The 57,671-nt window shown below is 48.0% G+C and carries 51 protein-coding genes (2 of these 51 only partly in view); 26 read left to right on the top strand and 25 right to left on the bottom strand.

Features of this window, described 5'->3' with window-relative positions; genetic code table 11:
• Positions 1 to 1,985: the 5' portion of a putative LPS assembly protein LptD gene (locus ACYVAM_RS12530; RefSeq protein ID WP_461067427.1), read on the bottom strand. Its footprint begins 1,579 nt before the window's first position; only the first 1,985 of its 3,564 coding nucleotides appear in the window; it begins with the start codon at positions 1,983 to 1,985; its stop codon lies beyond the left edge, outside the window.
• A 316-nt stretch (positions 1,986 to 2,301) separates the two neighbouring features.
• Here ACYVAM_RS12530 and ACYVAM_RS12525 point away from each other — a divergent pair, with 316 nt between their 5' ends.
• From ACYVAM_RS12525 to ACYVAM_RS12515, 3 genes are all read left to right on the top strand, one after another.
• On the top strand, positions 2,302 to 3,144 hold the full coding sequence (locus tag ACYVAM_RS12525; RefSeq protein WP_461067425.1) for an N-acetylmuramoyl-L-alanine amidase family protein: 843 nt from the start codon (positions 2,302 to 2,304) through the stop codon (positions 3,142 to 3,144).
• 178 nt (positions 3,145 to 3,322) lie between these two features.
• Positions 3,323 to 4,327, top strand: coding sequence for an MlaD family protein (locus ACYVAM_RS12520; protein ID WP_461067423.1), 1,005 nt, complete (start codon positions 3,323 to 3,325; stop codon positions 4,325 to 4,327).
• 80 nt (positions 4,328 to 4,407) lie between these two features.
• Positions 4,408 to 6,018, top strand: coding sequence for an acyl-CoA carboxylase subunit beta (locus ACYVAM_RS12515; RefSeq protein ID WP_461067421.1), 1,611 nt, complete (start codon positions 4,408 to 4,410; stop codon positions 6,016 to 6,018).
• A gap of 121 nt (positions 6,019 to 6,139) precedes the next feature.
• Here ACYVAM_RS12515 and ACYVAM_RS12510 read toward each other — a convergent pair whose 3' ends face one another.
• The 7 genes from ACYVAM_RS12510 to ACYVAM_RS12480 form a co-directional block, all read right to left on the bottom strand.
• Positions 6,140 to 6,565, bottom strand: a complete 426-nt coding sequence (locus ACYVAM_RS12510; protein WP_461067419.1) for a c-type cytochrome — start codon at positions 6,563 to 6,565, stop codon at positions 6,140 to 6,142.
• A 36-nt stretch (positions 6,566 to 6,601) separates the two neighbouring features.
• Complete coding sequence (gldD, locus tag ACYVAM_RS12505; protein WP_461067417.1) at positions 6,602 to 7,189, bottom strand: gliding motility lipoprotein GldD; 588 nt, start codon at positions 7,187 to 7,189, stop codon at positions 6,602 to 6,604.
• A gap of 146 nt (positions 7,190 to 7,335) precedes the next feature.
• Positions 7,336 to 7,626, bottom strand: a complete 291-nt coding sequence (locus ACYVAM_RS12500; protein ID WP_460933995.1) for a hypothetical protein — start codon at positions 7,624 to 7,626, stop codon at positions 7,336 to 7,338.
• A 183-nt stretch (positions 7,627 to 7,809) separates the two neighbouring features.
• Positions 7,810 to 8,589, bottom strand: a complete 780-nt coding sequence (locus ACYVAM_RS12495; protein WP_460933997.1) for a TIGR00266 family protein — start codon at positions 8,587 to 8,589, stop codon at positions 7,810 to 7,812.
• Between the two features lie 128 nt (positions 8,590 to 8,717).
• Positions 8,718 to 9,008, bottom strand: a complete 291-nt coding sequence (locus ACYVAM_RS12490) for a hypothetical protein (protein WP_461067415.1) — start codon at positions 9,006 to 9,008, stop codon at positions 8,718 to 8,720.
• Positions 9,009 to 9,085: 77 nt separating this feature from the next.
• A complete protein-coding gene (gltX, locus tag ACYVAM_RS12485; RefSeq protein ID WP_461067413.1) occupies positions 9,086 to 10,615 on the bottom strand; it encodes a glutamate--tRNA ligase in 1,530 nt (509 codons plus the stop codon).
• 84 nt (positions 10,616 to 10,699) lie between these two features.
• Positions 10,700 to 11,068, bottom strand: coding sequence for a Rid family detoxifying hydrolase (locus tag ACYVAM_RS12480; RefSeq protein ID WP_461067411.1), 369 nt, complete (start codon positions 11,066 to 11,068; stop codon positions 10,700 to 10,702).
• 190 nt (positions 11,069 to 11,258) lie between these two features.
• On the opposite strand from ACYVAM_RS12480, the gene ACYVAM_RS12475 reads away from it, so the two are divergent.
• From ACYVAM_RS12475 to ACYVAM_RS12440, 8 genes are all read left to right on the top strand, one after another.
• Positions 11,259 to 12,413, top strand: coding sequence for an App1 family protein (locus ACYVAM_RS12475; RefSeq protein WP_461067409.1), 1,155 nt, complete (start codon positions 11,259 to 11,261; stop codon positions 12,411 to 12,413).
• A gap of 98 nt (positions 12,414 to 12,511) precedes the next feature.
• A complete protein-coding gene (locus tag ACYVAM_RS12470; protein WP_461067407.1) occupies positions 12,512 to 13,354 on the top strand; it encodes a hypothetical protein in 843 nt (280 codons plus the stop codon).
• Positions 13,355 to 13,473: 119 nt separating this feature from the next.
• The gene (locus tag ACYVAM_RS12465; protein ID WP_461067405.1) at positions 13,474 to 14,052 is read left to right on the top strand and encodes an RNA polymerase sigma factor; all 579 of its coding nucleotides are present in this window, start codon (positions 13,474 to 13,476) and stop codon (positions 14,050 to 14,052) included.
• Positions 14,033 to 15,691 (top strand): porin family protein, encoded by a 1,659-nt coding sequence (locus tag ACYVAM_RS12460; protein WP_461067403.1) that lies wholly within the window; start codon positions 14,033 to 14,035, stop codon positions 15,689 to 15,691. Before ACYVAM_RS12465 ends, ACYVAM_RS12460 begins: the two co-directional genes overlap by 20 nt.
• Before the next feature lie 78 nt (positions 15,692 to 15,769).
• The gene (locus ACYVAM_RS12455) at positions 15,770 to 16,279 is read left to right on the top strand and encodes a QcrA and Rieske domain-containing protein (protein WP_461067401.1); all 510 of its coding nucleotides are present in this window, start codon (positions 15,770 to 15,772) and stop codon (positions 16,277 to 16,279) included.
• Positions 16,280 to 16,295: 16 nt separating this feature from the next.
• Positions 16,296 to 16,982 (top strand): hypothetical protein, encoded by a 687-nt coding sequence (locus ACYVAM_RS12450; RefSeq protein WP_461067399.1) that lies wholly within the window; start codon positions 16,296 to 16,298, stop codon positions 16,980 to 16,982.
• A gap of 4 nt (positions 16,983 to 16,986) precedes the next feature.
• Entirely contained in the window at positions 16,987 to 17,544 is a 558-nt protein-coding gene (locus ACYVAM_RS12445; protein ID WP_461067397.1) for a YceI family protein, read from the top strand.
• 61 nt (positions 17,545 to 17,605) lie between these two features.
• Complete coding sequence (locus ACYVAM_RS12440; RefSeq protein ID WP_461067395.1) at positions 17,606 to 19,102, top strand: serine hydrolase; 1,497 nt, start codon at positions 17,606 to 17,608, stop codon at positions 19,100 to 19,102.
• Here ACYVAM_RS12440 and ACYVAM_RS12435 read toward each other — a convergent pair.
• Together ACYVAM_RS12435 and dnaN are read right to left on the bottom strand one after the other, a co-directional pair.
• Positions 19,095 to 20,330, bottom strand: a complete 1,236-nt coding sequence (locus ACYVAM_RS12435) for a TCR/Tet family MFS transporter (RefSeq protein ID WP_461067393.1) — start codon at positions 20,328 to 20,330, stop codon at positions 19,095 to 19,097. The genes ACYVAM_RS12440 and ACYVAM_RS12435 overlap by 8 nt on opposite strands.
• Before the next feature lie 98 nt (positions 20,331 to 20,428).
• Entirely contained in the window at positions 20,429 to 21,568 is a 1,140-nt protein-coding gene (gene dnaN, locus ACYVAM_RS12430) for a DNA polymerase III subunit beta (protein ID WP_461067391.1), read from the bottom strand.
• Positions 21,569 to 21,809: 241 nt separating this feature from the next.
• Between dnaN and ACYVAM_RS12425 the strand changes: the two genes are divergently transcribed.
• The 5 genes from ACYVAM_RS12425 (at position 21,810) to ACYVAM_RS12405 (ending at position 30,704) form a co-directional block, all read left to right on the top strand.
• A complete protein-coding gene (locus ACYVAM_RS12425; protein WP_461067389.1) occupies positions 21,810 to 22,325 on the top strand; it encodes a DUF2480 family protein in 516 nt (171 codons plus the stop codon).
• A 272-nt stretch (positions 22,326 to 22,597) separates the two neighbouring features.
• Positions 22,598 to 24,409, top strand: coding sequence for a 7TM diverse intracellular signaling domain-containing protein (locus ACYVAM_RS12420; RefSeq protein ID WP_461067387.1), 1,812 nt, complete (start codon positions 22,598 to 22,600; stop codon positions 24,407 to 24,409).
• Positions 24,410 to 25,005: 596 nt separating this feature from the next.
• Positions 25,006 to 25,902, top strand: a complete 897-nt coding sequence (locus ACYVAM_RS12415) for an ABC transporter ATP-binding protein (protein WP_461067385.1) — start codon at positions 25,006 to 25,008, stop codon at positions 25,900 to 25,902.
• Between the two features lie 123 nt (positions 25,903 to 26,025).
• Positions 26,026 to 29,673, top strand: a complete 3,648-nt coding sequence (locus tag ACYVAM_RS12410) for an ABC transporter permease/M1 family aminopeptidase (RefSeq protein ID WP_461067383.1) — start codon at positions 26,026 to 26,028, stop codon at positions 29,671 to 29,673.
• 134 nt (positions 29,674 to 29,807) lie between these two features.
• The gene (locus tag ACYVAM_RS12405; protein WP_461067381.1) at positions 29,808 to 30,704 is read left to right on the top strand and encodes a LysR family transcriptional regulator; all 897 of its coding nucleotides are present in this window, start codon (positions 29,808 to 29,810) and stop codon (positions 30,702 to 30,704) included.
• Positions 30,705 to 30,764: 60 nt separating this feature from the next.
• On the opposite strand, the gene ACYVAM_RS12400 is transcribed toward ACYVAM_RS12405, so the two are convergent.
• The gene (locus ACYVAM_RS12400; protein ID WP_461067379.1) at positions 30,765 to 32,516 is read right to left on the bottom strand and encodes a DUF6044 family protein; all 1,752 of its coding nucleotides are present in this window, start codon (positions 32,514 to 32,516) and stop codon (positions 30,765 to 30,767) included.
• 106 nt (positions 32,517 to 32,622) lie between these two features.
• Here ACYVAM_RS12400 and ACYVAM_RS12395 point away from each other — a divergent pair, with 106 nt between their 5' ends.
• From ACYVAM_RS12395 to ACYVAM_RS12385, 3 genes are all read left to right on the top strand, one after another.
• A complete protein-coding gene (locus ACYVAM_RS12395) occupies positions 32,623 to 34,179 on the top strand; it encodes a M28 family peptidase (RefSeq protein ID WP_461067377.1) in 1,557 nt (518 codons plus the stop codon).
• A 127-nt stretch (positions 34,180 to 34,306) separates the two neighbouring features.
• Positions 34,307 to 34,540, top strand: coding sequence for a DUF4834 domain-containing protein (locus ACYVAM_RS12390; RefSeq protein WP_461067375.1), 234 nt, complete (start codon positions 34,307 to 34,309; stop codon positions 34,538 to 34,540).
• Between the two features lie 350 nt (positions 34,541 to 34,890).
• Positions 34,891 to 35,382, top strand: a complete 492-nt coding sequence (locus ACYVAM_RS12385) for a hypothetical protein (protein WP_461067373.1) — start codon at positions 34,891 to 34,893, stop codon at positions 35,380 to 35,382.
• Between the two features lie 176 nt (positions 35,383 to 35,558).
• On the opposite strand, the gene ACYVAM_RS12380 is transcribed toward ACYVAM_RS12385, so the two are convergent.
• Positions 35,559 to 36,305, bottom strand: a complete 747-nt coding sequence (locus ACYVAM_RS12380; protein WP_461067372.1) for a hypothetical protein — start codon at positions 36,303 to 36,305, stop codon at positions 35,559 to 35,561.
• 477 nt (positions 36,306 to 36,782) lie between these two features.
• Between ACYVAM_RS12380 and bla the strand changes: the two genes are divergently transcribed.
• Complete coding sequence (gene bla, locus ACYVAM_RS12375) at positions 36,783 to 37,562, top strand: BlaB/IND/MUS family subclass B1 metallo-beta-lactamase (protein WP_461067370.1); 780 nt, start codon at positions 36,783 to 36,785, stop codon at positions 37,560 to 37,562.
• A gap of 400 nt (positions 37,563 to 37,962) precedes the next feature.
• On the opposite strand, the gene ACYVAM_RS12370 is transcribed toward bla, so the two are convergent.
• The 4 genes from ACYVAM_RS12370 to ACYVAM_RS12355 all read right to left on the bottom strand — a co-directional run bounded on the left by ACYVAM_RS12370 (position 37,963) and on the right by ACYVAM_RS12355 (position 41,619).
• Positions 37,963 to 38,916, bottom strand: a complete 954-nt coding sequence (locus tag ACYVAM_RS12370; RefSeq protein WP_461067368.1) for a hypothetical protein — start codon at positions 38,914 to 38,916, stop codon at positions 37,963 to 37,965.
• Between the two features lie 216 nt (positions 38,917 to 39,132).
• Positions 39,133 to 39,969, bottom strand: coding sequence for an alpha/beta fold hydrolase (locus ACYVAM_RS12365; protein WP_461067366.1), 837 nt, complete (start codon positions 39,967 to 39,969; stop codon positions 39,133 to 39,135).
• 110 nt (positions 39,970 to 40,079) lie between these two features.
• Complete coding sequence (locus tag ACYVAM_RS12360; protein ID WP_461067364.1) at positions 40,080 to 40,874, bottom strand: alpha/beta fold hydrolase; 795 nt, start codon at positions 40,872 to 40,874, stop codon at positions 40,080 to 40,082.
• A 142-nt stretch (positions 40,875 to 41,016) separates the two neighbouring features.
• Positions 41,017 to 41,619 (bottom strand): Crp/Fnr family transcriptional regulator, encoded by a 603-nt coding sequence (locus ACYVAM_RS12355; RefSeq protein WP_461067362.1) that lies wholly within the window; start codon positions 41,617 to 41,619, stop codon positions 41,017 to 41,019.
• A gap of 202 nt (positions 41,620 to 41,821) precedes the next feature.
• On the opposite strand from ACYVAM_RS12355, the gene ACYVAM_RS12350 reads away from it, so the two are divergent.
• Entirely contained in the window at positions 41,822 to 42,649 is an 828-nt protein-coding gene (locus ACYVAM_RS12350) for an alpha/beta fold hydrolase (RefSeq protein ID WP_461067360.1), read from the top strand.
• A 350-nt stretch (positions 42,650 to 42,999) separates the two neighbouring features.
• Entirely contained in the window at positions 43,000 to 43,836 is an 837-nt protein-coding gene (locus tag ACYVAM_RS12345) for an FkbM family methyltransferase (protein ID WP_461067358.1), read from the top strand.
• A gap of 150 nt (positions 43,837 to 43,986) precedes the next feature.
• On the opposite strand, the gene ACYVAM_RS12340 is transcribed toward ACYVAM_RS12345, so the two are convergent.
• The 4 genes from ACYVAM_RS12340 to ACYVAM_RS12325 form a co-directional block, all read right to left on the bottom strand.
• Positions 43,987 to 44,346, bottom strand: coding sequence for a hypothetical protein (locus tag ACYVAM_RS12340; RefSeq protein ID WP_461067356.1), 360 nt, complete (start codon positions 44,344 to 44,346; stop codon positions 43,987 to 43,989).
• Between the two features lie 24 nt (positions 44,347 to 44,370).
• Positions 44,371 to 44,601 (bottom strand): hypothetical protein, encoded by a 231-nt coding sequence (locus tag ACYVAM_RS12335; protein ID WP_461067354.1) that lies wholly within the window; start codon positions 44,599 to 44,601, stop codon positions 44,371 to 44,373.
• A 265-nt stretch (positions 44,602 to 44,866) separates the two neighbouring features.
• On the bottom strand, positions 44,867 to 46,177 hold the full coding sequence (locus ACYVAM_RS12330; protein WP_461067352.1) for a WG repeat-containing protein: 1,311 nt from the start codon (positions 46,175 to 46,177) through the stop codon (positions 44,867 to 44,869).
• Between the two features lie 362 nt (positions 46,178 to 46,539).
• Positions 46,540 to 47,409 carry an alpha/beta hydrolase gene (locus tag ACYVAM_RS12325; RefSeq protein WP_461067350.1) on the bottom strand — a complete coding sequence of 290 codons (870 nt, stop codon included), beginning with the start codon at positions 47,407 to 47,409 and terminating at the stop codon, positions 46,540 to 46,542.
• 672 nt (positions 47,410 to 48,081) lie between these two features.
• Here ACYVAM_RS12325 and ACYVAM_RS12320 point away from each other — a divergent pair.
• Both ACYVAM_RS12320 and ACYVAM_RS12315 read left to right on the top strand, forming a co-directional pair.
• Positions 48,082 to 48,666 carry an acetylxylan esterase gene (locus ACYVAM_RS12320; protein WP_461067348.1) on the top strand — a complete coding sequence of 195 codons (585 nt, stop codon included), beginning with the start codon at positions 48,082 to 48,084 and terminating at the stop codon, positions 48,664 to 48,666.
• Positions 48,667 to 48,707: 41 nt separating this feature from the next.
• Positions 48,708 to 50,150 (top strand): family 43 glycosylhydrolase, encoded by a 1,443-nt coding sequence (locus ACYVAM_RS12315; RefSeq protein ID WP_461067346.1) that lies wholly within the window; start codon positions 48,708 to 48,710, stop codon positions 50,148 to 50,150.
• Between the two features lie 370 nt (positions 50,151 to 50,520).
• Here ACYVAM_RS12315 and ACYVAM_RS12310 read toward each other — a convergent pair whose 3' ends face one another.
• The 4 genes from ACYVAM_RS12310 to ACYVAM_RS12295 form a co-directional block, all read right to left on the bottom strand.
• Positions 50,521 to 51,018, bottom strand: coding sequence for a DinB family protein (locus ACYVAM_RS12310; protein ID WP_461067344.1), 498 nt, complete (start codon positions 51,016 to 51,018; stop codon positions 50,521 to 50,523).
• A 302-nt stretch (positions 51,019 to 51,320) separates the two neighbouring features.
• Positions 51,321 to 52,838: a serine hydrolase gene (locus ACYVAM_RS12305; RefSeq protein ID WP_461067342.1), complete on the bottom strand. Its 1,518-nt coding sequence runs from the start codon at positions 52,836 to 52,838 to the stop codon at positions 51,321 to 51,323.
• A gap of 387 nt (positions 52,839 to 53,225) precedes the next feature.
• Complete coding sequence (locus ACYVAM_RS12300) at positions 53,226 to 55,646, bottom strand: TonB-dependent receptor (RefSeq protein WP_461067340.1); 2,421 nt, start codon at positions 55,644 to 55,646, stop codon at positions 53,226 to 53,228.
• A gap of 102 nt (positions 55,647 to 55,748) precedes the next feature.
• On the bottom strand, positions 55,749 to 56,093 hold the full coding sequence (locus ACYVAM_RS12295; RefSeq protein ID WP_461067338.1) for a hypothetical protein: 345 nt from the start codon (positions 56,091 to 56,093) through the stop codon (positions 55,749 to 55,751).
• Positions 56,094 to 56,421: 328 nt separating this feature from the next.
• Here ACYVAM_RS12295 and ACYVAM_RS12290 point away from each other — a divergent pair, with 328 nt between their 5' ends.
• A complete protein-coding gene (locus tag ACYVAM_RS12290; RefSeq protein ID WP_461067336.1) occupies positions 56,422 to 56,964 on the top strand; it encodes an RNA polymerase sigma factor in 543 nt (180 codons plus the stop codon).
• Between the two features lie 12 nt (positions 56,965 to 56,976).
• Entirely contained in the window at positions 56,977 to 57,405 is a 429-nt protein-coding gene (locus tag ACYVAM_RS12285; protein WP_461067334.1) for a hypothetical protein, read from the top strand.
• 198 nt (positions 57,406 to 57,603) lie between these two features.
• On the opposite strand, the gene ACYVAM_RS12280 is transcribed toward ACYVAM_RS12285, so the two are convergent.
• Positions 57,604 to 57,671, bottom strand: the 3' portion of a protein-coding gene (locus tag ACYVAM_RS12280) for an alpha/beta fold hydrolase (protein WP_461067332.1). Its footprint extends 1,003 nt past the window's final position; only the last 68 of its 1,071 coding nucleotides appear in the window; its start codon lies off the right edge, out of view; its stop codon occupies positions 57,604 to 57,606.

The raw sequence follows: 57,671 nt of genomic DNA, 5'->3' as shown, positions 1-57,671 counted from the left end.
CAACGGCCTGTGCCGCCTTTGAGCGCAAAGGGGGCGATCTGGTTGACGCCAAAGTTAAAGTCCGACGACACGTCGGTTTTGCCGTTTTCCCGAACGCCTGTTTGCTGGTTTACCTGGCCAAACTGTTGGTTTACCCGAACGTTGGCACCCGCCCGTACATATTGTCCGAACGTGCGGCTGTATTGCACCGATGAACCGGCTACGTTCGAAATGTACGACTGCGTGCTGTAGGAGTTAAACTGGTTATAACTGTTGCTGCTAACGTTCACATTGGCCGAAAAACTACCCCGGCCCCGTGGCACCGGCGAGTGAGACCAGTTGACTGAAAAATCATTACGCGGGGTTTGTGTCTGGTCGACCCGGTCGCCGGAGCGATTTCGGTTAAACTGCAAATTCACGCTGCCGCTGTAAGTATACCGTTTGTTATAGGCGGATGATACGCCCAATCCCCAGCTACCCCGCGAATAAATCTGCCCTTTAAATTGAAGGCCCAGGTTTTCATTGACGGCCCAGTAATAGCCACCATCACGCAGGTAAAATCCCCGCCCGTTGGGTTCTTCGCCGTACTGGGGCACGATAATACCCGACACGCCAATCTCTTTTCTTTTCGGAAAGGGAAAGAACCCAAAAGGCAGGCCGATGGGCAACGGAATCTGATTGATCACCAGGTTGAATGGCCCGGCCACCACCTGTTTGTTATGAATGACTTTCAGCTTACTGGCATTGATGTGAAAGTGCGGAGTCGCCAGATTACAGGTCGTGTAAATGGCCCGGCCAATGTAGAGGTTGTCTTCATCGTCTTTCTTGACCGTTTGCCCGCGAATGTTACCCTCGCCCTGCTGGGTAATAACGCCCTGAATACGCCCCTTGCGCGATTTGAAGTTATAGCGAATCTCTTTCGCGTCGTATTTGCCTTCGCCATCCTGAAAAATGGGCCGACCGATCAGCTTCTTGGCAGTTGAGTCGTACCGGCCTTTTGCATAAACCTCATTAGTGAGGTAGTTCAGCCGGATATAATCGGCCTTGAGTGAAATGTCGCCATAAACAACACTGGCCTCGCCGAACAGCTCGACGGTGCGTCCGTCAGCCGAATAAAAGGTAGAATCTTTGGCCTGGTATTTGACCGTTGTCTTGAAGGAGTCGGCCGTTTGAAGGGAGTCTTTTTCCACAGAGTCTCTAGCCGCAACCTGCGACGAATCAGCCGTGCCGAGAGGCCGGTTCAAATTGGGTTGCAGGGGTTTGATCCGGCTCTCCGGCCGAACGACATTGGGCGAAACCAAACCGGGTCTGGTTTGTATCGGTTTGACCGGCGTTTGTTGAGCCAGGCTAGTTTGCGAACGAGGAGCGGTCGTAGTGGTTGACTTTGTATCGGTTAGCTTTGCTTTCGCTGGAATGGAATCTTTTCGAACAACGTTCCTTGCCGCGAGTTTAAGCGAATCAGGGTTGCTAACGGGTTTCGGTTTCGTACGGGCAAGCTGAGCAACCGAATCGGGTCGCGCGGGTCGCCGTTTTACCAGTTTGCTGCTAACCGCCAGTAACCGCTGTTGCGCCAACGGCAAGTCCGATATCAGATTGGCTGATAAGCGCTGTGTCAGCATCAGTGGTTTCGGTTGTAATCGGATTAATGGGGTAATCTGAACGGGACTGATGTTGGTAGCATCCGGTGCTGTAACGACCCGTTCTGCGGGCAATGACCGGATGGAATCCTGCCTGGTCGGGCGGGTCACAGGGGATGGAGTAGGGGTAATTTGCCGTTTTGTACCCGTGCCAAGCCGGTTAGGTACAGATTGCCGTTGATTAAGCTCCCGTTCAAGGTCGCTTTCCTGGCTCGTGCCAGCGGGGCTTGTTTGGGAGTCTGGAAGCGTAACCGAGCCTGATGAGGGACCAACAACGACGCGACCGGCCGGTTTTTTTTGCGCTGGCTTGGGCGGGGTACTGTCATTGGCCAGCCCATATTTCGAATCTGGGACCCGTTGTGCTGGCACTGTAGCAGGCGGTAAACCACCTTTTGCAGGCTGTGGGGGCGTTGTTCCGCTCTGTCCTAACGCGCTGAACGTCCAGATTAGCCAGATAAAAAGGCTTGCCGCCTTTATCCATGTTGGTCGTATCCGCGAGGGCCGCAAAATAAAGTATGCTTTTTTCAGGTTTATTAAAAAAATTATATTTGCCTCAAGACCGTTAAGTCTATGGCTTACAAAGGTATTCACGAACAGTCATCCCGCTACCGCTTTGAAACGTTTTTGGTCGTTAAAAATTATTAAATCAACTGACAGCTCTATTTCGGTCCTATCTCCCGGAATAATGACAACAGTAGCGCTGTTGATTTTTCCCTTGCTGGCACTGACCAGTCCAGATGCGTTAGTACCCGAACTAACCCAGGATACCATTCGCCGGACTGGGTCGCAGGACACAGAGACAAAGGCTAATGATGCACCAAACCAGCTACGAACCGTTGTGCTCGATGCAGGCCATGGAGGCAAAGATCCGGGCTGCCTGGGTCGAAAAACACGTGAATCGCGAATTGTCCTTAAGCTTGTTCTACAACTGGGGCGTAAAATTAAGGAAGAGATGCCAAATGTTCGGGTAATTTATACCCGTTCTTCCGATCATTTTGTCGAACTGGCCGAGCGATCAGCTATTGCGAATCGAAATAAAGCCGATTTGTTCATCTCGCTTCATTGTAACGCCAGTCCATCATCGAGCCGGGTATATGGTACCGAGACCTATACGATGGGGCTGCACAAAACGAATGGCAACCTGGACGTAGCTAAACGGGAAAACGCGGTTATCCTGAAAGAAGAAAACTATCAGCAGACCTACAAAGGCTTCAATCCAAATTCGCCCCTGGCTCACATCATGCTGGCCAACTACCAGCATGCATTCATGGGAAGCAGCATCAATTTTGCCGAAAAAGTGGAACGCAGTTTTCGGCGGAATGCCGAACGCAAAAGCAATGGCGTAAAGCAGGCGGGCTTTCTGGTTCTCTGGCGAACAACGATGCCCAGTGTGTTGATAGAAACTGGTTTTTTGACGAATCCTGACGAAGAAGATTACCTGATTTCGTCAGAAGGACAGGACGAAATTTCGGATGCCATTTATAAGGCATTCGTGCTCTATAAACAGGAAATTGAAGCGGGCGGATAAGCAAATTGAGTGGATGAATGTTCGGAAACGGGAGTTGGACAGGATGGGCTGACCATTCGCTGGTTTTGCCTTTCATCCATTTTCCCAACATTTGCGGGACAAACCAACCCTAAAGTTGGTTATAGGGTCAATTAAACGAATTGATCTGTCCGCCCAGGTCATTCACCTTCACAAACGCATGAAAGTTTCTCAGGAAGTAAAAGTAGGCTTATTGGCTGTCGTCTCGCTGATGATGCTCTATTTTGGATTTAATTTTTTGAAAGGTTCTGACTTATTCTCTTCGACCCATAAGTATCAGGTTGTTTACGATAATATCGATGGGTTAGTAGCTTCTAACCCCGTTAGAATCAATGGATTAACAGTAGGTCAGGTCAAGAGTGTCGAAATTTTACAGAATCAGCAGAACAAACTGCTGGTTACCGTAGAACTCAAAAAAGAAATTGTTGTCACCCAGGGATCGCGGGCAGTCTTGGCCGATGATGGCCTGCTGGGCGGTAAGCTCATACGCCTGGGTATCAATTATGGCAAACCGGAACTTGAAGATGGCGGTATGCTGGTGGCGGCTAAAGAATCAGGTTTGTCGGCGCTGATTCGGGAAAAAACCTTGCCTGTGCTTAACAATGTCGATTCCCTGACATACCAGCTTAACCGGGTTGTTGCCCAGTTTGATCAAACGGGCGTTGTCCTGAATCAGACCCTGCGCAGCGCTAATGCGGCTGTTGGTACCCTGGGATTGACCGTTGCCGAAAACCGGGCGGGCCTGCAGGCTACCCTCGCTAACGTCAATAAACTATCGGCGTCGCTCATCGAAACGGAAAAACAGCTAAAACCCATTCTGGCGAAAGCCGATACCTTTGCCGACTCCCTCCAGGGGCTTCAATTGAAGCAGACGCTGACCAGTGTGAACAGAACAGTTGATAACCTTCAGCATATTCTGGCTGATGTCAGTAATGGACGCGGTTCGTTAGGCAAGCTGACTTCCGATGAAGCGCTTTATACGAACGTCAATAAGACAACGGCCAGCCTTGAAAAACTCCTGACCGATCTGCGTGAAAACCCTAAACGGTACGTACATTTCTCGCTCTTCGGCCGAAAGGATAAGCCTGCTACAACGCCAGAAGTTAGCGCAACGAACACAACGTCTAGTGTTACGCCTGCGCTGGTCGATTCGACAAGGAAGTAAACTGTCTGTAGTTGTTAACAACAACTCATTTATATTGACCGTTTATTGACTACCAGTAACGGCACAGACACTATTCCTTCATGCAAGCCCTTCTCGACGAACTCGCCACGCGTACCCACCAAACTCAACTCGGTGGTGGACAGAAAAAGATTGATGACCAGCACCGAAAGGGCAAACTGACGGCTCGCGAACGCATCGACTACCTGACTGATCCCGAAAAGCCATTTGTCGAAATCGGATTATTCACGGGCGAGGGTATGTATGCCGAACATGGTGGATGCCCGTCGGGGGGCGTGGTCGTGGGGATTGGGTATGTGTCGGGGCGGCAGTGTGTTGTTGTGGCTAACGATGCCACCGTGAAAGCGGGAGCCTGGTTCCCGATTACGGCCAAAAAGAACCTTCGGGCGCAGGAAATTGCGATGGAAAATCGCTTGCCCATCATTTATCTGGTCGATAGCGCGGGCGTTTATTTGCCCATGCAGGATGAGGTTTTTGCGGATAAAGAGCACTTTGGCCGGACATTCCGGAATAATGCCCACTTGTCGGCAATGGGCATTTTGCAAGTGGCAGCCATTATGGGGAGTTGCGTAGCGGGTGGGGCTTACTTACCCATTATGTCCGACGAAGCCCTGATTGTTGAAGGCACGGGCTCTATTTTTCTGGCTGGTCCGTATCTGGTTAAAGCCTCAATCGGTGAAGATGTCGACGCCGAAACACTGGGCGGTGCTACCACGCACACCGATATATCGGGTGTCGTCGATAATAAGTATCCCGACGATAAGAGTTGCCTGGATGCGATCAAACGGATTTTCGACAAACTTGGCCATTCCGAAACGGCTGGCTTCGACCGTATTGACCCGGCTGAACCAGCTAAACAACCCCGTGAAATCTACGAAATCCTTCCCGCCGATCGCGTAAAACCGTACGACATGCAGGAAATTGTGGATAGACTGGTGGATAACTCGGAATTCGATGTGTATAAGCCCGGTTACGGTCAGTCATTACTCTGCGGTTATGCACGAATTGATGGCTGGGCGGTTGGTATCGTAGCCAATCAGCGGAAGGTGGTGAAAGCCAAAGGCCGAACCGGCCAACCCACGGAAATGCAGATGGGCGGGGTTATTTACGGCGATGCCGCCGATAAAGCGGCTCGGTTCATTATGAACTGCAATCAGAAACGGATCCCCCTGGTGTTTCTGCAGGATGTGTCCGGCTTTATGGTTGGAAGTAGGGCGGAGCAGGGCGGCATTATTAAAGATGGTGCCAAGATGGTCAGCGCCATGTCCAACTCAGTCGTGCCCAAATTCACGGTCGTTATTGGCAACAGCTACGGAGCAGGCAACTATGCCATGTGTGGCAAAGCCTACGACCCTCGCCTGATGCTTTCGTGGCCAACCGCACAAATGGCCGTGATGAGTGGCGCGTCAGCCGCTAAAACACTCCTCCAGATTCAGGTAGCGTCTCAAAAAGCGAAGGGTAACCCAATGACGCCCGAAGAAGAACAGGCTCAATTGAAAAAGATTACGGATCAATACAACGCACAGCTTTCGCCGTATTATGCAGCCGCCCGGCTCTGGGTTGATGCCGTCATTGACCCACTCGACACCCGGAAAATTCTGTCCGAAGGTATCGCTGCCGCAAATCATGCACCCATCACAAAGCCATTTTCCGTAGGCGTAATACAGACCTAGCTTGAGCTATTCTTTGATCGGTCATTTTCTGTAAGAGAAGAATTAACCACAGAGGCACGGAGTACACAGAGTTTCTTTAGTGAATTTCGCTGTGTACTCCGTGCCTCTGTGGTTCAATCACTTACTTCACCGCTCGGGCAGCTTTCACTTCGTCAGCCGTAATGGCCTCGGCTTTGTTGCCAAAGTTGCTGCGGACGTAGGTGAGTACGTCGGCAATTTGCGTGTCGTTCAGGAAGTCATGGGCGGGCATGGCGTTGTCGTACACATCGCCTTCAATTTCCTGTCCCTGCAACCCTTTCAGCAAGACATTAATCAAACGGGTTTTATCGCCCAGTACCCAGTCGGTTTGGCGTAGGGGCGGATTCAGGTTCGGAACACCCGACCCGTTGGCCTGATGGCACGTCAGGCAGTTCTGTTCGTAAATGAGCTGGCCGGGTAATTTGGCGGCTGTGGCTGACTTGGCAACCGGTTTGGCTGTGGGCTTTTTGGTTTGGGCAATGGAAACCGAAAAGGACAGACAAAGAGTGAAGGCAATAAGTAATTTCATAAACTTGAGTGTATCGTTTTAATGAGGAGTTAGCGTCTATTTGCGCCACTTCAAGGTGTTCAGCATGTGCATGATGTCGTTGCGAATATACTGAATGGCCGGTTGCAGCGAATCATTTTCCGTGGCGGTGTTAAAATACAACGCTCCCCGCAGGAAATGGGTGGTCGAGTCGGTCGTTATAAACTGCACCTGGCTGGGTACTTCGCCACCTAAATCGATCACGCTGGCTTCCAGCCCCGATTTTAATTTAACACGTCGTTCCTCAAATACCGCAGCTTTTATTTTGTGCCGGGCCGCCAGTTTATACGAATCGTCGAGCATAGCCCGCAATCGATTTACGTCGTTCAGGACGGGCTTGTACGTCAGTTGAACACTTGCCTTGAACGTAGGATAATTAATGAAAATCCAGTCGGGCTCTGAGCGGGCAAACGTGTCAGGTAGAATGCGGGCAATGGAGTTATATTCGAACTGGTACGGATGCGTTGGGTCGAGTAGTTTATAGGTCGGTGTCGGTAAATCGAACCGGGGAAATCCTTTGGGTTTCGGTACATAGTTATCGGCCGAGTCACTACCGCAGGCGGCTAACATAAGGCCTGCTAAAAGAATGAGCGAGTGCTTTATCACAAGTGTTGTGTAGCCTAAACGGCTGGATCTGAGTATCTAACTATACTACGGGTCATGCAGCCGGACGCAGCCGTCCGGGTTACAGTAAAACGCAGAAGCCCAGCGATTTCGTGCCGGGCTGCGCGTAAAGTATATCAGGATGTTAATTAGGCATTTACGTCTTCCAGCTCTTCTTTCAGAACAGGCTGGCCCAGCAATGTGGCAAATCGGTTAACATTGAAGGTTGGCTCAAACCACACCTCGCCCATTACCGGGTGCTTCACGGGCACGTCGGGGTTTTTGATCTCGTTAAGCAGCACGCCCGTGTCGCCCGTTGTATGGCGTTTTACCTGCCGGATTGTGTACATCTGGTCACGCTTGGGCGTTTGTATACCAAACTCAGCGTAGAAGGCCAATACGGGCGCTGGAAAATTGTCGTTTGTGCAAATAACTTCCATTTGTTGAAACTGTCTGATCGGAGCGCCGATGCGGCCCGGATTTATTAGATTTTTCTAGTTAACATGATTTAGATAAAAAATGTCCTTTTATAGCACACAGATTTTTATGATCAATATGATTTGTTGGCGTAAGAAATCATATTGATCATAAAAATCTGTGTGCTATAGGAGTCATGCTTTCGATTACCCTTCAAACAGATTGCCTAATTGCCCAAGTACGGAACCGCCTTCTTTATTGGCTTGACCACCGCCCGGCGACAGGCGTTGCACCAATTTAGAGATGGGCATCGACTGAATCCAGACTTTTCCCGAGCCCCGTAGGGTAGCCAGAAATAGTCCTTCGCCCCCAAATACCATACTCCGCAGGCCACCCGCCCGCTGAATGTCGAAGTTAATGCTTGGTTCAAAACCAACCACGCAACCTGTATCGACCCGCAGTGTTTCGTTGTTCAGCGTGCGTTCGACAACCACGCCACCAGCGTGAATAAACACCATGCCGTCGCCCTGCACTTTTTCGAGAATAAACCCTTCGCCACCGAAGAAACCGGCGCCTAGTTTCTGATTGAACTGGATGCTTAGCTTGGTGCCCAGAGCCGCACACAGAAAGGCGTCTTTCTGAACGATGAGGGTATTGCCGTACACATTAGCCATGTTTACGGGCATGATAGTACCCGGATAAGGGGCTGAAAACGCCACCTTCTTTTTGCCCACGCCCCGGTTGGTAAAGTGGGTCATAAAAAGCGACTCACCCATCACCATCCGAGAACCTGCCTGCAGTAGTTTACCCAGAAACCCCTGATCAGGTTGGGAGCCGTCGCCCATTTTTGTTTCAAATGAGATGCCATCTTCCATGAACAGCATCGAGCCTGCTTCGGCAATAACGGTCTCGTTCGGGTCCAGTTCTATTTCAACGATCTGAATATCTTCACCAATAATCTTGTAGTCGATTTCGTGAGCGTACATAGTCGGGTTTGGTTAGTCTACCTGATTGATTATGGACGAAAACTAGTAAATGATAGGCAGTTTATCTGTAGATTATCTGATAAACGGCACAAAAAAAGCCCGACCGGGCGTTTTAGCGGGTCGGGCTTTTACCGTTGGTTTATGTCGTCGGGTAAATCGTTGTCAGTCTCATCAAACAAGTGATCGTCGTCCGATTTATCGTCATTCTCGTCGGCTTCGGGTTCACCTTTCAAATTCAGATCGGTTCGATGCCGGAGCTTTTTATCATCGACAGTTTTATTCAGAAATTGATTGATCTTATCGATATCGAAGCTCGTCGTTATTTCACCAAACGAGTTTATCTGAATATCGAAGCCTTCGAGTTCTTTATGAACGCGGGGCTTGTCGTTCTCATCGGGGTTTGTCTTTTTCTTTGCCATAAGGGTATGTTGTTTACTGTAAACCTATAAGACCGAAACGTTGTCTCAGCTTATAGGTTTAAAAAATTAGCTGACATCTATTTTAACGTATTCAGCGCGCGCTCCAAACGGTCAATTGTTTCGGCTTTGCCGATGATTTCCATGGTTAGCATGAGGTCAGGGCCAGCGCCGGAACCCGTCAGGGCCACCCGCATGGCCTGCATGATTTTCCCCTGCTTGATACCTGCCTGTTGCATTGCATCGCCGAGAGTATGTTTGATTTCGTCGGCCACAAACACACCGTCGAACGACTGTAAAGCATCGCGGAAAACAGTCACGGCCCGTTTCGCATCCTCATTCCATTTTGCGGCTACGATGGTTTCATCGTAGGTCGTTGGGGCGTTGAAGATCGTACCCGCTTCCGTGAATAATTCGTGAGCAAAATTGACGCGTCCTTTGAGCAAGGCGGCAATTTTCTCCGCTTTCTCCGGCGAGCAGGTCAGTCCGGCGGCTTCGGCCTGTTGTTGAACGGCGGGGGCCAGAGCTGCATCGGGTTGCAGACGAATGTATTGGTGGTTGAACCATTGCGCCTTCTGAATATCGAAACGCGCTCCGGCTTTATGTACCTGCGAAATATCGAAGCTCGCAATCAGTTCGTCCATCGTGAACAATTCCTGTTCCGTTCCGGGGTTCCAGCCCAGTAGCGCCAGAAAGTTGATGGTCGCTTCGGGCAGGTAGCCGTCTTCGCGGAAGCCCCGCGCCACCACGCCCGTAAACGGGTCGGTCCATTGCAGGGGAAATACCGGAAAACCGCCCAGGTCAGCATCGCGTTTGCTAAGCTTGCCGTTGCCTTCGGGTTTGAGCAGCAGCGGCAGGTGGGCAAATTGCGGCATGGTGTCTTCCCAGCCCAGATACCGGTACAGCAGTACGTGCAATGGCGCCGAGGGAAGCCACTCCTCTCCCCGAATAACGTGTGTGATTTCCATCAGGTGGTCATCCACAATGTTGGCCAGGTGATAGGTCGGTAAACCGTCTGATTTAAGGAGAACTTTATCGTCGATAGCCGACGAGTGTACATTCACCCAGCCCCGAATCAGATCATTGAGCCGGACTTCTTCTTTGCGGGGCGTTTTCAGACGAATAACGAACGGCTCTCCGGCATCCATGCGGGCCTTAACGTCCTCTGGTTTCATGGTCAGGGAGTTGCGCATCTGCATCCGCGTGATGGCGTTGTACTGAGCCGCCGGTGCGTTAGCTTCTTCGAGCCGTTTACGCATGGCATCCAATTCCTCGGCCGTATCGAACGCATAGTAGGCTTTACCCTCATCAATTAAGCGCTGGGCTTCTTTCTGATAAATTTCCCGGCGTTCCGACTGACGGTAGGGGGCATGTGGTCCTCCTGTACCCTGCCCTTCATCGATCTCGATGCCGACCCAGCGCAGGGCTTCCAGAATATAGTCTTCCGCACCCGGTACGAAGCGGTTCTGGTCGGTATCCTCAATCCGCAGGAGCATTTTTCCGCCCATTTTACGGGCGAACAGGTAATTATAAAGCGCAGTACGCACTCCGCCAATATGCAGCGGGCCGGTTGGGCTGGGCGCGAAACGAACGCGAACGGGTCTTGACATGGGAATATGAATGAGCGAATGAGTGAATGATTGAATAATTCAATAACGTGCCTATTGCGCGTCAGGTATTCTATCATTCATTCACTATTGAATAGCTATTACTGAAATTTCAACGTTAACATCTTTAGGCAGTCGGGCTACTTCCACGGTTTCACGGGCGGGCGGGTCGACGGTGAAAAACTGGCCGTATACTTCGTTGATCGCGGCAAAGTTGTTCATGTCTTTCACGAAAATACTGCTTTTCACGACGTTGGTATAATCCATACCGGCGGCCTTCAGGATGGCACCAATATTTTCCATTACCTTCTGCGTCTCGGCCTGAATGTCGCCATTGGGCGCTAATTCGATGGCGACCTGCCCCGAAACGAAGAGTGTGCCATTCATTTTAACGGCCTGACTATAAGGTCCAATCGGAGCGGGTGCCTGGTCGGTATAAACAATTTGTTTGCTCATGGTTTTTTAATGATAATCGTCTGCAACAGTAAACGGTGACGGTCAGTAACCGACGCCCCACCATCAACTGCCTGCCGACAAGTAAATTGCCTGCAAGTTATCACTAAACCCCCGGATGGCCGAAAATCCGTTCATCATCTTCACGAAAAACGATTTCCGGTCTCCATAAGCCCCTTGGTTCTTATTACCTATGTCTTTTTTGAATGAATTGTTGACGAATGCATCGGCAGATGCTGAAAATCAGTTTGACCGGCTCAAAAGCCGCCTGTTTGGTCGGCTCGATGCCAGCAAACCCTATCGGATCATTTATTACCGGGGCTTTGGGAGCCCAACGGCCGTTTGGCTGTCGGGTCGGGTATTGCGGCAGCGTGATCTCAGCACGCCCAGTGATCGGGACACCTTCTGGCAAAATCTGCTGGCAACGTATCAGCGGTTTGGTAGTCGCGAAGTGCCCGGCGTAACGGTGCGTATAGAGGCTTTTGGGCAAACACATACGGCCATTACAGACAAAGACGGATATTTTGAGACAACGATCAATCCGCCCAACGATTTACCGCCAGGGCGGGCGTGGTTTCCGGTGCGTTATTCGCTGGATGGTGTTGAGCAACCCGCCACGGAGCTGAATGACGGAAAGGGCAATCAGTCCGTTGAGAAAGAAGGCTATGTCATGATTTCGCCCCCTTACAGCCAGTTCGGGGTTATTTCGGACATCGACGATACGGTCTTGGTGACCGATGCCACCAATCTGCTCCAGACAGCTAAACTCACGTTTTTAGGTAATGCCTATACACGCCTGCCCTTTGCGGGCATAGCCGCTTTTTACCGGGCGTTGCAGAGCGGTCCCCTCACGACGCTTTTCAATCCCATTTATTTCGTGTCGAGCAGCCCCTGGAATTTATACGACCTGCTGGTCGATTTCTTTCGGATACAGGGTATTCCTAAAGGGCCCATTTTACTCCGCGAGCTTGATTTGAGCGCGAAATTATTATCGGCTGGAGGCCATCACACGCATAAACTGTCCATGATTCGTAAGGTGCTGGATGTGAATCCGGAACTGCCGTTTATACTGATTGGCGATAGTGGTCAGCAGGATCCTGAAATCTATTCGCAGGTTGTGCGCGAAAATCCGGGCCGGATTCTGGCCGTTTACATCCGCGATGTAACACCTGATCAACGCGACGAAGCCGTTCGCGAACTCATCCGAACGACGGAAGCGTATAACGTACCGATGCTGCTGGTAGCCGATACCGTTGCAGCCGCCGAACATGCGGCTTCGCTTGGTCTGATCGACCCGGACACCATTCCCGAAATCCGCGCGGATCGGCGGGCCGATGAAGAAAGTTGATTTTTTTTTGCGCTCACGCAACCTGTTTCCAAAACCTCCCGTATTGACGAACGAACCGGTTCAACTGTTCTTATTTAATTCTTAACACAGTTGATAAAATGAAACGAATCGTTTACGTCAATCGCTCCCTGATCGCAACGGTCATGCTGGTGGTAGCTCTGCTTGGTTGTAAGGAAGATAATCAAGCCATCGTCTCACCAGATGTGGCCATCAACACCTCGTCGCTCGGCAACATAATGACTGGCGAAGGAGGGAAAACGCTTTATTTCTTTGCCGGGGATGTGGCCGGAGACGCTACCTGTTCGGGAGCCTGCAAAGACAATTGGCCCGTTTTTTATAAAGAAACGCCAACGCTCAGTGCCGGTTTGAAAGCCAGTGATTTTGGCACCATAACCCGTGCCGACAATAGCAAGCAGACGACCTTCCGGGGTTGGCCTCTGTACTACTTCAAGAATGATGCGAAAGCCGGAGATGTTCTCGGTGATAAAGTGGGCAACGTCTGGATGGCGGCTAAAACAAATTATACCGTCATGCTGGCCTCCCGCCAACTTGTTGGTAATGATGGAAAAAGCTATACATTCGATACCAAAGAAGGAACGGGAAACTCTGTATTTTTAGTGGATAGTGTTGGTCGCACCCTCTATGCCTACGCGTTCGACAAAAACAATGTGAACAAATACACAAAAGCTGACCTGAGCAATGATGCTACCTGGCCAATATTTGTGACGTCGACGACAATTGGTGAGATTCCGTCTACACTGGACAAAAACGATTTTAAAACGATTACGTCAGTAGGGAAAACTCAACTGACCTATAAAGGCTGGCCACTCTATTATTTCGGTCCGGATCAGGCTACCCGTGGCAATACCAAAGGGGTTAGCGTGCCAAGGCCGGGTGTCTGGCCGGTGGTGAATACGACCTCGCCCGTTGCGCCGAATTAAGTGAAACGGTCATCGGTTTACGGGTTTGATCACTCGTTTATAAATGTTTTAAACAAACAAGTTGGCCGAACGACCAACTGGCTGTAAATCGGGAATAGTACTTTACAAGATAGGTCACTTTGTCCAACACGCCTAACATACCCGCCTTAACCGACCTACTGGCTGGCTGCCTGCGCAACCAGCGGAAAAGTCAGGAGTTGCTTTACCGGCAGTTCTATGGGTATGCTATGAGCATTTGTCTGCGTTATGCGCCCACTCGTGAGGGAGCGCTTGAGGTACTGAATGATGGGTTTCTGAAGGTATTCACGCGGTTGGACCAGTATGACTCAGCACAGCCATTTAAGGGCTGGCTTCGGCGCATTTTAATTAATGCGGCCATCGATCACTACCGGCAGGAGGTGCGCCATCATCATCACGAGGATGTTGAGCCGCTCGAACAGACCGTTGCTTCAGAATCGGCCGATGCATTTAGTCAATTGGCCCACGAAGATTTAATGGGATTGGTTCAGCGGCTGTCGCCCGCTTATCGACTAGTATTTAATTTGTATGTTATGGATGGATTCACGCACGAGGAAATTGCCGGTCAACTCGGCATTTCAGTTGGCGCGTCGAAGTCGAACCTGGCCCGGGCACGGGAGAATCTACGCTTGTTAGTCAGGCGCTTAAACAACGATGAGTATGTCAGAGCTAACCGATGACCAATTGGACGGGCTCTTCAGAAAGTCGGCTGAAGAGTTTGATCCTCCATTCGATCCGGCGGCCTGGCAGGATATGCGCACTCGGCTGGATGCGCATGATCGGCCAACACCCGGTGGTGGTACACCGCTTTGGAAAAATTTGCTTCGCTGGGGATTACCCATTTGTTTGCTCCTGCTAACGGTGGGTGGCTTGTACCTGTATCGTCGTAACACACCCAGTCGGGAGGCTTTGCCTGGTAACGTCATTACGGCACCGCCAACCAATTCCGGTACGCAAATCGACGTCGCCGGAACAGCTATGACACGACTAGGGACCAGCAAACCTCAGCCCGGTCATACCGACTCCGCACCAACCACATCGACTAGTTCGTCAGCCCAGTCTGTTGACCCAGCCGGGCAATCGACTGAGCTGACGAAGCCAGTTAGCGAACAGCCCGCGATAACCGCTTCTCCAACTAAATCGGCGAATCAGTCGGATGGGCTTTTAAATGGGTCTGAAGAAACGAATACGCCTGCAACTGCGGGTGAAACGAATGAGAAGATCGGGGCGTATGTGCGAGAAACAAACGCATCGAAAACTGAACGCAATCGAACGGCCCGTTTGTCAAAAAACCTAACAGAACGAACCGTGGCAAGGGTGAGTGAGGTAATGGGCACAAAGCAACGAACGGGTAAGTCAATACCGGATCGTTCATCGAAAAGAAAGCAAAAGCAATCGGACTGGCTGAATAGCCGCCGACTTCTTGTGGCAACGAACGACGCAATATCGTCATCACCAATGGTTAAAAAGCGGTCATTGGAAACGGGTGCTGACAAGAGCAGCAGCCCATTGACCGCAACGAGTAGCCCAAAGAACTTTATCCAACCTATGATTGACCAGGCGGAACCAGCCGGATTGCCAGACGTACGCGAATTGACAATCCGGCCCGCCAAATGGCCAAAGCCGTTGGTATTTACGAAGCGCCCTGTTGATCTACCGCCAACGATAGAAGCGCCCGATGAACCTGCACTGGTTGTACCGAAATCGCCGGTAGAGCGTGGGTTAAGTGTTCGGCTGGCCGTTGCCCCCGATTTGAGTTCGATTGGGTTGAAGAACTTTGCCCGTCCAGGCACCAATGTGGGTGTACTGCTGGAATACCGCCTGGCTCCGCGTTGGAGTGTACAGGCTGGCGTTATCCAGAGTACAAAAATTTACAGAGCATCTGCATCGGATTATGAGTTGAGCGATTATTTCAAAAACGGGATGTACACTATTCCGCAGGGAGTGGATGGTCAATGCAAGATGCTGGATATTCCAATCAATGTGCGCTATGACTTTTTGCTGAGTCCCAGAGCCGATGGTCGCTCACCAAGCCGGTGGTTCCTCACGGGCGGAGTTACGAGTTACCTCATTGAGCAGGAGGATTATGCCTATAAATACACCGGATACGTTCATAAGCCTATACCCGACTACAGTGATAAAGGCAAGAGCTATGGGTTCAGTCAGTTAAACCTGTCCGTTGGGTATGAACGGGCCTTAACGAAACGGCTGTCCTGGCAGATAGAGCCTTTTATGAAAATGCCACTGAGAAAAGTTGGCTATCTTAACCTTAACCTTTTGAGTACTGGCGCTTTTTTCTCGATCCGCTATAAGTTGTAAGAGACATTCTTTTTCGCTTTTACCCGAAACTGCTTCCTGATTATTGTACCTACACGAAATAAACTAAACAAACAGCCGATGAAAAGCAATCCAACGACCGACCAAATGAAGCGTGGCGAATTTTTGCGTAGCCTGGGGATGAGCAGTGCCGCTTTAATGGCCTTTTACTGCATGGGAACCACACTTACATCCTGCTCAAAAAGTAACGATGACCCAGCACCAGCGACGCCCGCACCCAGCACAGGTATAACAGGGAATGCAGATACATCGAAAGGTGCTATCAACTTCACCCTTGATTTGACAGATGCCAACTTCAGTAAGCTGAAAACCGCAGGGCAGTATGCCTTAGTTGGAAGCCTGATTGTTGCTAAAACGAAAAGTGGCTCCTTGATCGCACTGTCTAAAACATGTACGCACGAAGGTAATGAAGTACTATATCGGGCAGACACAGACGACATTTTCTGCCCGAGCCATTTCTCCGAATTCCAAACAACAGGTGCTGTAAAAGTAGGGCCTGCTACCAGAGCTCTGACCCAATATAAAACAACACTCAGTACGAACGGAAACACGTTGACTGTAACTGCATAACCGCTACGTTTAGCCGATGAAATACATTTGTTTTGCCTTTTTTATGTACCTGGGTGCGGGTGCGCTACAGGCGCAGGATTCGACCGCTGTTCGTCGGGACACCAGCATTGCGCCATCAACAACGGATGCCTCCGCCACAGACTTGCTGGCGGGGCTGAGCGACTCGACCGAAGCAAAGCCGGAGCTACTGCCGCATAAAATGATTTTCACGCAGCGGGCATTCTGGGGACCAAAAGGATTGCTGCGATCCATGAAGATTGCGCCACTAACACCCGATGGGCGCGCGCATGAGTTGAAGGTTCGGCGAACGATGCTTATTGCCCACCAGATCGGCGGCTTTGTTACGCTGGCCGGCTTCATCGCGCAGGGAATTATTGGGGCAAAACTTTACAATGCCAAAGGGCAGGATTATGTCGATACCAAAAAATGGCACGAACGGTCGGCTGCGTTTATCAACGTTACGTATGGAACGACGTTACTGCTTTCGCTCACCGCGCCACCGCCGGTAGTGGGTGCCCGGAAAGGATTTACGACGATCAAGCTCCATAAATACCTCGCCATTGTTCACTTGACGGGCATGGTGGCGACCAATGTGCTGGCTCACATGATCGATGAAAACGCATCGCTCAAACCCTATCACCGGGCGGCTGCGTATACAACCTTTGGCGCGTATGCGGCTTCGATTCTAGCCATAACTTTCTAAGACTATGAATACGTTAATGAAGTATAGCTGCTGGGCAGCTATCGGAATTTTGTGCGCCTTTGTCAGCCCGATGGCTAAGCGAAAACTAATGGCCGATAAAGCCCTATCGACCGTTACGTACTCGGCCAAACACCCGCTGCATAAATGGGACGGCGTAAGTCACGACGTCAATTGTGCGCTTATTTACAACGACGAGACGAAACTGCCCGAAACGATCGCGGTATCGCTCAAAGTAGCGTCGTTCGATAGTGACAATAACAACCGGGATTCGCACGCGATCGAGGTGCTCGAAGGGTTAAAATACCCTAATGTGACCTTTGTCAGTTCAGACATAAAGGGTGGTGATAATGGCACGATAACGGCCAAAGGAACACTCACCTTTCATGGTGTTGCCAAGCTAGCCACCTTGCAGGCGACACGCAAAGAGGCAGGTGGTAAAATGACACTAACGGGCGAATTTCCGGTAAATATGAGTGATCACAATGTTGAGCGGCCATCACTTATGGGCCTGAAAACGGAGGATGCTATGCAACTTCGGTTCAATGTGGTCTTTGCTTTATGAATATATTGCGTAGTCAACGCTATATGAACCGTCTGACTACGCACTCTATTCATCTTACTTCATGAGGAAAGTACTTCTGTTGATCCTGGCGAGTACTACGTTTACTGCTTTGGCGCAAAAGCAGATCTCACCCAAACAGATTCAGGAATTCGATGCCTATGTGGAGACCGCCCGCAGACAGTGGGACGTGCCCGGCCTCTCGATCACTGTTGTCAAGGATAATCAGGTTATTTTCAAGAAAGGGTATGGCGTACGCGAACTGGGTAAGCCGGAACGCGTTGATACACAGACGCTCTTTGCCTGCGCGTCGACCACAAAAGCAATGACTGTTGCGCTCATCGGTATGCTTGTCGATGAGGGAAAACTTGCCTGGAACGATCCGGTTTCTAAGTACCTGCCCGAACTTCAGTTGTATGATCCGTACGTAACCCGTGCGCTCACCATTCGTGATCTGCTCATTCATGATACGGGCGTTGGCAGTACGGATTTCATGACCGGTGCCATGACCATTCCCGCCAATGAGATGTTCCGGCGTATGGAAATGGTAAAGCCCAGTTACCCGTTTCGCGCCGGATTCGTTTATCAGAACACGTTTTATTCAGCCGCAGGCCGGATCATCGAGCGAATCGTGGGCAAGACGTGGGCCGAAGCCATAAAAGAGCGGCTATTTATACCGCTGGGTATGACCCGCACGGCACCCAAACGAGGCTATATCACCGATGCCAATTTGACAAAGCCGCATTATGCCATCAACGATACCATCAGGGTCATCGAGTACGGTGCTGATAGCGAGGTCGGGTCGGCGGGGGCGGTCTGGTCATCGGCCGACGATATCAGTAAATGGGTTATCTGCATGCTCGATAGTAGCAAATACAAAGGCGGTCGGTTGCTCAAACCCGAAACCTGGGCTGAAATCTTTACGCCACAAACATTTTTTCCTGAAGATGAATACCCAACAATGCAACTGCTGAAACCCAATTGGCGCACGTATGGCCTGGGCTGGTATCAGCATGATTACAAAGGCAGAAAGGTAAATTTCCACACGGGTAGCCTGTCAGGATTGACCGCCATAACCGGGCAATTGCCCGAAGAGAAACTGGGCGTTTATATATTTGGCAATTACGACCATGCCGAACTTCGCCATGCGTTGATGTACAAAGCCTTCGACTGGTTTGCGCTGGGCGGTAACCGCGACTGGAGTGCTGAGTTCAAAACGCTTTATTCAAAAATCAGGGAAGATGGTAAGAAAGCCCAGAAGCGTTTCGACAGCAAGCGCGTTCCCAATACCTCGCCGTCGTTACCCATTAGCCAATACGCGGGAATGTATACCAGCCCGCTTTATGGTAAGGTCGAAGTCAGCGTTGCTGGCAACCAGTTAGCGATCAATGTGAACGACAATTCGTTGAATGCAACCCTGCCGCACTGGCATTACGATACGTTTTATGGCCCTTACCAAAAAGCCTGGTACGGTAAGGCTATCGCCCAATTCAGTTTAAATACGCTGGGGAAAGTCGATACCCTGGTTTTCGAAGGCATGGACTTCAAAAAAGTCAACTAGCGGCCAAACTGCGGTTTAGTCCGCGCCGGGACAGCAAAGCGCTGATTACCACCAGCAGGGAGGCCAGGTAAAAGGGGGCTCCCGGTAAATAGACTGGGGCAGCGGGTGAGGTAAAGAACGAGAACAGATTTGTCATGATGAGCGGCCCGAAAATAGAGGTTGTGCTGGTCAGGCTGGTCAACGCGCCCTGCAATTCGCCCTGCTCGTTGGCGGGTACCTGGTTCGAGATAATACCCTGAATAGACGGGCCTGCAATGCCGCCCATGGCATACACCATCATGAAGGCAAACATCATCCAGCTTTGCGTGGCGATGGCAAACAGCAGGAAACCAATCGCACTGAACATCAGGCCCACATAAACTGACCGTTGCTGTCCCAGTTTCGGGATAATGATCCGGCTCAGACCACCCTGCACAATAGCAAATGAGAGACCAATGGCTGCCAGCGACAAGCCAACAGTTTTCTCGTCCCACTTGAATTTCTCCATGGAGTAGAACGTCCAGGTTCCCTGCACGGCAAAGCCCGCAATGTACACCAGCACCAGCGACGCCACCAGACCCAGAATGACCGGGTATTTGCCCAGCCGCATCAGTGAACCAATTGGGTTCGCCCGTCGCCAGTTGAAAGGGCGTCTGTTCTCAGGAGCAAGTGACTCGGGCAGAATGAAAAAGCCATAAAGGAAGTTAACCATTGTCAGGCCAGCCGCCACAAAAAACGGCACGCGCGGGCCATACTGCCCTAAAAAGCCACCAGCGGCCGGGCCAAGAATAAAGCCTACACCAAACGCTGCTCCAATCAGTCCGAAATTCTGCGCTCGCTTTTCGGGTGTACTAATGTCCGCAATGTAGGCCGTAGCGGTGGTGAAACTAGCCCCTGTAATCCCCGCCAGTAAACGACCGACAAAGAGCCACTCGATGGTGGCGGCAAAACCCTGAAGGATATAGTCAAGACCAAAGCCAAACAGGGAGAACAGCAACACGGGACGACGTCCGAAACGGTCGCTCAGTCCACCCAGAATCGGCGAGAACAGAAATTGCATGGCCGCATAGGAAAACGACAGCCAACCGCCCCAGCTTGCCGCCTGGCTAATGTTGCCGTGTATAAGCTGTTCGATCAACTTCGGAAATACCGGGATAATAATTCCGAGCCCCGTTACATCAATGAGGAGTGTAATGAAAATGAAAACAAGGGCGGGGCCGCGCTTGGTGGAAACAGAAGGAGTGGGCATAAAGAGTGAATGATGAATGGCGAATGATGAGTGATGAATGATACCTGATTGGCTAGGAAATCATTCATCACTCATCATTCACCATTCATCATTCTTTTTTAAGCGTATGTATTCAGCATGACTGGCATCACCAGCATCAGGATATCTTCGTTTTCTTCTTTGTCAGCCGGAATGAGAAGACCCGCCCGGTTGGGGGCCGACATTTCGAGCGTGATCATTTTGGCGCTCAGGTTGCTCAACACTTCAGCCATCAGTTTAGCATTGAACCCAATTTCCATCGGGTCGCCGTCGTAGTCGCAGAGGAGCTTCTCATTGGCTTCGTTGGAGTAGTCAAGATCTTCGGCCGAGATGGTTAACGAATTTGTTTTGAGCGACAGACGGATCTGATGTGTTGTCCGGTTGGCGTAAATCATAATCCGCTTCAGTGAGTTAAGCAGATCAGTCCGGCCAATAGTCATCACGTTCGGATTGTTGGTCGGAATCGCGTTTTCATAATCCGGGAAGCGCTCGTCGATCAGGCGGCAAATCAATTGTGTTGGTCCGAAGCTGAACGATGCGTTGGCCTGGCTGAACTCCGCCGTAACGGGTACATTTTCGGGCAGCGACGCCTTCAATAACTGGAGGGCTTTCCGTGGAATGATGATCGACGTGCTGGCCGACGAGTTCAGGTCGGTCCGGCGATACCGGATAAGCCGATGGCCGTCGGTGGCGACGAATGTGGCGTTGTCTTCGTTCAGTTGCAACAGCACACCTGTCATGGCCGGGCGCAGGTCGTCGGTGCTGGTCGCGAAAACGGTGTTGTTAATCGCGCCGAGTAATACGTCGGATGTCATATCGACCGACATATTTTTGTTGACCGTCGGCAGTTTCGGGAAATCAATCGGGTTTTCGCCGGAAAGTTTGTACCGGCCGTTGTCCGTCAGGATTTCGGTGCCAAACGTATCGGTGTCGATATTCACCGTAACGGGTTGTTCGGGTAGGCTACGCAGCGTGTCCAGCAGTAGTTTTGCCGGGATGGCAATGGCACCGCCTTCGCTGGCTTCTACCGGAATCTGCGTCGTCATCGTTGTTTGCAGGTCCGAAGCTGTTACGGTAAGTGTTCCACCGGCGGCTTCGGGACTCACGTCAATACGAAACAAAAAGTTTTCGAGGATAGGTACAATCGGATTCGTTGCCACGACGCCGTTAATATGCTGTAAGTTTTTCAGCAGTACAGACGAGGAAACTATAAATTTCATGTGAGAGATGTCTAAGGCGTTTTTTGATGAGACCAGTACCGTTGCCGAGTGTCGCACTACCGCTGTTCACCAGGTCGAAGAACCGTTGCAAGGCTCCCGGCAAAAGTTTTGGATATATAGGAACAAAAGTAGCAAAAAAAGCCGACTGTTAAGCGGGTTATTTACCGATGGCTAATTGTATTGGGCGAGTAGTGAACGGGCTGCCGTTACCGGCTGTTTAGAGGATATTATCGTACTAATTATGGAAGCTGAAATCGTTAATCGTGTCGCCGGTAGTGGCCTTGTTACGCTTGATCTGGAAGAATATTACCACCCTGGCGAGCGTGTCGTTTATGACTTGAAAGACAACCTGTACATGGGTTTGATTCTGAAAGAAAAAGACTTTCGTGCCTTTCTGAAGGAACATGACTGGAGCCAATATGCTGGTAAAAACGTGGCCATTACCTGTACCGAAGACGCCATTGTGCCAACCTGGGCGTATATGTTACTGACGTTACAACTGCAACCGGTTGCCCATACCATCGTGTTCGGTACGCTGGCTGATCTGGAAGAGAAACTATACTATGAAGCGATTGCCAACATCCAGCCCGAAGATTATCGGGATGCGCGTGTTGTTGTGAAAGGATGCTCTAAAGTACCCGTGCCAACGGCGGCTTATGTAGAAATCACACGGGTGTTGCGGCCCGTAGTACAAAGTCTGCTTTTTGGGGAGCCCTGCAGTACCGTTCCACTCTACAAACGTCCGAAGAGTAAGTGAGTACCATAAACATGAGTTTATAGTTCTTCGACAAAAGACATAGGTAGACGAATAGAGTAATTCTACAGAAATTAAAGGTCGGGTAACTAGACTGTAGAAAAAGATAACAAATAATAATCAAAATGGATTATAGATAAAGTGCATGGTGACAGTAGATCGCTATGCACTTTTAACTTACTGTTAATGGTATATGAAGTTGGCTAAATAAGCTTTGATTTTACCCACGCTAAAGCCGCTAGCTAAGCTAACAAGTATTAATTGATCGACCTCACTTGAGTAAAATTACTGTACTTTTTATTCTCATACTGGCTACGGTAGCGGGCTGTGCTCAATCCGTACGAACACCAAGTGATCATCCGGCTGCACAGATTAAAACGTATGCAGTACTACCTGACCGTGGCTATACACTTGATAAAGTACGCGCGGATACAACTCTTCACTTTATAACTGGCGATTCGCTCCGGATGACCAGCGCCAATCGTTTCTGGATCAAGATTGTGGTGGTTAACTCATCACACTATAATGAGCCCTATAACTTGTATTTGCAACCTTCGCTCAAAAATACGTTATACGTCTTCGACACCAATAACCAGCGTTGGGTTAGTCAACAAACAGGTATATACGTTCCCGATGATAAACATCGCAGAGGCAGTTACCGGGAAGCCATGCCTTTTGTTGCAGAGAAACGAGCTGAAACAACGCTATATGTCAAAGCCGACCTGCACCTGCTGCATCGGGCTATAGCCATCAAACCACAGATTACTATTGAGAGCCAGACGATAACAGATAACAATGAGCAATTCATACTGGTAACCTGGATTGCTACGCTGGCGATTTTATGCCTGTTTTTCCTCAATAACCTGTTTATCTATTTCAGCTTTAAGGATAAAATTGTCCTGTACTATCTGATTGGGCAGATAGGGGCCATGATTTACATTACGTATTACAAACGGTTTATTGAAGCCATTCTTCCATGTCCGGTATTCACGTTTGACGTGTGGGCTAATGGCGATATGTACTATTTTGATCTCACGGATGTGTTACAGCACTTCAGCATTGTACTCATCCTTTACTGGCTTGTCCAATCGACGCGCACGTATCTGAACACCGCAACGACGCTACCCCGTCTGGATTTTATGCTGAAGTATGGCTTATACGCTTATGCATTCATTACAGTTATTCTGGTGGCTATCAATAGCTGGCTATTTTACCTGGAACCTTATACCCTGGGTTATCACAATATGCTGGCGCTGATCCTGATTGGAACCAGTACCTGGACCTGCATTATAGGCTATTTACGGAAACTTCCCGCAGCCACTCCTTTTTTGCTGGCCAATATGCTGCCATTACTGTTTATGCTGGCTATTGTATTGAGCCATTTGGTCATGATTCTAAACAATACAGCAATTTTTGACAAGGAGTCAATTCTGCCCGATTTAAGTATTATCTCGCAAACCCTATCATTCTCGATAGCGCTGGTGGCCCGCACTAAATACATTCAGAGAGAACTTGCCACCCGGAAAATAGAGGCTCAGAAGCTTGAGTTCAATATTCGGGAAATGGAGCTAAGGCACCAGCTGACCGAGTTAGAAAATCAAAAAATTAGCGCCGATATCCAGCACGAGAAAACCAGGAATGAATTATTGCAGGAAAAGCTGGATGTTAACCAGCGGGAACTGGCATCCACAACCTTGTACCTTGTTCAGAAAAACGAGATGCTTGCCGGATTGAAGGCACAGCTACTCAAGTTGAACAAGCAATATCCAAACGTAAGGCAACAGGGGCTGAAAAGCATCGAGTCGCTCCTGCAAAGTAACCTCTACCTGGACGCCGACTGGGGAAAGTTTAAAGTGCATTTTGAACAGGTACACCCTGATTTCTTTGAAAATCTACTGGCCAAACACCCTAATCTGACCAAATATGAAATACGGCTCTATGCCTATTTTCACATTAATCTCTCGACTAAAGAAATTGCCGCATTGCTCAACATCGATCCGGCCAGCGTGCGTCGGGCCAAGACGCGATTGTACAAAAAAATGGCTATTCCTGAACCGGATGTCCTCGCAAATCCCAATGATCAATGATTGGCTTTGACCATTCTTGATACCGTACAGCTACCCGGTCGCGCAAATCTGGCAATTTTAGTGGCTTGACAGACAGTGTTTTATACTAGGTGTACACACTTTGTCTACAGTCTTTTTTAGGCCTTGTTGTGCGGAAAGTATTCATTTGCACTGTGTTTAGACCAACCTTCTGGCACGCTTTTGCCCATATAAACTATACCCACTTAGTGCAGAGTGCCTTTCTCTTTTTATCCTCTTAGTTGCTGTAGTCTTACGGAAAAAGCTTTTATCCACACTTTTCTGACTACTCATGCAGGGCTGCATCAGAGCCACCAGCGAATCAAACCGTTGGTGGCTCTTTTTCGTACTAATTGTCGGAAATTATAGTCCCGGTGGAAGCTCAATTTTCGTGAGGTTTGAGTGGCTGCTTCTGGGAGGCCGGGCGGTATCGGTTTTGTCGATGAATGCGTTCACCGGCGGTATCCTAGCGGGGGCCATGGGCGCTTTGCCTTTTAGCGTCAATTATGACCGTCTGCGAAAGTTTGGTTCTATATTCAAAAGCATTTAACATATTTGTTTATTGTTCCTACAAACCAAATGCTCACCTTTCCTTCTGTATGCAACTCGAAATCAAAGACCTCACAAAAACGTATTCCAACGGTGTCCGAGCGTTAAAAGGTGTAACACTAACTATTTCGCAGGGAATGTTCGGCTTACTGGGCCCAAATGGCGCTGGTAAATCAAGCCTGATGCGAACAATTGCTACCCTACAGGAAGCCGATAGCGGCAGCGTTCGGCTAATGGGTTTGGACACTGAGCTAAATGTGCTGACACAAAAAGATGCCGTGCGCCGGGTGTTGGGTTATTTGCCGCAGGAATTTGGCGTTTACCCACGCGTAACGGCTGAGACAATGCTCGATCACATCGCTACACTGAAAGGGATTGCCAACAGTCGGGAACGAAAAGATATTGTGGAGGGACTGTTGCAGAAGGTCAATTTGTATCAGGTTCGTAAGAAAAATCTTGGTACCTATTCGGGCGGTATGAAACAGCGATTCGGAATTGCTCAGGCGCTTATCGGCAATCCTCGACTCATTATTGTCGATGAGCCAACGGCCGGTCTGGACCCTGCCGAACGCAACCGGTTTCACAATCTGCTCTCCGAAATTGGCGAAAATACCATCGTTATCCTGTCGACGCACATTGTTGAAGATGTAACAAACCTGTGTTCCGACATGGCCATCATTTGCCTCGGTGAAGTCGTAGCCGCGGGCAATCCGAACGATCTGGTAACTGATCTGAAAGGAAAGATCTGGCAGACCTTCGTCGAAAAATCGGAGATCGATTCGTATCGGAAAACGCACCGTGTGATCTCAACCCAGCTCAAAGGGGGCAAAACTCGTCTTCATGCTTACAGTGACTTGCCTCTGGCTAATTTCGAGCCCGTTTCGCCCGATCTGGAGGATGTGTACTTTGCCAAGATCACGGAGAAAATGGATGTTGTTACGGTGTGAGTAGATGTAGTTTCTGTGGTGTCGGGTCCTCAGACCCGACACGCGTGCGTCAGTAATTCATGTCGGGTCTGATAACTCGACACTCTGTCAAACTCGTTTCTCACTCCTACTACTAGCAACCCCATGTTCCTCGAAATCTTTAAATTTGAGTTGGCGTATCGGTTGAAAAGACCCGCTACGTATCTCTACGCTCTCATTCTTTTTCTCTTTACGTTTCTGTTTGTCATTTACGGAAACGGCCCCGCGTCGGAGAAAACGAACATAAATTCCCCTTACGCCATTAGCCAGTTTGTGGTTGTGCTGACCATTTTTGGCATGCTGGTAGCCTCGGCGGTGATGGGTGTACCCGTTTACCGGGACATCGAGCACAACACCAAAAACTACTTTTTCACCTTTCCCATTACCGAACGAGGCTATATTCTGGGCCGGTATATGGGCTCGTTTGTGGTCCTGTTGGGCATTATGGTTGTTGGTATGCTGGGCATTGCGGTGGGTTCGCTGCTGGGACCTGTTTTTAACCTGGCCGACAACACGGAGCGTTTCGGTCCCATCCGGTTTCGCGACTATGCGTATCCGTTCGTGCTATTTGTGGTGCCGAACATGTTTCTGGTGGGCAGCATTTTCTTTAGTCTGGTGGCCTTCTCGCGCCAGGTTTTTGCGACCTATGCCGGTAGTATTTTGCTGTTTATCGCCTACCTGCTTGGCTCTACGCTATCGCAGGATCTGGAAAACAAGCAACTTGTCAATTTGCTCGATCCCTTTGGGTCCTATGCCTACGATGCGGCTACAAAATACTGGTCACCGGTAGAACAAAATACCTTACTTGTTCCGCTGGAGGGCGATCTGCTCACAAATCGGCTGATCTGGTTTGGGGTGGCACTGCTGGTATTTGTGCTGACGCTGGTGCGGTTTAGCTTTCCGCGTTTCCTGGCCGTTAAACTGGGCAAGCGGGGGAAAGACGATGTGGTGGGGCAGGGCGTTCCATCCCTGGCGAGCCTGCCAACGCCAACGCCTGTTTTTCAAACGAGCACCTACGCCCGGCAGATGTTCCGTCAGGCCAGGATCGAGTTTGGGAACATTATCCGGGACCCCTATTTTATTGCCATTTTGCTCGGAGCTGTCCTGTTTTTGTTTCTGGATGGCTGGTTCGGAGTGGAGACCTATGGCACACCGTCGTTACCTACCACGTATGCCATGCTCGAAGCCCGCAACGGTACGTTTTTCTTCTTTGTGCTCATCGTCCTGATCTTCTATACGGGGGAGGTCGTTCACCGCGATAAGGTTGTTCATTACGACACCATTGCCGATGCGCTGCCCGTGCCTGACTGGATGAATTACGGAGCCAAGCTGCTGTCGATGATTTACATCTGCCTGTTGCTGTGCGCGCTCATTCTGGTATCCGGTGTCCTGAATCAGACGGTAAAAGGCTATTTCAATTATGAATTCCCGCTCTATTTCCGCGACCTGCTGGGCATCGCCTTCACACAATATTTCCAGCTGGTGATGCTGGCGTTTTTTGTGCATACGATGGTGAATCAGAAGTTTGTGGGGCACATTGTCACGCTTGCCGTCTATATTATTATCTGGGCAGTGCCGCAATTTGCCAACTTTAATTACAAGCTGGCGATCCCGTTTTCGGGCGGGGGCGTTCAGATCTCGGACATGAACGGCTTCGGGCATTATCTGGCTAGTATTGCGTCATTCCGGTTCTACTGGTATGCATTTGGTGGCCTACTGCTGGTGCTTGCCCTGTGGTTCTGGAATCGAGGTGCCGACACTAGTTTCAAAGCCCGCTGGCAACTAGCCCGCCAGCGAATGGGCCGGATTTCCGTAGCGCTTTTTGCGCTGCTTCTTCTCGCCTTTGTCAGTATGGGCGCCTGGATTTATACGAATGTGAGTGTAAAAAATCACTACTACTCTGTTGATGAACAGCGCGAGCGGCAGGCCACCTTCGAAAAGACATACCACAAATATGCCTATGTGCTGCAACCTAAAATCACCAGCGCAAAGGTAAACGTCGATGTCTATCCAGATGAGTTCAAGGCGCTTGCGTCGGGTGCATTTGTGATGGTTAATAAGGGCGACCAACCGATTGACTCCTTATACCTGACCATCCCGACCGATAATTTTCACCGGAAACTAACCAGGCTACTGGTCGATGGGAAAGCCCTGAAGTTGATCCTGAACGACACCGAGCTTGGCTACTATATTTACCGCCTGCCCAAACGAATGAACCCCGGCGACTCGGCTCGACTGGACATGAATGTAATGGGGCAGTACGTCGGTTTTTCTAACAGTGGCGATAGCCGGGATGTGGTTGCCAATGGGACATTTTTCAACGTCAACATCTTCCCTGGTTTCGGATATAATGAGGAAAACGAATTGACTAGCGATAAGTACCGGAAAAAATACGGATTGCCCATAAAACAGTGGACTTTACCCACTCAAAATGATCCACGTGGACTACGTGACTTTCTGTTTACCGACGACGCCGACTGGGTCACGTTCGAAGGGACCATTTCGACCAGCCCCGACCAAACGGCGATTATGCCCGGCGAACTGCTAAAAACCTGGACAAAGGCAGGTGCTGACGGAAAACCACGGAAATACTTTCAGTATAAACTTCCCGGTTTCTCCGACTATTTTTTCAGCATGTGTTCCGCAAAATATGGCGTTAAACGCGATAAATGGACCGGAGCTAATGGGCAAACCGTGGCGCTGGAAGTGTATCACCATCCGGGCCATGACAAAAACATCGACCGGTTTATCGCCAGCATGAAAGCGTCGCTGTCGTATTATACCAAAAACTTTGCGCCCTATCCGTACCCGGTATTGCGCGTATTGGAGTTTCCGCGTTATGCCTCCTTTGCCCAGTCGTTTCCGACCACGGTTCCGTATTCGGAGGAGTTCGGCTGGGTCGGTGACTTTCACGACCCCAGCAAAACGGACTATGCCTATTACGTGACAGCCCACGAGGTAGCGCACCAGTGGTGGGGCCATCAGATCATGCCCAGCCGGACGCGCGGGGCTAACCAGATCTCGGAAACGATGGCGGAGTATTCGGCTCTGATGGTGCTCAAGCAACGCTACAGTGCCGATGCGATGCCTAAGTTTCTGAAATACAGTCTGGATAATTATTTGCGTGGTCGGGCCAACGAAGATAAGTTCGAAGCCAATATGCTCGATAACGATACCCGGGCGTATGTCTGGTATCAGAAAGGGTCGATGCTGATGTACGCGCTTCAGGATTACATCGGCGAAGACCGGGTGAATAAAGCCATGAACGACTACCTGAAAGCGGCCCGGTTCCGTCAGAAAGCGCCCTTTACGACCTCACTGGAATGGTACGGTTTTCTGAAAGCAGCCACGCCCGACTCGTTGAAGCCCTGGCTCACGGATAATTTCGAGAAGCTAACGCTCTACGATAACCGCATTACCAAAGCAGACGCAAAGCCGCTTGGCAACGGGCAGTACCGAGTTACTTTACATGTTCGTACGGCAACGGAATACTATGACAAAGCGGGTAAAGAGCTTAATAAGGGCAAAGGCCCCGTTATTGCCGACATTGCGGTGCTGACCGACGACGGCAAAAATAAAGATGGCCTGACGACAAAGGTGCCTCTCCTGCTTCAGAAACGCAGCCTGCTCCCCGGCGAGCACGTGATTGTAGTGACCGTGAAAGGCAAGCCCGTAAAAGCCGGTATCGACCCCTACAACAAATTGATCGACCGTGTTTCGGATGATAACCTTGTGAAGGTCGATATGCTGTAAGGATTGGATGCATAACCACGCCGAACGGCCCGCTAGACAAAATAGGATAGCGGGCCGTTTGGGTAATAGTAATATAAGTCTGTATTTTGGCTTCGTAAGCTGGCTTAACCGGTTATTCAACGTTCACTAGTGCCATGCTCGATTTTCGACTGAATGTCTTTTACACCGTTGCCAAACGGCTTAGTTTTACCAAAGCTGCCGCTGAACTGTATGTGACGCAGCCCGCTGTGACAAAGCATATTCAGGAACTTGAACACCAATTTGGTACGGCGCTTTTCGACCGGCGGGGTAACCAGATCAGTTTGACCACCGCCGGAAATGTGCTGCTCGGTCATGCCGAAACCATTATGGGTGTTTACCGCCAGCTGGAGTTCGATATGAATGCGCTCAAGGGCGAGTCGGGGGGGACGTTGCGCGTGGGGGCTAGTACCACGGTGGCCCAATACGTGATACCACCCGTATTGGCCCGTTTTCGGGAGCAGTCGGCCGATGTTGCGATCTCGCTGGCGTCGGGTAATACCGAGCAGGTCGAGCAGCAATTACTCAATAATGACATTGATCTGGGCCTGGTGGAAGGCCGGACCCATCATAGCGATATTCGGTATACGTCTTTTGTGAAAGACGAACTCGTCCTCATCTGCCGGGCTGACCATCCGCTGGCCGACCGGGACGAGATTACGCTGGCGGAACTGCGAACGGTCCCCATCGTACTACGCGAACGGGGGTCCGGCTCACTCGAAGTCATCGAGCATGCGCTTCGTGGCGTCGGGCTGAAACTCACGGATTTGACCATCGACATGCACCTGGGCAGTACCGAGAGCATCAAATCCTATCTCGGTAGCTCGCGCTGTATGGCGTTTGTTTCCGTTTTTGCCGTACAGCATGAACTACAGGCGGGCAGCCTAAAAATTCTTGATGTACAGGGGCTATCAATCCAGCGAGACTTTTATTCAATTCAGCTTCAGGGTGTTAGTGAAGGGCTGGCCGACACCTTTATGCGCTTCGCCCGGCAACATTACCGGCGGGGATAGAGGTTTCGTTACGGCATTAAACCTATATGGTTTCTAAAACCGTACAGGTTTAAAAGAGCGCTAATTCACTTTGTAAAGCCAGACTTTCCAATAGCTTTCCGTATTCGTGAAAATGCTTTCCAGGTGGAGTCGGTTTTGGGCCGCATTGCCAATCGGCACGGCCGAAATAATATACTGGCCACCCAGTGCTTTTAACGCATCGGTGTTTAGTTGGAGGTGATTCAGTGCCGGATGCTGCGTTTTGCCAAACAGGTAATTCATGCCCAATTCGGCGGTATAGAGATACACCCGGCAGGCATACGCGTCGTAATACACGCGCATTTGATGGGTACCTTTTGCCAGTTCTTTCGCGATGATTTTCCGGAAGGCGTGTTTGTAAGGCAGAGGATAGTTATTCTGGTAACTATCCAGCGTGTAGAATCCGTTGAATTGCGCCACCGACGGATGCATGCCAAGGCAAATGACCCGATAGTCGGATTGTGGTCTGCCAATGTGGTTGCGAATCTGAGTGAACTGCTTTTCGGCGAAAAATGCCCGAAATGATGGATGTTGAGCTTCGGATACATAGCCTGTCAGTTTGCCCACGTTGATGCGCCACTCCTTGTTGGCAACAACCATAAGCATAAACTGCCCTACCAGAAAGAGGTATACCCAGCGGCTGTTGGCCCGAAATTGCCGCAAAGCCAGGGCGAAGAGGAAAAACCAGAGCGTTGGAAGCAGGAAATAAAACCGGTCGAATTGAAAGACCCGGAACTTGATGCCCAGTGAGCTATCGCCCAGCCAAACGACCCAATAGTGATAGAGCCCGTGAATCAGGCAGATAAGGCCCGCCAGAATAGGTAAGCCAATGAGCCAGTTCATGGCCTTTATATCCTGTTTTCGGTAGGCCCGCCACGCGCCCAATCCAGCGACAACCAGAATACCCAGCGTAAAGAAAGCGCCCGTATTGAACATGGGCCAGACAAATAAATCGGCACTTCGGCGGAGGCTGTCGGCGAGTCTCATCGAGCGCAACTGGCTGTAGTCGAACTCGACCCGTTGTGAGATGTATGTCTGGTTGATGAACCCATAAATCAATTCCCACTCGCTACCAACATACAACGCCGAAAGCAGAAATAAACCGACGACATAGCCCCAGTTGATTTGCCGCGCCCGAATCATCACGACCAACCCAAGAATGCCCAACGCAATACAAATAAATAAGCCTGCCCAGACAAAGAAAGAATAGAATGGGAAGAACAGAATAATGAGCCAGTCGCTCGGACGATCCTGTTTTTTCAAGAGGTTCAGAAAGGCGAACAGCAGCAACGGCTGCCCCGTAACCGAAGCGCCATGAACGATGTAACAAGGCACGAGCGCAAACAGAAAGGCGATGGCTACCCGGACGAGTGCCCAGTGCGTTTCGGGTAGAACATGCCTTTTTAGCAGCATATACATGCCCAGGAACCCAATGCCATGAACAGCTGTGAAGTTGACGACCTGCGCTGAATAGGGGGGGAGCAGGTAAAAAGAAAGCACTTCAAAATTGAGCCCCGTTCGGAAAGCAGAACGCGGAATGCCGCTAAATGAGGTAGCAGCATCGGGGCTGCTACTCATCATGTTCGGAATGAGGGTGTTCAAATCGAAGTTGAACGCTGTATTGGTGATCTTGAGCAGATATAGGTAGAGAAAATCGCTGTCCAGGTTATCGTGGATCGTCAGATGGGCACCTTCATTGAGCCAGACATACGGAAAAACGTAGAGCAGCAATAAACCAATGGCAATGAGAAGATACGTTTTTTCGGTCGTTGAGGTCGCGAAACGAGCAGGCATAAGGTCATAAAAAAGAGCAGCGAAAATACAGAAATTCGCTGACATCCCCGGAAGCGCAGGAAGCCGTTCAGGAATTTCGTACTTTTATACGGTCAACTTAAGCATCATGCGATCATCATTCATCATTCCTTTTTTTGCGGGCCTGCTCGTCGTTACCAGTTCGATGCAAGCGCAAAACCGACCCGTTAAAAGTACGTCTTCTAAGGTGAAGCTAACCAGCCCAGCCTCCCAATTGCCTGAATTCAGCCTATCTCGTGCCGAGGTTGAAGCCCATATTCGGTTTCTGGCATCCGACGAGCTGCAGGGCCGTAAAGTAGGTGAGCCGGGTAACTGGGTTGCGGCCCGCTACATTGCCGAACAGTTTCGGCAACTGGGGTTGAAACCTGCTGTTACGGTTGCCGGCAAGACTGATTATTTGCAGCCCATCGACCTGGAGCGCGTCAAGGCGGCCAGTTCGGCCACGATGCTGGTTGGAAAAGATACCCTGCATCTCGGCAAAGAACTCGTCGTAATGGCCGGTGGCCCGACCAACCTTTCGGGTGAGGTTGTCTACGTAGGGTACGGCCTGACGGATGGTGAAGATGGCTACAAAGGGCGCGATGTGAAAGGGCGTATTCTGGTCGCCCAGGGCGGTTCGCCGGATGCCAAAAGCCCCCGCGAAATCTTTGGCGCATCGGCCGCGAAACGTAAACTGGCGAGCGAAAAAGGGGCAGCTGCGCTTATTGAGTTATACAGCGAATCCATTCCCTGGGGGTTTGTCAATCAGTATTTCAACCGTGAGCAACTGTCTATTCCCGTAACCGCCGAGACGAGTGCGCCCATCGCGCATCTATGGGTCAACAACGCCAGCAACAAATACAAACAGCTTAAGGAAGCTGGCCAAACGATTACGCTCCAAACCTCGGGACGCCAGCGGACATCGGCCTTTTCGGCCAATGTAGCGGGGATTATTGAAGGCACGGATCCCAAACTTAAAGATGAATATGTTGTGCTGTCTGCTCACTTCGACCACATTGGTGTTGGCAAAGCGAGCGGAACCCCGTATTCGCCCGGCGATAGTATTTTCAACGGGGCGCGGGATAATGCCATGGGAACGGTGGCTATTTTAGAAGCGGCCAAAACGCTGTCATTGCAACGCCCCAAACGGTCGGTGCTGGTGCTGGCCCTGACGGGCGAAGAAGCGGGTACACTCGGAAGCCGCTTTTATGCCGAACACCCATTAGTGCCGCTCAAGCAGACCATTTTCGATTTTAACACCGACGGGGCGGGCTATAACGACACGACCATTGTATCCGTCATTGGCCTGGAACGGACGGGGACAAAAACCGAAATTGAAACAGCGGCCAAAGCGTTCGGTTTGGGCGTATTTGCCGAACCCGCTCCTGAGCAAGGCTTGTTCGATCGATCCGACAATGTTCATTTTGCGGCTAAAGGCATACCTGCTCCTACGTTTTCGGCGGGTTTCAAAGCGTTCGATGAAGCCATTGGTAAGTATTATCACCAGGCCATCGACAACCCCGAAAGTCTGGATTTTGGCTACACGCTGCGCTATTGCCAAGCCTACGCTTACGCGGCCCGGCTAATTGCCAATCGCGCAACGCGCCCTCAATGGTCGGCAGGAGACAAGTATGAAGCCGCCGGAAAAGCGCTGTACGGACAGTAGTCTCCTCGACCGATATGCTTTTATGAGGAGGCAGCCGATCCGGTTTATCCGGATCAAACGCCAATTATCACACCGGAAAACTAAACAGGTCATCCCAACGTTTATTCAGTATTAACAAGACTCTGCTATGCTGTTCAAATATCTGTTCATCATCACGATGGTTATCCTCTTCGTACCGCCGGTGCGTCGATTTGTGTTTTATCTGCTGGTTGGTCGTCAACTGGTGAAAGAGCAGAAAAGACAGGGCGATGTGCGGGGAGGTCGTCGGGAAGGCGAGATTCGGGTTGACAATACTCAGAGAAAAGACGGGAGCTACCCCTTCAAAGGTGGCGAATATGTCGATTACGAAGAAGTCAAGTAAGTTCTTTTCATACATGACAATGCCCGGCAGCGTAACATACGTTGCCGGGCATTGTCATGTATAGTGGGGTACCTCTGCGAGAGCGTACAAATTTCGTCATTTGCAGTTTCCTTCCATCCCTATCTACGGAGTTTGGCTAACTACCAAATCCTGAAATTTTACTGCCTCTCAAATTTATAGGCTGGAGCGATCAGGACTGAAAGCTACCGCTTTGCTGGGCCGCTGACACAGTCGGCGCACTCTAGAAGACAGGCTGATTCCACTTTTTATGTGATTTGCAATGTAGGAATAGCTTCAACCAGAGCGGACGGGTTTTCTTCTTTGATAAGCAGACCAAAAAGATTCACTGGATGGAAGCCACCTGTGCGGTTTGGGTTCGTTATGGCTCAACCGGTTATGAGGTAGTGTCTAGTCTTGGACATGGCATGGGTGGTGCTGACAAGCAACTGATTGAGGATCCTCATTCTCTACCAGAATGGACAGGTAAGCCGGCCAGAGGGGTTACTACAGCCAATAGTTTGAATAAGTCTACAACCCTGTTTAATATATATGGGATCCAACTATTCGGTGGTTTAATGCGTGCACATCAACTTTTCTACCTAGCTCACATTTCAGATCGAACTTGTTTAGTTAGTCTACTGGGTCATACTTTCACTGTTGTTGATGCTTTATTTAACGACGGCCTCTACACGCATCAACCTGTAACGACCAACTATAACGGGGTTTACTTAATTAATTTAGATTTTTACGGCATTGGCCGCTATCGTGAAGTGAGTTGTTTGTTACTAAAAAACGATCGAGTTTCCTTACTTGACTGGCACGAACTTCATCCTCGTTATTGAATAAAATAATGATGTAACTAGGCTATATCTTTTCTTCTTTCTTAAAGCATTTTCTTAACATAACCCAGGTGGCTGCTGCAAAAATAGTCCGTTTAATTTTGTTTCCACTCCAGCAATTCGCAGCCACCGACGTTCTAAAAAAAGCCGCATCAAGTAGGCAGTACGCAACTAATCGACTACCTGAATTTCAGATCGGTAATCTTTAGTTCGCTGTTCACAAGTGGTGAATCCGAGTCAGGATGAGCCGTTCTTATCGTATAGGCCGTTTGCTGGTTAACCAAGCCTGTTTGATCATACCTATAGCTGTAGTTGGTTTCGACTTCGCTGTAGCGCTGGCCCCCTGAAGCACTTAAGGACTCGGTCGTTTCAATGGTTTTAATTAACAGGTTTTGACTGGATCGACCCCATTGATATACGGGTTCGCCCAAACTGCCAACCGTTGGTAACCCCGCTTTAGTGAGATCATACGTATAGGTAGTTACTCGTCGTTGTGAAGCGTCCTTATAGACCTTTTTGACAATGTTCCCGTTTTGAATGGTTTGGTCGATCGTTGCATTGGGACCATCCTGACGATGAAGCAGATACCCATTCGAATCATAGGTGCACCCCTCAACGATGTTGCCTCGCTCATTCAACGTAAAAATATTGGGGAGCCAATTCCCATTCTTATCGCTTATCCCCTGGTTGGTAAATATCAACTTGTTCTCTTTATAGTCAAAGGTTAAATTGCCATAGTAAGAATAAGTATCGGTCGGCCGGTCAGGGTCTCTTGAGGTAATCCTGATGATTCGTCGCTGGATGTCATATTGATACGCGTCCTGATACCGACCCAGGTAATAGAATGGCCGGTGTTGAAATTGGATAGACTTAGCCGGTGACCAGTTGGGACCATCCGTATACCGTTCAGTAAGCTGTTGTATCAATAGTTTTTCATGAACAACAGCAACTGGCTCCTTTGAACAGGCGCCTATGACTAGGGACAAGCTAAGCAACCAAAAAAACGGTCGATGGGGCATGGAAGTAATCTAATTAAAAACGACTGGTGGATGAGATGCTTTTTTATACAATTAATGGGGTAGTAGTTCCGTTCCACTGTGCGGTAGCGGTCTCGTAGTCGGGAAAGTCTGGATGTGTTTGAGATGGATCTGCCGTGCTGATCGGGTATTGACTTCTGCAACAGCCAGCTCGTATATGTTAAGTAATACATTCTTTCAGGCAAAAACAAATACTGTCTGACAACTGTAAGACAGAGGACGAAGTCATAAGTAGTGGCATAGTCTGAAGCCGTATTTAGTCTGGATTTTCATAGTTTTGATTATTCCACAAGCCCTCATACAACACACTGACGTTTAAAAAATCATAACAGCCGTTTTGCGCACGGCCAATTTTAAAACAACCGAATGCGATTCCTCTCATTAGCCATAACACTTGCTTTCTCTTTGACTTCAGTTTATGGACAGACTAATCTGGATAGACTTAAAATTGAACACTTGATTGGCGATTTTTATGTCTATACGACCTATAACACCTACGAGGGAGACAAAATACCAGCGCATGGTATGTACCTGGTCTCTGATGATGGGGTTGCTTTGTTTGACACCCCTTGGGATACGACCCAGTTTCAGCCCTTGCTAGACAGTATCAAAACTAGGCACCATAAAAACGTGGTTATGTGCATTGCCACCCATTGGCATGGCGACCGAACCGAAGGACTTGAGTATTATAAGCAGCAAGGCATCAAGACATATACAACTTCTCGGACGGATGAGTTAAGTAAAAAGAACAACAAAAAGCGGGCTGAATTCTTACTGAATAAAGACACTACGTTTACTTTGGGGCAACACTCCTTTGAAACCTATTACCCGGGCGAAGGGCATACGCTTGACAATATAGTAGTATGGTTTAGTCAGGAAAAAATTCTTTACGGTGGTTGTTTGATAAAAGGGGCCGATGCGGAGAATTTGGGCTACTTGGGTGACGCCAATGAAGCTGAATATGAGACAACGTTAAAGCGAGTCAGAGAAAAGTGTCCCCATCCCAAGTTTATCCTGGTTTCCCATCACGACTGGAGGAATCTGAACTCGTTAAAAAACTCAATAAAATTGGCTAAGCGACTGCGAGCAAAAAAAACACGAGCGATGGGCTTCTTCATGTTTAATGGCCGAAGTAAATCGCTTTGATAAAATCAACGCATTCCAAAAGTTCGATTCCGGTTAAAGTGCTAAGTGAACGCTGTCAATAGTATTCGCCTTGGGTGTATGATCCGTTAGCGACAGGCTGCAAACATAGTATTCCTTAAACAGCTGTCGGATCCGTTTCTTAAAGCGCCCCATTATTGAAGCATACACATGAATGCCCCTACGTCTCAATCGGGAGCGTCTTAAGTGATTGAGAACCCAGGAGTATTAAGCATGAAGGTTCATACTTTGGCCACTATAACGTCAGATTATACTATACCAATTACTACTATCTTAAGCGTTGAAAATTTCGCTGTCACAGGTTCCAGGTGATGATTTCTTAGGCTGATTCTTTTTAAAGAGTGCAGAATTATTAGTAAACCTGGTGGATGTTTAACGGGTTTTATTTTTCAAGAACGTACATTTTCTTTACATCATAATCCCAAACCGTTTTGTACTGATCGAAAAAGCGGTATCCAAAGCAGATATAGTTGGCCTCTGTGATTTGCATTCCCTTTCTAAATGGAGCTGTTTGTTCAAGGCTGTAGGGCGCAATACCTTTAAGACTTAATTTAAGGCTTCCGTTTATAACTATGTTATTAACATCGACCGTCGAATCATCGTAGCCATTTTTCCCGGCGTCAACCAATAGCTTCTTCTTTTTTAGAACTTTCGCTGCCTGATCCTCCAATTGGATCAAACCATATTGCCCGGTATCAAATGAGCCAAGCAGGTCAACCCCTCCGATCTTTACGCGAACCATCGGGTGATTGGAAAGCCTCCTGGTTTCAAAGTTGAGAACTGCCAATACTTTCTCACCTTTCAAGAAGTCCTTTGACCGTTTTCTATCCTCAGTGACTTTATAAAAAGTGAGCTTTCTTTTTACATAATCAAGTTTAAAAAGATACCCTTTGAAAAAATCATGTCCTATATACCCAATGCAATCAGGGGTGATGTGATCCTGAAGGAAATCAAGATTAGCACTGGTAATATTCAACAGGTTACGATAAGTAAGGCCGTTCTTAAACTTAACTTCAGCAATGGTGTCGTTAATGTTTGATATAAATGATTGCCCGCTTCCAACCTGTCCCTTACTTACCGCTCGTTTACCCGGTAAGTTTACTACGTTGTCGTTAATTTCAATGTAGCACTTATTGCCGGTATCGAACATAAATTTTCCCTTAATGCCATTTACCTCTACCGATACAAAAGGGAAAGCGTCAACAAGTGTCAATGGGAATATGATACTATCCCCTTGGAGTTCGGGCCCATGTTGGAATGCCGGTTCTGAAGGACGTTGCGCTACAGCTCGTAGACTAGTGATGCTTAACAAAAAAAGTAAAATTGTCTTTTTCATGTGATTGTCTGGTGGTTATCGACCGTATCTTTAGTTTGCATTTTAATTTTATTTACCTGATAATCAGTTCTGTAGGTTCAAAAGGTACGCTCTAAGAGTACAGACTGCTGCTGATGAAATAGGATTATCAGAACTAATTGAACACTGTCAATTTGAAACACATCGGGCACAAGCCTATTTAATAGGCGTATGCCTGATGTTGATTTAATGCGTGCTTTATGATATGGCTAAAAAAGAATTAACTTCTTTAACAAAGTCCTGGCTATGTTGGAAAAGTGCGCCATGACCTGAATCACTCCATAGGATGAGTTTTGAGTTGATTAGGTACTGTGATAGCGTGAAAGAATTGATAGAAGGCACAATCAAATCATTGGTGCCGTTTACTATCAAAACAGGTTGTTTAATATGGCGCAGTTGCTTGTATTCCGGATCTTTTTCATACCCATAGGTAATGATAGCTGTTGCCTGTGCATTTACCGTTGCTCCGGTCGTAGGTGTATCACGGCTCTCTTTTCTTAATTGCAGACGTTCTAAGAATTGTTCGCCAGCTTCTACACCATTATTTGTTTTTGTGAAAAATATATTTCGCAGAACTTTGGCAGGGCCATCCGACATACCTGCGGTTACTACGTTCACAATTTCGGTTATTCCTTCACTACCTTTCGGGCCGGTACCTGCCAGAATTACTTTGCTAATCAATTCAGGATATGTTTCTGCTAGGTTTTGTGCAATAAAACCGCCTAATGAAAAGCCAAGCAGATATACTTTTTCTAAACCTAATGCCTTAATAAACTCATAGGCATCATTGGCCATTTCTGCTACAGTAGCAGGAGTTTCGCCTTCGCTGCTACCGACGCCCTTGTTATCAAATAATAGGATCGGGTATGTTTTAGCCAATTCATTGGTTAGGGCCGGATCCCAATTATCTAACGTACCGGTAAAGTGTTGCAAGAATACAATAGGTATGCCTTCTTGCCGTCCAAATGAACGATAAGCGAATTTTACACCTTTTACATCGATAAATGTAGTTGGCACTGTTTCTTGAGTAAGCATATTGATGTTATTTTTTTAAATGAAGTGACATTTTTTGTCTTTTATAATCTGTCTTCTTCTCGTTGGAAGAAGACAGATTATAAAATATTTTTTTGCTGTTAATCAGGCTATTACTTGCTTTCTGTAATCAGTATGGTGGCCAGTTTATCCGGCATAGAAATGAACGGCGTATGGCTGCTTTGCAGCGTATACACGTTAGTAACTTTGCTATTTTTTACCATGTACTGTTGTGCAGGATAACTGATCGCATGGTCATTTTCTGTGTGGATATACACCTTCCTGATGCTGCCAAAATTCTTTTCAGTTAAATGTACCGGTGTAGCAAGAGGTACCAGTGGTTCGGCTTTAATAGTGGCTGCAATATATTCCTGAACCTGCTGAGGGGCATCAGCCGCGAAAATATCCGCTACCCCTTCTTTCGCAATTATTGCGGCACCATGCTCCTTATCGACTGTAAGGAACTTGCCGATATGAGATGCCGGGTCACCTTTTGCAAGGCCTAAAAGGCTGTCGCCATCATGCGGAAGTGCTGCTGCCAGATAAATCAGTTTTTTGATTTGTGAAGGGATTTCTTCGGCAACCTGGCTGATCACCAGTCCGGCAAAACTATGGCCCACCAAGACTACATTGGTGCGGGTGCCGATAGCTGCTTTTACCTGGTCAACATAAGTTTGCAAGGTGATACCAGCAAATGAAGTAGTATCTTTTCCATGGCCTGCCAGGTTAACCGTAATCACCTCGTCGCCCTGGGCCTTTAACAAAGGGGCTACTGCATCCCACGCCGATGCATCTGACCAGGCGCCGTGAACAAGTACGACAGTTTTAGAATTTTTGCTGGTTGTGTTTTGGGCCTGAGCAGTAAAACCTAGTACACTCATTGCCATTGCTATTATTGCTGTTTTCATGATTTGTGGTGCCTAATTGTTTAGGACACCACAAACCTCGGGCTAAGCCGGGGCAATAAGTTTAACCCAGGTTAAAATCGAAAAACCCGCTAAAAAACTTGTTTAGCGGGTTTAAGTAGGCATAGCCAGAAGGTGACGAGTTTTACTTTCCAACCATTCGTTTACGAATCCGGCTCAAGGATGGTCCCTGGATACCCAGGTAAGAGGCAATATGATAAAGTGGTACCGAATTAAAAATAGTTGGATGTTTCTCCATCATTTCCCGGTAACGGTCTTCTGGTGTCTTAAATAAAAAACCTTCGGTATTGGTCATAACTTCATGAAAAGCCGTTTCGGCAACAATCCTTCCAAACCGTTCCCACTGGTGCGATTGCCCATAAAGTTCATTCAGATGATCAATATGTATATATAGTATATGCGAGTTAACCATAGCCTCCGTGTAATAATCGCAGGCTGTTTGGGCTAAAAAACTTTTATAGGAGGCTACAAACTGGTGATTGGTAAAGAACAGCATGTTCTTTTCTTCACCCGTATCATTATTTACCCGGTATATTCTGAATACCCCGTTGATCACAAATCCAAGGTGCTTACAAACATTTCTATATTCATTATAAAACTCACCTTTCTTATACTGCTTTGATTGCCAGTACGGTAATGACAGGTCAAATACTTCCGGTTTCATACCGGCAGATCCTAAAACCGTTCGTAATAAGTCGATCTCTGCTTCTGCTTTATTTTCCAACATGCTATAAAAATATAAATTTTTTAGTGAAATCGATTATCGACATCTTCCGGTAACCTAGTGCATCGTCATTACTGATAAATCACCGTATGGGTTGCTTTATAAGGGCTGCTTGGCATTATTTTCGATTTTAACCTGGGTTAAACTTATTGCCGCAGCCTAGCCCGAGGTTTGTGGTGTCCTAAACAATTAGGCACCACAAATCATGCACAAACTTATCTTACTCTTGCTTTCTGTAGCTACGGCTACTATCCTGTTCACCTCTTGTTCAAAAAAGAATGATGACGTGAAACCCGTTGCTAAAAATTATGTGTTGGTACACGGCGCATGGCAGGCTCCTTACGTATGGGATGCCGTAAAAGCCAGCTTGATTAATGAAGGCAACAATGTGACCGTTGTAGAACTACCTGGCCACGGCAGCGATCAAACTGTTCCCTCAACCTTAACGTTGACCAATTACAGAGACAAAGTTCTTGATGCAATGTCAAGAGTAAATGGCAAAGTTATACTGGTAGGCCATAGCTTAGGCGGTATGATCATTTCTGCCGCTGCCGAGCAGAATCCGTCAAAAATTGAAAAACTTGTCTATCTCGCAGCTTATCTGCCATCTTCCGGACAATCCTTACTGTCTCTTGCTGGTACCGACGCCGGCTCAGCACTTGGTGACTCCGTTAATCATGTTGCTATACTTACCCAAAATGCTAACGGAACTCTTGATGTGTTACATGACCAGATTACGAACGTCTTTATCCAGGATGGTTCTGTTCAGGTAAAAAATCTTGTTCTACAAAATTATCGCCCTGAACCAGCCATTCCGTTTACCAATCCGGTTATATTAACTGCTGCTAATTTCGGCTCTGTTGAGAAGGTTTATATTAAAACCTTACAGGATCGGGTGGTTTCTCCGGGCTTACAAGACAGAATGATCGCATCTGGAAACGTGAAAACCGTGTATCAATTAAACACCAGCCACTCTGCATTCTTAGCAAAACCAGATTCGGTAGCCATATTGTTAACTAGAACAGGACAATAACTTAGCTGGAAAGAATTCAATATAACAATTAAAAAGGCCGTCTCATAAGTCAGTTATGAGACGGCCTTTTAGTTAGGAACCAATCTTATACCCCTCAATTATTCAGTTTGGCCATTAAAGGAGCTACAGTGGAAGAAATGGCTCATAAGCTTTCACGAATTGAATGGGAGATGATGGGCTTAGTCAGTAATGATCAAAAATGTAAATAGATTGCAGAAAAGATATCAACAAAAACAAGGAAATTGGCCCTAGCTTAACATGAAAACACGTATATAACAGATGATTTATCTGATGTAACAGTTTGTTCTAAGATCGAAAAGCCAGTCCTTTGTATTCAAACTGATTGGCTTATGCTCAACTATCTAAAAGAATCGTTTGCTCGCAAGAAGGCAAGACGTGTCACTAGCAAATACCCTCACGAAGTAAATTCTTTTCAATTGACGACCGAAGGATTGGTCGAGTTTGCTAACTGGAAAAATCCACTGATACCAGCTAAATCGATTTCCCAGGGAGAAATTAACTTCTTCCGCCAGCTAGCTCCTTTGGGAAGCTTTTGTATCGATGTAGGTGCCAATATTGGCGATACAACTGTGCCAATGGCAATAGCGGTTGGCAGAGAAGGATTAACATTAGGTTTTGAACCTAATCCTATGACTTACGAAATCTTAGAGGCTAATGCACAACTGAATAAGTCAAAGAGTAACATTGTTCCCTTACGTTATGCCGTTACTGAAGAAGAAGGAGAATTTATCTATTCATCCTCTGAAGCGTCTTTTGGTAACGGGGGTGTTTCCAGTACTGAACAAGAAGCCGATCAACATGGTAAGTTTAAACTGCAAGAGAAGGTACAAGGGATCAATTTGTTATCCTTTCTAAATCAATATTACCAAGAGTACTTACCAAAACTATCCTTCATTAAAGTTGACGTTGAAGGTCATGACATTGATGTCATACGGTCAATATCATCCTTGATTGATCAGTACAAACCTGCTCTAGTCGCTGAGTGCTTTTCCGAAGCAACTCTTGATGAGCGAATGGAGCTCTATAAGATTGTGGCCGAACACAATTATAGCCTTTATTACTTTGGCGACTTTGACGAAAATACGGAGGTTATTAAGCTTTCACCCCAAGATATGAATCGCTGGAAAAATTTCAATTTCTATGCTGTCTCTAATGAAAAGCTATAAGTTTTAATGTCTTTATAAAAGGTTAACTATACAACAGGTCTAGGTAAAGTACGACGAGCTGATCCACAGTAAGTTAGTACTATTCCTAGACCTGTTGTATAACTAGGACTATGTAAAGAGACTAATCTAAGAAATGCCTATTAACATCTGCTAATCACAATCTTGAGTTAGTTCAACTATTTCAGTTTCTAGTTGTCTGATTAAATTACGACAAGTATTCAATACATCCTCTTTGTAGAAAGTCTCGAAGTTTTCTGTTTTAATATCTTGCTTGGCTAACTGTTCTTTTGCCCAATAATCCCGCTCTGGTCCAATTGCTAAATCGTCGGAATCAGAATCGATAAGAGTAAAAAGTTGAAAGTCGTCTTGCCTATTTCCGTCAAATTTGTGACTAATCCATGACAAGGACCGCGAGCCATTAATAATTCCTGTTTGGCTGCTCAATATGTTACTAGCTATAAAAATTACTTCTTTATATAGTAGCAATTTCTTCTGCTTGTCATCGGTCATTTATGTTATATAAGTGGCATTATGTTAGGCTGGGTCAACCGACCGGCAAAAAGCACCAATCTCAGTAAACTGGCTGATTATCTCACTAGCTTTTTCATCATTTTCAACGGCGAGTACAAACGGTTGCTCGTCCAAAAGGATATGCGTGCGCTCGTGAGCCTCTTTTAAGCCCATTTCAAAATGCTCTTGAAACAGCTTAGTTGATGATATCTTACGGTAGCCATATTGCCAGCCGTAGAACTCTATATAACGCATTTTCCTATTGTATAATCTCGATTATGTTAAGTACTACAGAATGTATGACAAAAACAAACCCTATATAACAACTTTAAGACAGATGGCAAAGTCACAAGTAGGCTAGGGAAACGGTATTTCACATAACGCCCATTTTGAGAAGTCTACTTGAACGTTTATGCGTCTCATGTCGGAGCAGTTACTGAGACATTGTTAATAGGGATTAGGTGAACACTTCAGCGCGGGCTGTCCCATCGAGATCGTCAACATACTTACTGTTGAATGGCTAATGCCTGGGCAATTTCACCCTAAACTTGCTACTTAACTCGTTGACCAGACTGCTGAGCCAAATAAAAATAAGCAGGCCAGCAATAATAAACAGCGCTTTCAGCTTAAAGGAGAAGCCTACGAATTGCGCCTGACCGTCCAGTGAGAGTTCATACCGAAGCCAGTAGCGCTCAACAATTGTCGTTACACGGTCAAAAGGGAATGCTTCGTCGTAGATGAGTGGAATAATCAACCGGTTACTCGTATCGATAAAGCCATATTTGTCCTTCATACGAACCATGGAGAGGCCATGCTGATAATACGAAGCAAAATCATACGTCAACGGCGTGCGTACCTTGCCCGACTTGTCGATATGGCCGAACTTACCATGAATGGCCACGGCTGACCTATCTTCGGCTGTAAAGCCGGTCGCTTCATCGTACAAATGGGGGATGCGCAGCTTACCCGTTTTGTCAATACAACCCCATTTCCCCTTCTTTTTGACCCAAAATAGGCCGTTGGTTGGCTTGCGGGTATCGGTATAGTAAAAGGGAACGATCAATTCGCCTGTTGAGGGACTAACGTAGCCGTACTTATTCCCATACTGCACCCGTTGCATGCCCTGACCTGAATAGGTGTAGTCAACATCAATGGCATCGAGGGCCACAGGAACTTTCAGCACCAAATCACGGTCGATGATGCCAAATTTTTCCTGGTATTTAAACGGAGTAACGTGCTTGGATCGCTGGATCTGCTCAGTGACAAAAGGGGTAAAATTGAAGTTGAGAATAAAGAAGTTAGCCCCTCTCCACCACAGCACATCTTCGTGGGTGTCATGGTTACATTCAAAATTGATCGTTGAGTTGCTAATTAGATAGTCGTTTGAATAGTGCTGAATAGGAATCTTATATATCTCTTTTCCGGTCCGATCAATATAGGAAAGTCCGTAATGTGTGTCAGCGGGGTAAATGACCCAGGTTTTGCCCTGGCGGAACTGATCGGTGGAAATGTATTTAGGTTCGACGATGACCTTCCCTTGTTTATCGATAAATCCATGCAGTCCATGCCCTTGCTGATTGAGTTGCATGGGGACAAACTCGGCCAGTCCTTCTTCGAAATTCCCAATGTCGCGGTAGGCTGGGGTTAGTTTACGTCCGTTTTTGTCAGTCAGGAAGGTTTGGTAGTCACGGCACGACTTAGTAATCTTTTTGACCACATAAACCTCACCATAGTCCTGGCATTCATCGAATTCGGTCAGCCAGGCCTCATTAGGTGAGGTGTTGGTCTGGGCCAATATTCTGGCCGATGGCAAGAGTAAAGAAAGAAGCAACAGGTTTCGAAAAGCAGTAAGAGGAGTTAGACGTTGGTTTAGAACCTCTTGCTGCCTATTTATATTACGCCAGACACCACTGAAGTAATTTTGGAGCATACACGTTGATTAAGCAAAGAGACTGACTATTTTAGTTAGATGTCGTGCCGTTCCAGATTCCATAAAGTTACATTGGTAAATGTAGACTAAAGATTCGTTGGGGAGCAATGTAATTAGCTGATCGATGCATTTACAAGTGCTCGATAGGGGAATAGATCAGTGGTTGCTTCCTACGTTGTTCATATTAATAATCGCCCAATTCGAAAAGCTAACTAATACGTGAATCCACATCTTTCTATTCTAGGAGCCTTTTTTGAGAATCCTTAGTGATGCATTTTCCAATCCTTGAACATGAAACGTAGCGCATCGAAATAAGCCACAACGGGTTCGGTCATGTGCGTTTCGCTGGGGTAATGCTTATACAGATAAGTCAGGCGTTGTAGCTTTTTTTTAGCCAGTGTGGCCTCCAACTTTAGTAAATGCTTGTGAAAAAACGAATTAGGCCCCCCTTCATTTCCGTCACTAATAAAAAGCCGCTTGTTTAAGGCTGAACCGGTTTTCAGTTTTTCATCGGTCATCTTCAACACATACTCCTTGTCCCACCAAAGCGAGGGACTGACGGCCATATAGGCATCAAACAGATTGGGATGGGTCAACAGACAATTCAGCGATGCAAGGCCCCCAAAAGAGTGCCCGGCCAAAATTTTATAAGCCGCGGTTGGGTAGGTTTTCTCTATCAGGGGCATCAATTCGGTCGCCATGAATTGTAAAAATTTTTCGTTGCCCCCACTGCCTTGATACGCACTAGTATCGGGTTTGCCCTCATAATTCAGGACGCTATGGCTTGGGGTTAGGTCTCGGGTTCGTTTGGTGTTGGGGATACCAATGACGATTGTCTGGGGCATGGCCATCACATCGGGCCGAGAAAGATAATCGACGTACTGAGCAAGCAGTTCAAAATGATTGTCACCATCCAGTACGTATAAGACGGGAAATCGCTGGTTTCTATTGGTGGAGTCCAATTTAGGGCAATGCACATACACTTTACGCTCTTCGTTCAGTAGCTGGGAGTGCATTCTCACCACCTCGCTGGCTGAATAGCTATAGGGCTGCGTAGACTGGGACTTTGCCGGTGAAGCGACAACCATAAGCAGAATCGATAGCCATCGAAAGGAATACAGCAACAACTTCATTGGGTAAAATTTAACGAATGATGGCCTCGAATTTTTGCCTGACCACTACCGGATTAGGGCGTGCTGTTGTGGCGATATTCGGAGTGGTATCAGCCCAAATATAGCCTTAAAAGCTCGATAGAAGACGACGGCCGACAAAGATCGGTTAGCCACTTCAATAAAAAGCTGTGGCTGTGGGCCGTGCTTATTGTATCCATAGACGTCTCTTATTTAGTGAAGTGTCGCCCGTATGAATTAGGCACTTGAGAAGGGCTATAATTTGGGGCGTATATCGCTTTGCTATACAATCTCTTTAAACGCAGAAATTAATGAGCAGGTACATAAACACTTCTTCGTCTTATTTGGAAGCCTTTTAGGAGATTCCTACATGTATTTATACCTGCTGGGTTGAGAGTCGTGTAATCAGGCAACATAGGTAAGCCACTACCGCTTCTTTGAGTAGGTTTGTCTAAACTACGCTTCATGTAGAAACACGGATCCTTACTCAGGAAATCTGCTATGAACAGAAAACGCAAACCCTTGTTGCCGGTTATAGCTTTTGTCATTTTATCAGCCTCACAACTAAGTGGCCTTACTGCCTTTGCCCAAGGACCGGGTCCTGGACAAAGATTACCCCTTCCGCCTATACCTATAAAAGGCGATACGACACATACCCTATCCAAACACTTTATAATGGCCTCTGCAGCAAAAAAAGCACCGGATGCCAAGGGCTTTATTCAACGTTGGCTTGTGCTGGAACCTGTAAAGAAAGATATTGTCAGGAATAACATTTTCACCGATAACTACCTCAGAACAACTTTTTCGGCCGATAATTTTTCCAGCGATTACGCCACAGTTCCCAAAAATGGCCAAACGGTAAACGTGGGAAACCAGGGACTCAAGTGGTATGCGTTGGACAGCAAGGCGTTCAACTTCAATTTATACCATTTTACCTACGCCATTAACAAGCCAAAATTCGGAATATTGGTCTGGCTTGTCACGGTCATCGATTGCCCTGAAGAAATCCAAAACGTCAGGATGGCTGCCGGATGTAATTCCGGTAGCATGTGGTGGTTGAATGGGCAAGAAGCCTTGATGCTGTCCGGTGACAGGGATATGATTGCCGATAATGGTACATCGGCACGTTTAACGCTTAAAAAGGGGAAGAACATCATCCGGGGGGCCGTCATCAACGGACCGGGTATGGCTAATTTCTGTGTCCGTTTTTTAGATGAAAACGGATCGCCCGTAAAAAATCTCAGTATACGTTACGAATAGTAGGTGGTAGTCTGTTTAAGCTGATTAAAACAAATTAGTACATGAAACGAATGAACGTAACCGGCCTGACAACGATATTAGTTTTATGGATAACACAAACCGCTCTAGCCCAGATTGGAAGACCATTTATCCATGATCCCTCAACTATTGCTGAATGTGACGGCAAGTATTACACCTTCGGCACAGGCGGTGGCGGATTAATTTCCAATGACGGCTGGACATGGCATGGGGGCGGGGTGAGACCGGGTGGTGGAGCGGCTCCTGATGTTCTCAAAATTGGTGATCGTTACCTGGTCGTTTATGGAGCAACCGGTGGTGCGGGCAACCACAAAGGAGCTATTCTTACCATGTGGAACAAGACATTAGATCCAAAATCGCCCGATTTTAAGTATTCTGAACCGGTTGTGGTGGCTACCTCGGATGGCTATGAAGAGAATGACGCCATAGACCCCGGTGTTCTGTTAGATCCTACTACCGGACGCCTTTGGCTAACCTATGGCACCTATTTTGGCTACACTCGCCTGATCGAATTAGATCCTAAAACAGGAAAACTCAAGGCCGGAAATAAACCTGTGGATGTCGCCATCGTCTGTGAAGCCAGCACGTTAGTCTATCGCGACGGTTGGTACTACTTACTTGCCACACATGGCAGTTGTTGCGATGGGGCCAACTCGACCTACAATGTGGTGGTGGGTCGATCGAAAAAGATAACCGGTCCTTATGTGGATAATGTAGGCAGAAGCATGTTAGAAGGGGGTGGTAAGATGGTGGTGGCTACCCGAGGAGGGTTAATAGGCCCCGGGCATTTTGGACACATCCTGTTAGAGAACGGAGTTGAAAAAATGTCTATCCATTATGAAGCCGATTTAGAGCAGGGTGGGCGAAGCGTATTGGGCATTCTTCCGGTGGTTTGGAAAGATGGCTGGCCTGTTGGAGGAGAAAAGTTTAAAGAAGGTACGTATGAAATCGAATCCGTACGAAGAGGATATGGACTAGAGTTGGCCGTTGATTTTACCAGAATGGCCGTTGGGCCACGGGGGTTTGGTCAGCCCAGCAATGACCCCATAAAACCCGTTCAGGCTCAGCAATTAGACGATGTAGTGAAAAACTGGCCAACCGGTCCTATTACCTTGAGAATAGGGGACTACATGTCCCGTCCCCATCAAAAATGGACGATCACCGATGCAGCTGATACGACCGGCTATTTAGGTGGGCCCTATTATAAAATTGTACTAGCCGGAACCGATCGGGCCTTAGCGGCCACGCCTGATGCCGAAGTACTCACCGTACCGGCATTTACCGGCACACCCGAACAGTTATGGCGAATCGATCAATTGACGGATGGCACCTACCGAATAATGCCCAAGATCATACCGAATTCGGCAAAGAAGTTAGTGCTGGTATCTTCTGGAGACAGCACACCGACCTTGGCAGAATTTGATTTTAACAGCGATAATTCGAAGTGGAATTTCAGGGCTCACTAAGGATATTCATCACACGACTGATGCTGTGAGGATGGCCTATTTTGTTACTCATTTCATCATTCTGTTCGTTGCTGAGTATTTGATAACGCTTGTAAGGAGGGTTAATTGAACCGTAGAACCCACGCCAGTTGATTGCCAGTAGTCTCCGGGCGTCTACCGTGTAATCAGGAATCCGGGTGTTACTTTAAAGAAAGGCGGCTCGTTCAAACTGCATTTTTATGCTTAATGAGCGCTGTCGAAGCAATGATGATTGACGTTGGTCTCGGAGGGGCATCGGATGGCCGATGCCCTCGACTTGCGTTAAATTGTCCCAGATAGTCTACACCGTCGTAGCCAGAAAAGAGCTATTTCCACCAACCATTCATTTTTCTTATGTAGATATTTGGCCAGTATGATAAGCCGTATGAGCCGCCATATTGGCGATTTCAACGTTCCACTTGGCGATTTGCTCGTCAGTTGCATGTTCGGTAAGCCGTTCCCATTCGGTTTGAATGCTATCCAATCTACTCACCGCATTTTGCCAATCTTTCCCCTTGTTTATCTTGAACGTTTCTTTGTTTTTTTCTTCATCATTGATATCAGTTACCTTTTCGCCTTTAAAGGCTTTTAGGTGCAGTTCATCCCAAAAAATCAGATGTGAAACCAGTTCGCCAATGGAATGATTATCTGAACTATCCTTCCAATTCGACTGCTCCAACGTCAGTCCATCAATTGCCTTTTTTGTTGGTGCAAACCATTGTTGATTGGTATGCGAATTTTTCAATTGTTGGGCAAGTAATGATTTGATAGTTGGTTGATTATCTGTCTTTTTATCGGAACATCCCGAAATCAGCAATCCTAAGCTTACTGCCATTAAAATGCGTTTCATTGTTTTTGGGTATGCTGGTCTGTTAAGATTGCTAAAAATACGGAGTGGATTGTCTCAGTCACAGCTTAACCTGACAACTTCCCCAATTTACTACATCTTAAAACGCCCGAATTAATGAGCAGACGCATGAATAATTCGTCGTTTCAAGCAAGAGCCTATTTATGAACGTTTCTTCGTCTCAAATAGAAGCATTTATTGAGACGGTTTTTTAAGGAGTGTCTAGCTTCTGCTACCTAGATGGGGCGTTAAGTGATCACTCAGTTCTTACTTTCTCAATATTCCAATCAACGCCTAACCCTCATTTAATCCCCATCTTTTTTAGGCTTTAGGATCTTTTCTAGCACTTGTTTTCCATTCTCGTTTTTGGCGTTTAGCGCCATGGATTTTTGATACATCTCGATGGCTTTAGTCTTCTGCCCTGCCTCTAATAAGGCTTCACCGTAACTATCGTACACGTTCCAGCGGGTAGGAAACAGGTGGGTATTTGCTTCAAAAGCAGCTAGGGCCGCCAAGGTTTGATGATTTTGAAGCAAGGCATAGTCCAATGCATTCATTTCATTTTCATCCCAGTAGTATTGCAAGGTATCCTTTTTAAACACGGCGAAAGCTTGCTTCGCGTCAGCTACCCTACCCCCTGCCAAAGCAGTGCCAAAGACTCTAGCTCCGCTTTTCTTGGGCTTGGCTACCGGAGAACTGTTTAACAGCCGTAGCCCATTAATGGCAAGCGGTATGACGTTATCGGCCGTGTTATCGAATAGAATTAGGGTTTGGTCTTTTTGAAGGTTATGAAGCAGGATCGAGCGCCCGCCTGGAAGACCACCGTCGTGAAATACAACGGGTTCGTTTGATGCGTCCTTCCCCGTGATCCACCCGAGTCCATAGCGCTGGGGATTATCTCGGCCATCACTCAGTTTAACAGAAGTAAACATCGCCTGCATGGCTTCTTTACTGACCAATACACCCTGATGGAGGGCGATGTCAAAGTGAAGTAAATCACGAGCCGTACTCACCAGGTCACCATGGCCCTGGAAGTTGAAGTTATACATCCGCTTAAACTCAGCCACTGTATCAGCTCGTTCATACTGGGATGAGTAGGGATAGCGAAGCCGGTAAAACTGGGGAACTGTTTTATCTTGCCAGCCAAAGGTCTTCGAGGAAAACGTGCTTTTCATGCCTGCCGGTTTAAAGATATACTCCTTCAGGTAGGTTTCGTAAGGCAAGCCCGAGACCGCTTCTATAATGAGTGCCAAGACGTTGTAATTAACATTATTATACGAAAAATCGCTACCCGGCTGAAATTTCAGGGGTTGTTTTGTCTTCCGACAGGCCGGAATAATGTCGACGTTGGTAAAAACCGTATCAGGATGCTCGTCGATAACCGAGAAAAATAAGCTATCATAAATGGGGAGCCCCGCCGTATGCGACAACAGGTGTCGGATCGTTACAGACGGATAGGGAAAGTTGGTTAAATGGTTGACCACCGGGTCATCCACGTCTAATCGGCCCTTATCCCATAACTGAAAGATGGCGGTCGCCGTAATGGATTTAGTGATGGAAGCAATAGGAAAGCGAGCAGCCGGTGCGTTAGCCCGTTTAGTGGCAAAGTCGGCCTGGCCGAACGAGTGTTCATAACTAATTTTACCCTGACTGGCTACGAGTAGCGTACCGTTAAATTGACCGTTTTGGGCTAACTGGGAAAAATAACGGTTCAGGCTTTGCTGAGGGACGGTCTTTAGGGCACTGGGAGGGATAGGGTTTGACTGGGCAGCCACAACCTGAACAAGAGTAGCAAACAACAGAGCAGTTAGGACACGGATCATACAATCATTGGTTTTCCAAGAAGATGCAAGTTGGATTGTTGAGGTTGCATACTCGGAATGTTGTATAAGTGGCTTTATGTAAGTCAAAGTACGAAACTTCAAGCTAACTACCCTTGATGTTCCGTTTCAGTAAATGCCCTATTCGATAAACATGTAGCCTACGTCGTCTCAAGAAGGATCATTTTATAAGAATAAACAGATAAAGGACGGCCGGTTTAGTCGATTACGTTTGAATTATTTTCCCGTTGCCTTTACCATAACAAGTCACAGGCAATGCAGTAGGGAACATACCTGTCAGAGGCTATTGGTCGGCCAACGATAATAAGTTGGCTGACCAATAGCCTCTGACAGGATGAAGCAGACACCAATGAACCAGGTGAACCTCGTTTATTTAGCCAGGTCACTATTATCAATGCCCACTCGGCTCTTGTTAATCCGATCCCGCAAGCCCCCAAAATTGTAAGTCAGGCTTAGTGAAAAAGAACGAAAGTAAAGCTGATGCTGGTAGCGCTGGCTAAAGAGGGGGCCATCAGTAGTGTTGATCTGAGTCCGGTAGGTAGTAAACGGGTTTTTGATTCCTCCTGACAGGCTTAGTTTATCTTTGAGTAGTTCTTTGTTAAAATTAAATGCACTATAAAAAAAACCGTTCGTTCTGCCTTGTAAGCCCGTTGGACTGGCGCTATTCAGACTTAGGTCCGCATTGAGTGCCCAACCATGTTTCAGTCGAACCACGTTGGAAAGCGTAGCCGAATACATCAGCATGTTGTTGGTGACCGGCTGGCCGTCAACCTCGCCCGCCAGCCACAGATACATCCCATTGCCGTTCAGGCTGGCCCGGTAGATACCCACTGAATAGCCTAGATTTAGGTTCAGGCCCAAATTGCTTGAATACCCCGTATTGGCGTAGCTTACCTGGTTGATCTGCGTTTGGGGATTAAAATAAACCACCTGCAAGTCCAGGTTATTCATAAACCCATAATCTGCCATCACATTCACCGACAGCTTGTTGCTAAAGCCATAGCTCAGCTGAATGTCGTTCAACACCACCGGGCGAAGTCCAGGGTTACCCGTCACTTCATAATTCGGGTTCGACCGATCCACGTATGGGTTGAGCCGGTTGATGCCGGGACGACGAATCCGCTGAGAGAACCCCGCAGTCAGACTGCCTTCATGGGGCATCGCCCGACTGATCGATACGGACGGTACCACGTTCAGGTAGTCTTGATCGGCGACCGTAGCACTCGTTAAGAAGCTCGCCCGCATCAGCGTCCGTTCCAGACGAACCCCCGCGTTGACCTGCCAGCGCTGGGTCGTGAGCTGATACGAGTTATAGGCACTCAGTACCGTCTGCGTGTTGGTATACTGATTGGCAAGTGCAGGTACGGAAACGAACTGATGGCCTGTTTCCTGAAACGAGCGGTAATCATAGTCACTGCGGTTGGTGCGAAAAATACTTTTCACGCCCAGTTCGGTAACGATTTTTTTGAGGCTCGTCCGGTAATCCACCTGAAGCGTATGCTCCCCAAAGTGCTGCTGGTCTTCTTGCTGGTAATCTGCGGTGTTGACATTCACTTGCTTGCCAAACAACACATTCCCCAATTGTTCTGTCTGGTTGGTGCTAAATAAGTAGGACAAGGTTAGTAGTCGGTTCTTATGCGCTCTAAATCCACGTTCGTAGTTTAGGCCCGCATCCAGGCCCGAACCGTTGCTCTGGCGTTCACTCCGTAAATCGTAGTATTGCAGCAAGCCCGCCGTACCGGTCAGCGTGGATTGCTGAGTCATCCGGTTGGTCATCCAGCTATTGTTGTAATTAAGCTGAGCCGTCAGCAAGTCCAGTGAATCCAGTTGATAGCTTAGTTCAGCGCTCCCGTAGGCTGTGCGGTTTCTGGCCGACTGAGTTCCCTGTTGCTGGAGCCAGGTGGGCGAGTCGCCCCGGCTGAAGCGGTCACTGGCCTCCTGCGTAGTCGGATTGAACAGCCAATTGGCCCCGGCATTGGCCGATAGGCCAAACTTACCCGACTTCATCGTGAACGAGGTGCCCGCCCCAGGTCCGCCATTGGGGAAACTACCCTGGCCGTTGATCGTCCCATTGTAGCCTTCCCTGGTACGTTTGGCGGTAATAATGTTGATGATCCCCGTTAAGCCTTCGGCATCATACTTGGCCGGTGGCATAGTCAGCACCTCGATCCGCTCAATCGTCGAGGCCGGTATACTTTGCAGGACCGCCTTGAGGTTATTTTCCAGACTAGGCGAAGGCTTGCCATTGATGAGGACACGAAAACTGGTACTCCCTTTCAGCAGAATGTTATCCGCCCCGTCCAGCGATAGATAAGGTACTTTCCGCAGCATCGTCAGCACGCTGCTGCTCTTACTGTCGGGGTCTGCTTTCAGGTTATAGCTGATGCGGTCGGCTTGCCGCTCAATTAGGGGGCGCATCCCGTTGACGGTCACTTCAGCTAACTGTTTCGACTGGCTCACTAAGCGAAACGGGTCCAGCTCCACGGATGCGTCTGTTAACTGAACTTGCTTAACAACAGCCTGGTAGCCCAGACTACTTACCTGCACCTGGTAGGTGGCGGGTTTGAGGGCCAAAAACGAAAATGTCCCGTCTTCCTGGGTAACCAGCATACGTTCGCTTTCGCCACCCCGTAAGGCAACCGTGGCAAAGGGCATGGGGCTGTTGGTCAGCGAATCAATAACGTGGCCTTTAAGCGAGAGGGGGGCCGGTAGGGTCTGCCCGGTGGCCAGACGTCCGACTAACGCAATCAGTAGCAGCAGGAGCGGGCGGAATACAAAACGTAAGATCATGGTCGTGAGTGGTAAATGGTGAATTTTGGGCACAGCAATCCCTTAGGCATAGCCATGCTTGTTTTTTGGAGTATGTTAAATCGATAAAAGCCAGGTGAGCAATCAGACGGGGGGCTGACTCCTGTTTTTAATCAGCACATGGTAGAGTAAGAAGCCACTCGCCGTAAACACCATCTCCAGTCCATACGGTAAGGGCGATCCATCAGCGGAGAAAGGAACAAATTCCAGCACGATTAGGCCCAGGCCGGAGGTTAGCAAAATAAGTCCCCACTTGAGGGCTTCATCTTCGGAACTGGCCAGTTGAGCCAGCACTTTTAGGCTTATTTCGTCGAGGTTACCCGACTCGATGATTCGCTTTTTCAAGCGGTATTTCAACAGGGCCAGAATAAAGACGGCCACCAGTACTAAAAAGAGAATGACGACAAAAAAAGGCAGGAGTTGTTTCATGGCTTGTTAGCGGATGTTGTTTAGTTACCCCGCGGCAGTGGGTCATTTTGGTTGACTTGGTTGCCCGATCACTACTCGTTGATCAGTGGGTTTTGCTCAAGTAGTCAACGCAGGGACAGACTCGGTTGCAGATCAGCGAAAAAAAATAAAACAAATTAATTTTCGCGCAGTAATTTATTGGCAATCAATAAATTGAGATGAAGAAATAATTTCATTGATCTCCGGGAACTAGCGCTTTGATTAGTAGTCGCCTGGTAGCCAGACCTTGGCCGATGAAAAAAAATACGCTCTTTTGCAACCGCTCGCCAGTAAGCCTTGACTACTGATTATGGTTGATGAGAGAGAATTAGTAGCCCGGGTGCTGCGCCAGGATTACAACGCTTTTGAAGAGCTGGTCAACCAGTATCAACAGTTGGTCTTGTACGTAGTTTTTCGGCTGGCCAAAAATCAGCAAGACCGGGAAGATATTTGCCAGGAGGTATTTATCAAAGTGCATAAAAATCTGCACCGCTTCGCCTTTGAGTCGAAGCTATCGACCTGGATTGCCACCATTGCCTACCAGACTGCTATTAATTATATCAAGAAATTTAGACGCGAACCAGTACCAAATGAGCCTCCTGAGCTGGATTCATTTTACTTTACCGAAGAGACACCCGAACAACTGCTAGGCATCCAGGATGAACGGGAGTATTTACATCAACTCATTTTACAGATGCCCCTACACTACCGGACGGTCCTAACGTTATACCATTTGAACGAGTTTTCGTTAGCCGAGATTCAGGGCATTACCGGCATCCCGGAAGGTACGCTGAAGAGTTACTTATTTCGGGCGCGCCAGTTGCTAAAAACTAAACTAAGTCAACATCGCTAATTCTATTATAGTATGGACGATACGCGTGATCAATCGCTTCAGGAGTGGCTCGACGGAGCACCCGATTCACCTCCCCCCGCAACATCCTCCGATGAGCAAGCCGACTTGTTGGCCTACCAGACTTTATTTAGCCAACTAAAGACCCCGCCTACTGTGGGCTTACCCTACGGCTTTGCCCGCCGAGTTCGGCAGCAACTTGAACAGCGGGCTCATCGTCGGAGTGATGTTCGTTTTTATCTTTTCTCTGTCGGACTGTTTGTGATATCGGTTCTAGTTGGGTATGGCTTACTAGTCTCAGTTGATGCTGAATTGGCCCAGCAGACTAAGCTGGTCGTCATCCAGCACAGTGGAGCATTACTCGCGGGGGTAGTTCTGTTCCTGGGGATACAGCTAACAAATTCCCAGTGGGTGCAACAGCAAGTCAATGCCTGGAGTCGCTAGTGACTTGACCAACTTGTTTTAATTCAATGATGAACCTTTACTGATTAATTCTCTATAAAGTCGATGCTCAGGGTGAAGAACCCATCTCACCAAACGCCCCATTTGAGACGTAGATCAAATACTTCGTTGTTTCTGGCTATAGCCTTTAAATAACGATTACTCGTCTCAAGCAGGAGGGTTTAGAGAGATCTCAATAGCCTAATTCTTACCCGAAGCGCGTGCGGCTTCGGGTTTATCCCCTAACAACTTTTCTTTCAATAAGGCAT

The organism is Spirosoma horti, assembly GCF_054776595.1.
This window is presented reverse-complemented; position numbering and strand designations above follow the sequence as displayed.

What these genes read in the sequence shown, in the direction of transcription:
- ACYVAM_RS12525 (WP_461067425.1), top strand. Translation starts at nt 2,302, where the DNA reads ATGACAACAGTAGCGCTGTTGATTTTTCCCTTGCTGGCACTGACCAGT.
- ACYVAM_RS12520 (WP_461067423.1), top strand. Translation starts at nt 3,323, where the DNA reads ATGAAAGTTTCTCAGGAAGTAAAAGTAGGCTTATTGGCTGTCGTCTCG.
- ACYVAM_RS12515 (WP_461067421.1), top strand. Translation starts at nt 4,408, where the DNA reads ATGCAAGCCCTTCTCGACGAACTCGCCACGCGTACCCACCAAACTCAA.
- ACYVAM_RS12510 (WP_461067419.1), bottom strand. Translation starts at nt 6,565, where the DNA reads ATGAAATTACTTATTGCCTTCACTCTTTGTCTGTCCTTTTCGGTTTCC.
- ACYVAM_RS12500 (WP_460933995.1), bottom strand. Translation starts at nt 7,626, where the DNA reads ATGGAAGTTATTTGCACAAACGACAATTTTCCAGCGCCCGTATTGGCC.
- ACYVAM_RS12495 (WP_460933997.1), bottom strand. Translation starts at nt 8,589, where the DNA reads ATGTACGCTCACGAAATCGACTACAAGATTATTGGTGAAGATATTCAG.
- ACYVAM_RS12490 (WP_461067415.1), bottom strand. Translation starts at nt 9,008, where the DNA reads ATGGCAAAGAAAAAGACAAACCCCGATGAGAACGACAAGCCCCGCGTT.
- gltX (WP_461067413.1), bottom strand. Translation starts at nt 10,615, where the DNA reads ATGTCAAGACCCGTTCGCGTTCGTTTCGCGCCCAGCCCAACCGGCCCG.
- ACYVAM_RS12480 (WP_461067411.1), bottom strand. Translation starts at nt 11,068, where the DNA reads ATGAGCAAACAAATTGTTTATACCGACCAGGCACCCGCTCCGATTGGA.
- ACYVAM_RS12475 (WP_461067409.1), top strand. Translation starts at nt 11,259, where the DNA reads ATGTCTTTTTTGAATGAATTGTTGACGAATGCATCGGCAGATGCTGAA.
- ACYVAM_RS12470 (WP_461067407.1), top strand. Translation starts at nt 12,512, where the DNA reads ATGAAACGAATCGTTTACGTCAATCGCTCCCTGATCGCAACGGTCATG.
- ACYVAM_RS12460 (WP_461067403.1), top strand. Translation starts at nt 14,033, where the DNA reads ATGTCAGAGCTAACCGATGACCAATTGGACGGGCTCTTCAGAAAGTCG.
- ACYVAM_RS12455 (WP_461067401.1), top strand. Translation starts at nt 15,770, where the DNA reads ATGAAAAGCAATCCAACGACCGACCAAATGAAGCGTGGCGAATTTTTG.
- ACYVAM_RS12450 (WP_461067399.1), top strand. Translation starts at nt 16,296, where the DNA reads ATGAAATACATTTGTTTTGCCTTTTTTATGTACCTGGGTGCGGGTGCG.
- ACYVAM_RS12445 (WP_461067397.1), top strand. Translation starts at nt 16,987, where the DNA reads ATGAATACGTTAATGAAGTATAGCTGCTGGGCAGCTATCGGAATTTTG.
- ACYVAM_RS12440 (WP_461067395.1), top strand. Translation starts at nt 17,606, where the DNA reads ATGAGGAAAGTACTTCTGTTGATCCTGGCGAGTACTACGTTTACTGCT.
- ACYVAM_RS12435 (WP_461067393.1), bottom strand. Translation starts at nt 20,330, where the DNA reads ATGCCCACTCCTTCTGTTTCCACCAAGCGCGGCCCCGCCCTTGTTTTC.
- dnaN (WP_461067391.1), bottom strand. Translation starts at nt 21,568, where the DNA reads ATGAAATTTATAGTTTCCTCGTCTGTACTGCTGAAAAACTTACAGCAT.
- ACYVAM_RS12425 (WP_461067389.1), top strand. Translation starts at nt 21,810, where the DNA reads ATGGAAGCTGAAATCGTTAATCGTGTCGCCGGTAGTGGCCTTGTTACG.
- ACYVAM_RS12415 (WP_461067385.1), top strand. Translation starts at nt 25,006, where the DNA reads ATGCAACTCGAAATCAAAGACCTCACAAAAACGTATTCCAACGGTGTC.
- ACYVAM_RS12410 (WP_461067383.1), top strand. Translation starts at nt 26,026, where the DNA reads ATGTTCCTCGAAATCTTTAAATTTGAGTTGGCGTATCGGTTGAAAAGA.
- ACYVAM_RS12405 (WP_461067381.1), top strand. Translation starts at nt 29,808, where the DNA reads ATGCTCGATTTTCGACTGAATGTCTTTTACACCGTTGCCAAACGGCTT.
- ACYVAM_RS12400 (WP_461067379.1), bottom strand. Translation starts at nt 32,516, where the DNA reads ATGCCTGCTCGTTTCGCGACCTCAACGACCGAAAAAACGTATCTTCTC.
- ACYVAM_RS12395 (WP_461067377.1), top strand. Translation starts at nt 32,623, where the DNA reads ATGCGATCATCATTCATCATTCCTTTTTTTGCGGGCCTGCTCGTCGTT.
- ACYVAM_RS12390 (WP_461067375.1), top strand. Translation starts at nt 34,307, where the DNA reads ATGCTGTTCAAATATCTGTTCATCATCACGATGGTTATCCTCTTCGTA.
- ACYVAM_RS12385 (WP_461067373.1), top strand. Translation starts at nt 34,891, where the DNA reads ATGGAAGCCACCTGTGCGGTTTGGGTTCGTTATGGCTCAACCGGTTAT.
- bla (WP_461067370.1), top strand. Translation starts at nt 36,783, where the DNA reads ATGCGATTCCTCTCATTAGCCATAACACTTGCTTTCTCTTTGACTTCA.
- ACYVAM_RS12370 (WP_461067368.1), bottom strand. Translation starts at nt 38,916, where the DNA reads ATGAAAAAGACAATTTTACTTTTTTTGTTAAGCATCACTAGTCTACGA.
- ACYVAM_RS12365 (WP_461067366.1), bottom strand. Translation starts at nt 39,969, where the DNA reads ATGCTTACTCAAGAAACAGTGCCAACTACATTTATCGATGTAAAAGGT.
- ACYVAM_RS12360 (WP_461067364.1), bottom strand. Translation starts at nt 40,874, where the DNA reads ATGAAAACAGCAATAATAGCAATGGCAATGAGTGTACTAGGTTTTACT.
- ACYVAM_RS12355 (WP_461067362.1), bottom strand. Translation starts at nt 41,619, where the DNA reads ATGTTGGAAAATAAAGCAGAAGCAGAGATCGACTTATTACGAACGGTT.
- ACYVAM_RS12350 (WP_461067360.1), top strand. Translation starts at nt 41,822, where the DNA reads ATGCACAAACTTATCTTACTCTTGCTTTCTGTAGCTACGGCTACTATC.
- ACYVAM_RS12345 (WP_461067358.1), top strand. Translation starts at nt 43,000, where the DNA reads ATGCTCAACTATCTAAAAGAATCGTTTGCTCGCAAGAAGGCAAGACGT.
- ACYVAM_RS12340 (WP_461067356.1), bottom strand. Translation starts at nt 44,346, where the DNA reads ATGACCGATGACAAGCAGAAGAAATTGCTACTATATAAAGAAGTAATT.
- ACYVAM_RS12335 (WP_461067354.1), bottom strand. Translation starts at nt 44,601, where the DNA reads ATGCGTTATATAGAGTTCTACGGCTGGCAATATGGCTACCGTAAGATA.
- ACYVAM_RS12325 (WP_461067350.1), bottom strand. Translation starts at nt 47,409, where the DNA reads ATGAAGTTGTTGCTGTATTCCTTTCGATGGCTATCGATTCTGCTTATG.
- ACYVAM_RS12320 (WP_461067348.1), top strand. Translation starts at nt 48,082, where the DNA reads ATGGCCTCTGCAGCAAAAAAAGCACCGGATGCCAAGGGCTTTATTCAA.
- ACYVAM_RS12315 (WP_461067346.1), top strand. Translation starts at nt 48,708, where the DNA reads ATGAAACGAATGAACGTAACCGGCCTGACAACGATATTAGTTTTATGG.
- ACYVAM_RS12310 (WP_461067344.1), bottom strand. Translation starts at nt 51,018, where the DNA reads ATGAAACGCATTTTAATGGCAGTAAGCTTAGGATTGCTGATTTCGGGA.
- ACYVAM_RS12305 (WP_461067342.1), bottom strand. Translation starts at nt 52,838, where the DNA reads ATGATCCGTGTCCTAACTGCTCTGTTGTTTGCTACTCTTGTTCAGGTT.
- ACYVAM_RS12300 (WP_461067340.1), bottom strand. Translation starts at nt 55,646, where the DNA reads ATGATCTTACGTTTTGTATTCCGCCCGCTCCTGCTGCTACTGATTGCG.
- ACYVAM_RS12295 (WP_461067338.1), bottom strand. Translation starts at nt 56,093, where the DNA reads ATGAAACAACTCCTGCCTTTTTTTGTCGTCATTCTCTTTTTAGTACTG.
- ACYVAM_RS12290 (WP_461067336.1), top strand. Translation starts at nt 56,422, where the DNA reads ATGGTTGATGAGAGAGAATTAGTAGCCCGGGTGCTGCGCCAGGATTAC.
- ACYVAM_RS12285 (WP_461067334.1), top strand. Translation starts at nt 56,977, where the DNA reads ATGGACGATACGCGTGATCAATCGCTTCAGGAGTGGCTCGACGGAGCA.